This window comes from Gemmatimonadota bacterium (genome assembly GCA_039715185.1).
Lineage (GTDB): Bacteria > Gemmatimonadota > Gemmatimonadetes > Longimicrobiales > RSA9 > DATHRK01.
This window is the reverse complement of the sequence record JBDLIA010000014.1, coordinates 1-49,989: the sequence shown is the minus strand read 5'-3', so window position 1 is coordinate 49,989 and position 49,989 is coordinate 1. Positions and strand designations below refer to the sequence as shown.

Below are 49,989 nucleotides of genomic sequence, written 5' to 3'. Positions count from 1 at the left end.
CTCCCCGATACGCAACGGTATCGCGTCGTCGCGCCGCCTCGCAGCCGACCCCGTGGCGCTCCCAACGCGGCTCGCTACCCTTTTTCAGCGACCTGCTAGAGGAGGAGCACTCGTGAAACGAGCCATTGTCACGCTGACGCTCGCGCTGGCGACCGCGTGTGGAGGCGGCGCTGAAGCCCAGAGACCGACCCCGGAAGCGGAAGCACAAGGCGAAGAAGGGGGGCTGGTACCGGCGGGATACGGGCGACTGAAGCAGGATGAGGCCACCATCCAGATCCGCACCGGGGCGCTCCTTCTGAAGGTTACACCGATGGACGAGTCGGTCATCAGGCTGACCGCTCCCGATACGTACGATCGGCTGCACGGCCTCGCCGAAGCCCGGCGTGAGCAGGCCGCGCGCGAGTCGCGCGAAAGCGACCCCACTTTGTTCTTCGTGTCTTTCTTCAGCTACGACAAGGACGTTACGTACCAGCCCGAAGAGGTCTGGCTGTTCCAGCAGGGCCGCCTGATGCAGCCGCTCGCCATCATTCCGGTCACCCCGGAGTGGGGTCGGCAGCGGCTTCAGCAGCAGGACTTTCAGTTCGCCGTCTATGCCTACGACGAGGATATCGACCTCGAAATCCCGCTCTCGCTGGAGTACGAAGGGGTAACCAGCGATGCCTGGGCTGAGATAATCGTGGAACTGCAGGAGGAACGCGCCCGGGTGCGATCGCAGGCCGACGCGGAGGGAGACTCCTAGTCCACTAGAGCGGGATCCCGTATTCCTTGATCTTCCGGTACAGCGTGCGCTCGCCGATCCCCAGCGCAGCCGCGGCTTTGCGGCGGTTGCCCTTGACCTCGGCCAGGGCCGCGGCGATCGCCTCCCGCTCCAACTCCTGCAAGGTCATCCCGGGGCGATAGACGATCACGCCCTCCAGGTCCTCTTCTTCCGCCGCCAACGCGTGGTCGGCTGCTGCGCCGAACGACACCCCCACTTCCACGCCCTCACGCACAGGAACCTCCTCGGCGTCCACCACCTCTACGCCGCCGGCCAACCCGGCCGGGAGAAGCGTGGTGCGGGTGCCAGCCGCGGAGCCGCTGAGGGCGCGATCCCGGCGAAACACCTCGAAGCGGTCGCGCAGATCCTCGATGTCCACGCGCAGGTCCACCAGGGTACGGAAGACGAACTCGAGCTCGGGCCGGAGACCGTCGGAATCACCGCCCGGGGAGAGCAGCGCCGGGACCCCGGCCATGCCCCCGCCGGACCTGATGGCGCCCGGAATGTCGCTCGGCTGGATCTCTCTCCCCGGGGTCAGGACTCCCATGGACTCCACCAGGTTGCGCAGCTCCCGGATGTTGCCCGGCCAGTCGTAGGCCTGTAGCACCCTCACCGCTTCGGGCGATAGAGTCACGGGGTCCCGGTCGTGGCGCTTGGCCACCTCCCTGGCGAACGCCTCGACGAGCAGCGGGATGTCCGCCAGCCGCTCCCTGAGCGGCGGCATGGCGATGTGCAGCACGTTGAGGCGGTAGTACAGATCCCGCCTGAACTTGCCGAAGTCGGCCAGCATTTTCAGATCGCGATTGGTGGCGGTGAGCACCCGCACATCGACGCGGAGGGGCGCCTCTCCGCCGACCCGCAGGAACTCGCGCTCTTCCAGAACTCGGAGCAGCTTGGTCTGCGTGGAGCCCGGCATCTCGCCGATCTCGTCCAGAAAGAGCGTGCCCTTGTGGGCGAGCTCGAACAGACCCTTCCTCTGGGCGATGGCGCCCGTGAACGCGCCCTTCTCGTGGCCGAACAACTCCGACTCGAGGATCGTCTCGGGCAGCGCCGCGACGTTGGCCGCTATGAAAGGCTTGTGGCGGCGGGCGGACAGCGCGTGAATGCCGCGAGCTATCAGTTCCTTGCCCGTGCCGCTCTCACCGGTGATCAACACCGTCGCGTTGACCGGAGCGAACTGAACGACTCGCTCGAGCGCTTCCTGCACGGGCTCGGTGTCTCCCACTATTCCCGTCAGTCGCCGCAGTCTGCGACGCTCTACGTGCCGGCGACCCTCGGCGACCGCCTCGCGCAGATCGAGCGGCTTCACCAGGCACGCCGCCAGCCCCAGGTCCCGACACGCGGCCACCTCGGGGGCGGATCCGGCCAGCCCGATTACCGGGAGGTGATCCAATTCCTCCGCCTCCGCCACGCGCCGCCTGGCTGCGGGGCGGCGTAGCTCACCGGCGAGCACCAGCAGGGCCGCGTCGGGGTAGTCGGCCACCGACTCCTCGCGCGTGAGTAACTCGGTCGCGAATCCGGCCTCGGCGAACGCGTCCCGCAGGTGCACCGCCGACTCGAGGTCGACGGTGGTGATCAAGACCGCTTCGGGTTGGTCCGGGATGACTCTCCCCCCTTGAGTTCCGGGAAGCGTGAAAGCTGTTGGAAAGAGCCGTTTCGCGCTACCGCCCGGTTCGCGCGCGCTGGTTCGAACCGGCGCCCCGGTTTGCTCTTCAACAGTACTTGACTAATCAATCAATGAAGTGTAAGGTATCGACATGCGAGCGACCTCGGTACGAGAAGAGATCAAGCAGTCCCGACCGTTTCGGTCGGCTTCCCAGGAGGCTGTCGTGGCGCTGCTGCGCAGCGCGGCGTTGCTGCGCAACCGGTTCGACGCGGCGGTCCAGCACGAGGGCCTGACCGGTCAGCAGTACAACGTCCTCAGGATTCTGCGCGGGGCGGGAACTCCCCTGCCGACGATGGAAATCGCGGATCGCCTGTTGGAGCCGGCTCCGGGACCCACGCGCCTGCTCGATCGCATCGAGGCGAAGGGGCTCGTCGAGCGAAGCCGCTGCCCCGAGGATAGGCGCAGAGTGCTCTGCGAACTCACCGAAGAGGGCCGCGCCGTCGTGGACCGGCTGGACGCAACCATGGACGAGTTCGACGACGGTTGCTTCGCGTCGCTCGCGGACGAAGAAGTGCGCGCGCTGATCGGGGCCCTCGATTCGGTGCGCGCCGGACTCCGTTCCCCCTAGCCCCGCGGCGAAGCGAATGGGTGTTTTCGTAGGTATTTAGTTGATCTATCAATTTTTGACCTAACGATGATCGGAGGAAGCCCATGAATTCCACGCTGCTACGTCGCTTTCTGGTGACCACGGACTCTCCCGCACCGGCCCTGCTCCGCGTGCCCCTCGCCGCCGTCATGTTCGCGCACGGCGCCCAGAAGGCGTTCGGGTGGTTCGGCGGCTTCGGCTTCGACGGCACCATGGGCTACTTCACCGACACGCTCGGGATGCCGTACGCGCTGGGCCTGGGCACCATCCTGATCGAGGTGCTGGGCTCCCCGGCGCTCGCGGCGGGCTTCCTGACGCGCGCCTGGGCCGTTGGCATCGTCGCGATCATGGTGGGCGCGGTGACCGTGGGAGGCCACCTGGACAACGGCTTCTTCATGAACTGGTCCGGCTCCCAGGCGGGTGAGGGCGTTGAGCTCCATCTGCTGGTGGTGTCGATCGCCGTGACGCTGCTGCTGCTGGGCGGCGGGCGCGCCTCGGTGGACCTCGCGCTGGCCCGACGTAGGCCTCGGGGTTGACATCAAAGTGAATTAATTCATCTTTGAATGTATTCATATCAGGCCGGCGCGGTGCGCCGCGAGGGCTCCCCCTAGCGAGGAACGTCTCCAATGCGTGCGCAGGTTCTTGTCGTCCTGCTTGCCCTGCTCGCCCCGAACCAGGGCGCGGGTCAGCAGCCGATAGCCGTTACGCCTCTGGCCGGGTCGTTGTACCGGATCGATGGAGCCGTCGACAACATCGTCGTTTCCGTCGGCCCGGACGGCCTGCTCATGGTCGATACCGGATACCCGTTCGCCGTGGCGGGCGTGCGGGCTCGCCTTGCCGAGCTGGCCGGCAAGTCCGAGCCGGACATACTGCTCAACACCCATCAGCACCACGGCTTCGCGAACCATCTCTACGCGGACGGAAGCACCCGCCTGATAGCCCACCAGGCTACCGCCGAGCGAATGGAGCGGACCGCCCTCATGGCGGGCGTCGTGCTTACGCCGTTTCCGGACGGGGCCCGGCCTACCGAGACGTTCCGGGACTCGTTGACTCTCCGGTTCAACGGTGAGCGCATCACCCTGTTCCACTTGCCGCGCGCGCACACGGCGGGCGACGTAGCCGTCTGGTTCCAGGGCTCCAACGTGCTGGCCACCGGGGACGCGTTCGTGCCTCATCAGCCGTGGATAAGCCTGGACGCCGGCGCCGACGTCGACGGGCTGCTGGACGGCCTGGACCGAATCCTGGCCGCGGTGCCTGACGACGTGATCGTCGTGCCCGGGCACGATCACACCGCCACCTTGGAAGATGTCCGGGGGCTCCGGGATCTGGTGGCCGCGGCGGTCGACACGGTGCGGGCGCGCATGGACAGGGGCCTCTCGCTCCTGCAAACGCAGCTTCTCGGCCTCCCCGCCGAGCTCGCGGCGTGGGAGGGCAGCGGCGTACGTCAAGAATTCTTCCTGGAGAGCATCTACCGATCCGTGGCGCGCGCCCGCACCAACCCCGGCGCGCCGTCGCTCGCGTTCGAGAACGGGCGCTGGTTCGACGACGGCGGGTTCACCCCCACCACCATGTACGCCGTGGGCGGTGTGCTGACCACGACCAGGCCGCCGCGCGTGGACCGCACGATCGACCTGGGCGGCGGCTGGGTGGTTCCCCCGTTCGCCGAGGCGCACACGCACCGGTTGTCCGACGCGCGCACGCTGGACGCGGAGCACCAGCGATTCCTGGCCGATGGGGTGTTCTACGCCGCGGTACAGGATGCGGCGACGGCGGTGACGGAGGCGCACAGGTCGCGCGCGGAGGACCCCGCGCTCGTGGATGTCTCCTACACCCAGGGTGTCGTGACACCGTCCTGGGGCGTCATGCCGCGCTTCTACGCGGCGATGGCGAGCACCGGACGCTACGGCGCCGGCGTGAAGGGCCCGGAACTGGAAGGCAGCCTGTACTTCGTCGTGGATGATCCTGCCACGCTCGACGGCAAATGGCCGGCGATCCGGGCTCGGAACGATCGCTTCGTGAAGGTGATCGTGGCTTTCTCCGACGACATCGAGAGAAGGCGCGACGATCCGGAGGCGTTTGGCGCAGCTCCTCCCCGCTACTCGGCGCGCCCGGGAGTGACGCCGGAGGTCTTGAGCCGGCTGGTCGAGCTCGCCCACCGCGACGGCCTCGCGGTGTCGGCGCACATCGAGACGGCCGCCGACTTCAGGGTGGCGCTGGAGGCGGGCGTCGACTGGATCGCGCACATGCCCGCGTCATGGCAGATCGGCGAGGGAACGGGGGTCGATGATCCCGCCGCGTGGCGGCTCACCCCGCAGGATGCGTTCGCCGCGCGACGAGCCGGTGTCCCGGTGGTGACCACGCTTTCCCTGGGCACGCCGGACGACCCGCGGGCGGAGGCGTTCCGCACCGTTCACGCGCACAACCTGGCCACGCTGGCGCAGGCCGGCGCGCCGCTCGCGGTCGGCAGTGACCTCTTCGTCGGCACCTCGGTGGCGGAGGCCCTGCATCTCGCCACTTTCGATGCGCTCACGGACGCCCAGATCTTTACACTTCTGGCGGTGCAAACGCCGCGGCTCATATTCCCCGAGCGACGAATCGGCTTCCTGCGGGACGGCTACGAAGCCAGCTTCGTCGTGCTGGGAGCGGATCCCCTGAGCGAGTTGAGCGCCATCCGCGACATCCGGCTGAGGGTCAAGAACGGTATCGTGCTGCGGTAGGCGAAGACGAAAGCCGAGCGCAGCCCCACATTTGCGGAAGAATGACGACGAGGCCACCGCCCAGGCAGGAGTTGTCGCGCCGCGAGCGCCGCAAGCTGGAGACGCGTCACCGCCTGGTGGAGGCGGCCATGACGCTGTTCCGCGAGCGCGGCTACGAAGGTACCAGGGTGGAGGACATCACGGAGCGTGTCGACGTGGCCGTCGGCACGTTCTTCAACTACTTCCCCGCGAAGGAGGCCGTCCTGGCCGACTTCCACCGGGAGTGGAACGAGAGAGCCATCCGGCACGCGGGCCGGGTCACCGCCAGAACCACCCTCAACCGATTCCGCGAGCAGTTCCTGTGGTCCGTCCGGGACATCACCGCCGAGGACGCTCGCCTGCACCGCATCTTGGTGGCCGAGCTGCTGACCAAGCCGGCGCTCCTGGTGGACAATCGCGACGTCATGGAGCGCCTGTTCCGCATCTACGACGGCTGGATCGAGGCCGGCAAAAGGCGGGGAGACGTGCGCGTCGATGTCGACCCTCGGACGGCATCGCTCATGCTTCAGGAGATGTTCTTCTTCAACGTCATCCGCTGGGGCGGCGACTCGACGCTGGACCTGGAGGGACGCGTTACGGCGCGTCTGGACCTGTTGTTCAAGGGTCTCGGAACAGCGTAAGTCACAACGACGGTAGTAACTTAGCGCCAGTAGCGAGCAGGGCTTAAGCGGTGTGGTCGGTGCGCTCTCCCCTGAGGAGGTCCACGGCGTGATGGAGCACCTCGTCCAGCACCGCGAGGCCGTCGCGCACGCCTCCAGTGCCTCCCGGGAGATTCACGATCAGGGTGCGGCCGCGGATCCCGGCCAGGCCACGCGACAGGATCGCGTAGGGGGTGTTCTTCGCGCCGAGTCGCCGGATGGCGTCGGCCAGGCCCGGCGCGTCTCGCTCGATCAGCGGCGCGGTGGCCTCGGGCGTCACATCCCGGGCGGTGAAGCCCGTTCCCCCCGTGGTCAGGATGAGATCGACCGAGCCGGAGGCGGTCCACGACTCGAGCACCGCACGGATCCGATCCACCTCGTCGGCGACGGCGTTTCGATCGACCAGCGCGTGGCCGCGCGCGTCCGCCCACTCCGCGATCGCCCTGCCGCTGAGGTCCTCGCGGTGTCCGCTGACGACCCCGTCCGACACGGTCAGCGCCGCGACGCGTACGGCCCCGCGCGGTTCGGCGTGCCTGGGGCCTTCCCGGTCCGCGGTCACCGCCTGATGGACCCGTCCTTGTAGAACGGCGGCCGCTCGATTTCGGCGGGCACCGGCTTGCCGCGAATGATCACGTCGATCAGGGCTCCCTTCGCGGCGTGCTCGCGCGCCACGTACCCCAACCCAACGCCGCAGCCGAGGGACGGCGAGTGTACGCCGCTCGTGACCCGGCCGACCACCTCTTCGCCCACTTGAAGGGGGTAGCCCGGCCGCGGTATGCCCCGTTCGCTCAGGCGAAAGCCGACCAGCCGGCGCACGGCTCCCTCCGCTTTCTCCCTCACCAGCGCGTCTCGGCCGACGAAATCGCCTTTGTCCGGCTTCACGACCCAGCCCAAGCCCGACTCGATGGCCGTGTGCTCTTCGTCCAGGTCGTTGCCGTACAGCGCGTAGCCGACTTCCAGGCGTAGCGAATCGCGCGCTCCGAGGCCGGCGGGTAGCAACCCGGCCGCCGAGCCCTTCTCGAGCAACGCGCGCCAGACCGCGGCAGCGTCTTCGTTGGCCACGTACAGCTCGAAGCCATCCTCGCCGGTATAGCCGGTCCGGGCGACCAGCGCCGGCCGTCCGCCCACCGCCCCCTCGGCGAAGCGGTAGTATCCCACCGCGTCCAGATCGACCGTCGTGATGGAAGCCAGGATCTCCGCCGCCCTGGGACCCTGCAGGGCGAGCAGCGCCGTGCGCTCCGACCGGTCGTCGATGGCCACCTCGAAGGCCGCCGCGTGCCCCCGGATCCACTCGCGGTCCTTGTCCAGGTTGGAGGCGTTGACGACGATCAGATAGGCGTCGGAGAGCCTGTACACGAGGCAGTCGTCCAGCACCCCCCCGTCTTCCCGGCACAGCGCCGTGTACTGCGCCTGGCCCACGTCCAGCGCGCTGGCATCGTTGGTCGACACGTACTGGATCAACGCCAGGGCGCCGGGCCCGCTCACGTACAACTCCCCCATGTGCGAGACGTCGAACAGCCCGGCCGCGGTCCGCACCGCGTTGTGCTCGGCGACGATCCCGGTGGAGTAGTGCACAGGCATCGAGTAGCCCGCGAACGGCACCATCTTCGCCCCCAGGCGGGCGTGCTCGGCGTCGAGCGGTGTCGCGCGCAGGCCCTGGTCCGCGGTCTGCATCACCGGGCTCCGCTCGTCATGGCCGAGGTCGCTTCCCTGGCGGCGCTTGGGGACAGGCGGTCTCCCTCGTCTCCCATGAGCCTGATCAGCAGTGCTTTTTGCGCGTGCAACCGGTTCTCGGCTTCGTCGAAGACGAACGACTGCGGGCCCTCGAACACGCCCTCGGTCACCTCTTCTCCGCGGTGGGCGGGTAGGCAGTGCAGGAAGATCGCTTCGGCATCCGCTTTCAGCATCAACTCCTCGTCCACCCGGAAACCGGCGAACGCCCCGGCGCGCTCGGCGACTTCCTCCTCCCTGCCCATCGACGCCCACACGTCGGTCGTAATCACGTGCGCTCCGGCCGCCGCTTCCAGCGGGTCGCCCGTCAACTTGACCGACGTGGCCGCGCGCGCGCGCTGCAGCACGATCGCGTCGGGCTCGTATCCCTGAGGGCACGCGATGCGCAGCTCGAAGCCGAGCCGTGCCGCGGTGTTCAGCCAGGAATTGGCCATGTTGTTGCCGTCGCCGATCCACGCCACACGCTTGCCGGCGAGATCCTGTCCCAGTTGCTCCTGCATGGTCATCAAGTCCGCCAGGAGCTGGCAGGGGTGCAGCAGGTCGGAGAGCCCGTTCACCACTGGGACGGACGCGTACTTCGCGAGCTCGCGCACGTCCTCGTGATCGAACGTACGGATCATGATCCCGTCCAGGTATCGCGACAGCACACGAGCGGTGTCCCGGATGGGCTCGCCGCGCCCAAGCTGGATATCGCGCGCGGACAGGAACAGCGCGTGGCCGCCGAGTTGGAACATGCCGGCCTCGAACGACACCCGCGTCCGGGTAGAGCTCTTGGTGAAGATCATGCCGAGGGTACGACCGGCCAGGGGCCTGTCCCTGCGGTGGCCGGCCTTCAAATCGTGCGCCAGCGCGAGGACGTCGTACAGCTCTTCCCGCGTCAGGTCCGGTACGGCGAGAAAATGCCGAGTAGCGTGCATATCGACCGGTTGGAGGCGTTCGCGCGCAGCGCGCAACCTAGTGTGCCGGCGCGGAAGTCCCGTGTGCACCGAGGCGCGTGATGCGCCCGCGGGGCAAGGCGGAACGCCTACGGGACTTCTGCAATGGTACACTAGACCTGGGGCCGGGTGGCGGCAAGCCGCTTCGAACCCCGAGTTGGACTACAGAATGTAGCGTCGCAGATCGTCGTCCTCGACGATCGCCTTGAGCCGGTCGCGCACCGTTTCCGCGTCGATCCTGAGGCGATCGTGCTCCACCTCGGGCAGATCGAACAGGAGGTCCTCCAAGAGCGTCGTGAGCACGGTGTGCAGACGGCGCGCGCCGATGTTCTCCATGCGCTCGTTCACGTCGGCGGCCACGCGCGCGATTTCGTTCACGCCGTCCTCGGTAAACTCCAGCTTGGCGCCCTCCGTGCCGGCGAGCGCTTCGTACTGGCGCAACAACGCGTTGCGCGGCTCGGAGAGGATTCTCACGAAGTCCTCCTCGCCGAGCGCCGACAATTCGACCCGAATGGGGAAGCGTCCCTGCAACTCCGGAATCATGTCGCTGGGCTTGGCCACGTGGAAAGCGCCGGCCGCGATGAACAGGATGTGGTCGGTGCGCACGAGGCCGTACTTGGTACCGACCGTGCTGCCCTCGACGATGGGCAGCAGGTCTCGCTGCACCCCTTCCCTGCTCACGTCCGGCCCGTGCCCGCCGCGCTCGCCGGCGACCTTGTCTATCTCGTCGATGAAGACGATGCCCATTTCCTCCACGCGCAGCAGAGCTTCGTTCACCACCTCGTCCATGTCGACGAGCTTGTCGAGCTCTTCCTGCATCACGATGCGCCGCGCCTCGGCCACCGTCACGCTGCGCCGCTTCTTCTTTCTGGGCAGCATGTCCTGCAGCATTTCGGTGAAGTTGAAGTCCATGCCTTCGACGCCGCCCATCGGGATCATCATGTTGTCGATCGGCAGCGACTGCTGAACTTCGAGATCCAGGTAGCGCTCCTCCAGCTTCCCGTCCCGGAGCAGGCCGCGCAGTTTCTCGCGGGTCCGTTTGCGCCGCTCCAGGTTGGGATCCTCCGGCCCCGCCTGTCCGTCCAAATCGCGGCGCCGGATGGCACCCGTAGAGTTGACGATGAAGGGAGTCGCCGGGCGCTCACCGGCGGTCGCGTCCGGCAGCGGCTCCTGGACGTCCGCCTCGGCGGCGGCCTCGTGGGCCGGGACAGGCGGCGTCGGAGGCAGGAGCAGGTCGAGGACGCGTTCCTCGACGCGATTGGCGGCCAGCTCCTCCACCTCCGCCTCGCGCTCGTCGCGCACCAGATTGACGCCCACGTCGACGAGGTCGCGCACGATGGACTCGACGTCGCGCCCCACGTAGCCCACTTCGGTGAACTTGGAAGCCTCCACCTTCACGAAAGGAGCTCCGGCGAGGCGCGCGAGCCGCCTGGCGATTTCGGTCTTCCCCACGCCCGTCGGCCCGATCATGATGATGTTGTTGGGCGCTATTTCGCCGCGTAGCTCCTGTTCGACCTGCTGGCGCCGCCAGCGGTTGCGGAGCGCGATGGCCACGGCCTTCTTGGCCGCGTCCTGTCCCACGATGTACTTGTCCAGCTCCGCGACTATCTGGCGCGGGCTGAGCTCATCGAGCCAGGGCAGCTCGGGGGGGGCGGCCGTCTGGGCTCCGCCGTCGGCGGACTGCGCCTCTACCCCGACGCCGCCGCCTTCGATGTCGATCGAATCCTTGGGGTCCATCTCTATTCCAACTCCAGCACGGTGATCTGCTGGTTCGTGTAGATGCAGATGTCGGCGGCGATTTCGAGCGATCGATGCACGATGCCGGCGGCGGCCAGGTCGGAGTGCGACTGCAGCGCTCGCGCCGCGGCCAGCGCGTAGGCTCCGCCGCTACCGATGGCGACCACGTCGTCGTCGGGCTCGATCACGTTGCCGTCGCCCCCGATCACGAACATGTGCTTGGCGTCGGCCACGATCAGGAGAGCCTCCAGCCGGCGCAGGTACCGGTCCGTGCGCCAGTCCTTGGCCAGCTCGACCGCGGCCTTGGGCAGGTTCGCCGGATAGCGCTCCAGTTTTTCCTCGAACTTCTCGAACAGGGTGAAGGCGTCGGCCACCGACCCCGCGAACCCGGCCAGGATCCTGCCGTCGCGCAAACGCCTCACCTTCTGCGCGGAGCCCTTCAGCACGGTGTCGCCCAGCGTCACCTGTCCGTCGCCACCCAGCGCGAGTCGGCCGTCTCTTCGGGCGGCGACCACGGTCGTCGCGTGTATGCTCGTGTTCATGTCGGCTCGTCGTCATCCGGCGCGCGACCGATCGTGCCGCCGCGCTGGGAAAATCCGTTCGCCCCCCTACCCCGCTGCGCCCCAGGAGTGCACCGGGGACGGCGCCCTCGTTGCCCTGCTCCGGACAGACCTGGTTTCAGGCGCGGGGATGCGCGTCGTCGTAGACTCGCTTGAGGCGCTCGGTGGACGTGTGCGTGTAGATGCGCGTGGTGGAGAGGGAGGCGTGTCCGAGCAGTTCCTTGACCGCCATCAGATCGGCTCCCGCGTCGAGCAGGTGAGTCGCGAAGCTGTGCCGAAGCGAGTGCGTCGTGAGGCCCGAGCCCTCAGCGACCTGGTCCAGAAAGGCCCGCACGATCTGTTGTATGCGGCGAGCCGAAAGCCGGCGGCCGTTCCCGGAGACGAACAGCGCGTCCCGGTCGCCTTCGGGGCACACGGACATGACCTCGTTCCACCGGGCCTCGTAACGCCGGAGCGCCCGGACGGCGGCCCCGCCCAGCGGAACAATGCGCTCCTTGCGACCCTTCCCGAGCACCCGCACCTGGTCGGCCAGGAGGTCCACCGCCCCCACATCCAGCCCCCTCAGCTCGGCCAGCCGCAACCCGCTCGAGTATAGCACCTCGACCATGGCGTGATCCCGCGTGGCGTTGAAGCCCCCCTCCGCGCCGCGAGCCTCCACCACGGCGAACAGCCGCTGCACGTCGGACCGCCCGAGCCAGGCCGGGAGGGTCTTCTCCACCTTGGGCGCCCGCACCGAGCGCGCGGGATTCACGTCCAGCAGGCCCTCCCTGTGCAGGTGCCGGAAGAAGGCCCGCGCGGACGACAGCTTGCGCGCGATGGTGCGCCGGGCGAGGCCCCGCCTGGACAGCTCCGCGGTGAAGGCGCGCAGGTCGTTCCTGCCCACGTCGCGCCACGACCAGCCGGACGCCAGGTGGCCGGACAGAAAAGCGACCAGCTCATCCAGGTCGCGCCTGTACGCGGCCACGGTGTGGGGGCTCAGCTGCCGGCCATCCTCCAGGTACCGCAGGTAACGCTGGACGTGCGGCGAGCGCGCCGGATCGGGCCCGGTCCCGCTCACGACCCCGCGCCTGCGGTGCGGGGCAGAATCGTCGAGCCCGAAGCGTCGCCCGAGCGGACGTCGACGCCGATCTCCTGCGCCCAGGCGACCATGTCGGCCAGCGCGCGCTCGGCGAGGCGCGCCCGGCGGGCCTTCTTGTCGCGGATGCGCTCCTGGAGCGGCTCCAGCAGACCGAAGTTGGAGTTCATCGGCTGGAACTCCTTCGGGCTCGCCTGCGCCAGAAAGCGATAAAGGCCGCCGAGCATGGTGGTCGCCGGTGGCACGGTCGGAGCGAGGCCGCGCGCCACGCGATCCATGTTGATGCCCGCGAGAATGCCGCTGGCCGCCGACTCGGTGTAGCCCTCCACGCCCGTGAGCTGTCCGGCGATGATCACGTCCGGCCGGCCACGCGGAGCCCCGTAAGCGGTGAGGCGCTCCGGGAAGTTGAGGTAGGTGTTGCGGTGGATCGAGCCGGTGCGCAGGAATTCTGCGTTCTCCAGCCCCGGGATCAGGCGAAAGACCCGACGCTGCTCGCCCGTGCGCAGCCGGGTCTGGAAGCCCACCATGTTCCACATCTGCCCCGCGCGGTCCTCGCGGCGCAACTGTACGACGGCATGCGCGCGCCGGCCCGTGCGCGGGTCCGGCAGTCCCACCGGCTTCATGGGACCGAAACGGAGCGTGTCGGCGCCGCGCCGCACCATCTCCTCCACCGGCAGGCAGCCCTCGAAGAAGGGCACGTTTTCCCAGTCGTGGCCGGCGTACGTGTCCGCCTCGGCGATGGCGTCGATGAGCCGCTCGTACCGATCCCGGTCCAGCGGACAGTTGAGGTAGTCGTCGCCATCGCCCTTGCCCCACCGGGACCCGTAGAAGGCGACGCTCAGATCGATGGAGTCTTGCGCCACGATCGGCGCGATGGAGTCGTAGAAGGCCAGCCCCTCGTCCCCGAGCAGCCGCACGATCGACGCCGACAGCGCATCGGAGGTGAGCGGCCCGGTGGCTACGATCGTGGGTCCGGGCGGCACCTCGGTGGCCTCCTTACGTACGATCTCGATACGCCCGTGGCCTTCGATGCGCCGCGTCATGGCCGCGGCGAACAACCCCCGATCGACCGCCAGCGCGGTCCCGGCCGGTACCCTGGACTCCTCGGCGGCGTCGAGCAGGATCGACCCGAGCACGCGCATTTCGGCCTTGAGCAGCCCGTGCGCGTTGGTCGTGTCGGTGCTTTTGAACGAGTTCGTGCACACCAACTCGGCGAGCGCGTCGCTGCGGTGCGCCGGGGTGGCCCGCACCGGACGCATCTCCCACAACTCCACATCGTGCCCGGACCGCGCCAACCTCCAGGCAGCCTCGCAGCCCGCGAGACCGCCACCGAGAACTCGGATCGAGCTCACGATGATCCGCGCGCGCTCATCCCTCGGCGGTAGCCGCCTCCGCGCGCTCGGCCTCGAACTGAGCGGGGTCCATTTCGGACTTGCACTGCGGGCAATGGATGAACGTCCCCTTGGCCTTCGTGGTCTTCTCGTTCACCAGCGCGTGTCCGCACACCGTACACGGGCCCGGGACGGGTTTGTCCCACGTCGACCAGTCGCACTCCGGATAGCGCGCGCAGCCCCAGAACGACTTACCGCGGCGCGTACGCTTCTCGGCGACATCTCCCTCTCCGCACTTGGGGCACGTGAGCCCCGGAATCGTGCGCGGCTTGGTGTACTTGCACGTGGGATAGTTGGAGCAGCCGATGAACGCACCCATGCGGCCCTGGCGCTCCACCAGGTCGCTGCCGCACTCGGGACACTGCTCGCCCGTCGGCTGCGGCTCGGATCGTTCGCCGTCCAACGACTCGGTGTGGCTGCAATCGGGGTATCCCGAACAGCCCAGGAAACGCCCGAATCGATTCCAGCGAACGACCATTTCGCGGCCGCACACCTCGCAGTCCTTGGCGTCGCCCGCGACCACCTCCCGGACGACGTCCTCCGCGCGCACCTCGCCCGACTGCAGCGCCTGTGCAAACGGCCCGTAGAACTCCCCCAGCACGCCTCGCCAGTCCAGCTCGCCGTCCTCGATGCGGTCGAGCTCGGCCTCCAGTCGGCTGGTGAAATCGACGGCGAACAGCCTGGGGAACAGCTCCACCAGCACGTCTGCCACCGTCTCGCCGAGAGCCGTGGGGTGGAACCGGCGCTTCTCCATCTCCGCGTAGCCGCGGTCGCGAATGGTCGAAAGGATGGACGCGTAGGTCGAGGGCCGTCCGATCCCGAGCTTTTCCAGCTGCTTGACCAGGCTCGCCTCGCTGTAGCGCGGAGGCGGCTGGGTAAAGTGCTGAGCGGGCACCAGCTCGCGCAGGTCGCAGACCTCTCCCTCGTGGAGCGCAGGCAGCGGATCCAGATCGTCCAGCGCCTGGTGGTCGCCCTCTTCGCGCGCCTCCCGGTAGAGTCGCGTGAAGCCATCGAACTTCATCACCGAGCCATTCGCGCGGAACAGATAGGTCTTGCCGTCGGCCGCTGGAAGCGGAAAGTCGACGCTGGTGGTGTCGAACACCGCGGGCTCCATCTGCGCGGCGACGAAGCGCAGCCAGATGAGCTCGTAGAGTCGCGTCTGGTCCTTGCTCAGGTGACGCCGCACCTGGTCGGGATGGCGCGCCGGACCGGTCGGCCGAATGGCTTCGTGCGCCTCCTGCGCCCCCTTCTGCTGCTTGCCGCCCCACACCCGTGGCTTGGCGGGCACGTACTCCTTGCCGATGGAGGACCGGACCCAGCCCCGCGCGGACTCGGCGGCCGCCGCGGACACGCGAGTAGAGTCCGTGCGCATGTAGGTAATGAGCCCCACGGCGCCTTCCGCGCCCAACTCCACCCCCTCGTAGAGCGACTGCGCCGTCCGCATCGTCTTGCGGGCCGAAAAACCGAGGCGTTTGGCGGCCTCCTGTTGGAGCGTGGAGGTCGTGAACGGCGCCGGAGGGTTCTTGCGCCGCTCGCGCCGCCGAATCTCCGCCACCTCGAAAGGCAGCCCGGCGATGGCACCCAGGACGCCGTCCGCTCCCGCCTGGTCGGCGATCCGGAACGTCTCCCCGTCGACGTGGTGGAGCTTGGCCTCGAATGCCTCGCCGTGCGCCGACAGCCGAGCCGTTATGCTCCAGTACTCCTCGGCGACGAACGCGCGGATTTCCTTCTCCCGTTCCGCGATCAGCCGTAGCGCCACCGTCTGCACGCGTCCGGCCGACAACCCCGGGCGAATGGGCTTCCACAGCAGCGGGCTGACCTGGTAGCCGACCAACCGATCCAGAATGCGCCGCGCCTGCTGCGCGTCCACCTTGCGCATGTCGAGCTGGCCGCTGTCCTCGAGCGCCTGCCCTACGGCGTCCTTGGTGATCTCGAAGATGCGCGCACGCCGGAAGCTCCGGCTGTCGCTGGTCCCCCAGCCGAGTTGCTCCGCGACGTGGTAGGCGATCGCTTCACCTTCGCGGTCCGGGTCGGTCGCCAGGATGATCTCGTCGGCCGACTGCGCCGCGCGCTTCAGATCCTGTATGACCCTACCCTTCCCGCGAATGGTCACGTACTTGGGCTCGAAGCCGTCGTCCACGTCCACGCCCAGTTCGCGCTGCGGGAGATCGCGAATGTGCCCCACCGATGCCTTCACGTCGTAGGCATCCCCCAGGTAGCGGCCTATGGTCCGCGCCTTGGCCGGGGATTCGACCACCACCAGCTTCGTAGCTGCTTTCGACATGCTCTCCAGGTGTATGAAGTAATCGGGGCGGGCATGCCGCGAACCGACCGTCCCGGGCCCCGCCTACGCGCTTAGGAGCCGTTGGTTCCCCCGTCGCGGTGACCGCTCGGCTCCCGCGGTGGCGCCACGGCGACCGTGATCTGGTCGACCAGCTCCTCAACGCTCCTGCCCTCGGTGTCGACGTGGAGCGTCGCCACCCGATACGCCCCGGAGCGTGCCTCCAGCAGCTCCGCTGCCGCCGCTCGGGCGTCGGTCCGCGCCAGAAGAGGTCGGCGCTCGGATCCCTCCGCGTCGGCCCTCCGCAGGGCCTCGGCAACCGAAACCACCAGCCACACGCTCATGGTGCCCTGCGGCAGGGCGCGCCAAGCGGCAGGGTCAGCCGCGGGCCAGCCGCCGCCCGTGGCGATCACCACGCCGTCTCGGCGCAGTGCACGCCTCGTGGCTTCCGCCTCCAGCATCCGAAATCCGTCCTCGCCGTCCCGGGCGAAGATCTGCGCGACGGAGCGACCTTCTCCGGCGGCGATCTCGCCGTCCACGTCCACAAAGTCCCAGCCCAGCCGCTCCGCCAACCGCTCCCCGACGGCCGATTTTCCGGCCGCCATGAAACCCACCAGCAGCACCCGCCGAACGGCCGCGCGGCCGGTACGGTCGACGCTCTCCGGCCGCCGGGGTTCGTTCACCCCTGAGCGCCGGGGTCCATGCCCGACTCGTATCCCCTTCCACCCTCAGGGTCCGCCTCGGCGGCGGCGCGCAGGCCCGCTGCGCGTCGTTCCAGCTGATCCAGATACCCCTCAAGGTTCCGCCGCGTCTCCGGCATGGAGTCCCCGCCGAACTTCTCCAGCATGGCGTCTGCCAACACCGCGGCGGCCACCGCCTCCCCCACCACCCCGGCGGCCGCGAGGGCCACCACGTCGCTGCGCTCGCGTATCGCATCCGCGCCACGGTTCGTGCGAATATCGAGGCTCCGCAGGGGCTTCATCAACGTGGACAGCGGCTTCATCGCGACGCGAGCGACGATCGGCTCCCCGGTCGTGACGCCGCCCTCCAGGCCGCCGGCGTTGTTGCCCAGGCGCCGGTATCCGCCCGTCCGCCGGGCCTCCGGCGCCGCCTCGATGGCGTCGTGCACGGCGGACCCCTTCATCCGCGCGGCGGAAAAGCCCATGCCGATCTCGACACCCTTCATCGCCTGGATGGACATCAGCGCACCCGCCAGCCGACCGTCCAGGCGCCGGTCCGCGGCCACGTAGCTACCGAGACCGACCGGCAAGCCGCGCACCACCACCTCGAACACGCCCCCGAGGGTATCGCCTTCCGCCGCCGCCGAGTCGATGGCCTCGATGATACGGGCCTCGGCCTCCGGATCGAGAACGCGCACGGCGGACGCGTCGCTGGCGGCGTTGATGTCGTCCGGCCATTCGGCCGGGGCGGCTACGTCCACGCCGCCTAGCGACACCACGTGGCTGCCTACCGATACGCCCAGGTCCGCGAGCAGCCGCTTGGCGATCGCTCCGGCCGCGACGCGCATCGCGGTCTCTCGAGCCGAGGAGCGCTCCAGCACGTCGCGCGCGTCTTCGCGCTCGTACTTGAGCACCCCCACGAGGTCCGCGTGGCCCGGCCGCGGCAGGTGAACGCGGCGCAGCTCCGAGGGGTCCGCGTCCGCACCCGGGGCCTCCGAGGCCATGGCGGTGCGCCAGTTCTCCCAGTCGCGATTCCGGAGCAGGAGCGCGATGGGGGCGCCCACGGTCTCGCCGAGCCGGATCCCGGACAGCACCTCGATCCGGTCCCGCTCGATCTTCATGCGCGCTCCCCGCCCGTACCCGCCCTGACGCCGCGCGAGTTCGGGGTCTAGGTCGCGCGTCGCGTCGACCGCCAGTCCGGCGGGGACGCCCTCGACAACCGTAACCAGGGCTCGCCCGTGCGACTCCCCGGCTGTCCTGTACGTGAAACTCATCGACTCCGCCGTCCGCTGCTCTCCGCCCGGGCCGGGCGGATGCGAAAGAGCCCGGCCGCGGGCCGGGCTCCTTCATTGTCGGTTCGCGAGAGTCCGCACGCAACGACGCCGTGACGCCGTGCGAGCCCGCTGACATCAACCGGCCAGGTCCTCCGCGCGCACGTTGACCACCACCACACCTCCCGCCCCGGTGACGCCGAACAGCTTCAGCACCACGCACTGCGGATCACCCGGACAGGTTCGCCCGGCGTTGTCCGTGGAGAACGGGAGCGAGGCTCGGAGCGGACCCGCGATGTTGTCGCGGATGAACAGCTCGCCGAGCTCGAAGAAGTGGAAGGTGTCGACGGCCTTGATGGTCTGCCTCGTGGTGCCCACGAAGGCGATGGTCGTCGGGTTGGACTCACGCGCGGTGTCGTGCAGCGGATGGAACGTCGCGCCCGCACCGCCGTCCTGCAGGCCCTCCTGGAAGATGCCCTGGAGCCGCAGATCCCCGACCGGATCGTTGCCGCCGGTGAAGAAGTAGGCGCCCAGCTTGCCCCGCGCGACGCCCAACGAGCCGTCCGCGTTGAGGCCGATGCCGTTCACCACTTCGGAGGCGTTGCTCAGGATATCCGCCACCTCCGTGGGCGCGGACAACGAGCCGAACCCGCCCCCTCCCTCGGCGTTCCAGATGATGATCCGGCCGGTTGGGTCGGCCGCGCCTTCGCCGAACGCGATGTGGCGGCGATTCCCCGAGGCGGCCATGAACGTCGTGTCGCTCAGGCCGACTTCGTCGAGCACCCACGCTCCCCGCGCGGAGAACACGTCCGAGCCCGCCGCGCGCAAAGTCGTCAGCGCGTCGCCGAGAGGCTGCACTCCGCTGTCGAGGACGTTCTGCGGGAACCCGGGCACGTGATCGAAGATGCGCACCGCGTCGCTCGGGCTGTCTCCGCCCGGCACGATGAACATGCTGTCCACGCGCGCGATCGAAACCTTGGTGTCGGTATCGTCGACGGCGTTGCCGACGAACAGGAACGTCACCTCGGGTACGTCCGCCGTGCTGCCCGGATCCGGGTCCTCATCCACCCTGCGAATCGATCCGTCGGGCGCAGTACCCGTCGGACGCGTCGAATACAGCAGCCGGCCGCGCGAATCCTGCGCAACGAACATGGGCCGGTCGCTGAAGTCGAAGAACTCTCCGGTGTAGCGGATCACACCGGAAACGATCTGCTCGGTCAGCTCGAACAGCACGTCGTTGGGCGTGAAGAGACGCCGTTGGCCGTCTTCCACGGGAGTGCCGTCGAGCGACACGAATGACAGATTCGTGCCGCCGGAGTTGGCGACGATGAGCGTATCCTCGGCCATGTTCAGGAACAGACCGAAGGGCTCCGAACCCACCTTGATCGGATCCTGGAAGGTCAGCACGTCGAAGTCGAGAAGCTCGACCTGGTTCTGGTCGATGTTGGACAGGTACAGGCGCCGGCGTGTCACGTCCACGCGCGCGTCGGCGATCCTGCCGCCGTCCACGAGCGTGATGGTGCGGCCGTCGACCACCAGGACCTCGGCCCGCAGGCCGGCGGAGCCGCTCGCTAGAGTGTCACCGGGCAGCGACGTGCCGTCGCACGTCAGCCGTTGCTCGACCGCGCTGACCGCGGCCGCGCAGTTGTCCGAGGCGTCCACCGCGAACGCGTGGATCCGGAACACGACCGTATCCGGCAGGGCCAGCGTGTCCACGAACTGTTCCGGCGTAAACCGGAAGACGCGCACCACGGTGCCCGTACGAGCCGGCGAGAAGTCGGCCGCCTCGCGCGGACGCAGGGCCAGCGTGTCCGGGCCGTTGACGCCGATCACGGCGATGCCCACCCGTTCCAGGCCGATGCCGCCCGGGGCGTCCCGCGCGGTCACCGTGACCTCCAGCCCGTCCGTGACCTCCAGCCGCTGCGCGGCCACCACGTCCACGCTTACGAAGGGCGCCTCGGTGTCCGTGCCGCCGCTCGTCGACACCGGCAAGAACAGGACGTCCGCCGCGCCTGCTTCGTCCAGCGTGTTGCTCCCCTCGGCGCTCAACTCCAGCACGCCCTCGAGGCCGGCCGGGATGACAACGGCGGTGTCGATCATGACGCTGTCGAGCGCCGGATCGAAGTCGAAGGTCATGGTATCGACGAGCAGGTTGCCGAGGATGATCTGCACGCGCCGGATACCGGCGGGGTCATCTCCCTCCAGGCGAATCCCGAGCGCGAGTCCCGCCTGTAGCTGCTGCCCCTGGGCGGGGTTCAGGAACGTGAATCGCGGTCCCTGGAGCACGGCCACGGCCAGCACGGCGGCGCTGCTCTCGTTGTTCTCCACGTCCTTCGCACGCGCCTCGACCATGATCTGGTCCGAGCTCAGCGAGTCCGGCAGGACGAACCGCGCCTGCGCGCTGGTCTGCGTGCTCGCGGGATCGATGGCGATCGCCGTGTCCGCGGTCGCGGCCCCGCTCAGGCCGACCGCGATCTCGCTGACGCCCCTGGTCGCCCGCGCGTCCACGGTCACGATGAGCGTGTCGCCGGACCGAATCGATGTCGGGCCGTCGATGCTCAGGATCTGCGGCAGTGCGTCGCCGGGGTTGTTCGAAAAGGCGTTACCGCCGTCGCAGGCCGCGGTGAGCAGCCCGACGGCGGCGGCCGCCGCGATCCACCTGGATCGCGGCGCCACTCGCCGGGTGGAGTGCATCATAGAGCATTCGCTTGTTCGATATAGGGCGTGACCATGATCAGCAGATCGCGCTTGTTCTCGCGCTCCTGCGTGGTCCGGAACAGCGCACCCAGGACGGGGAGGTCCATGAGAAGCGGGATGCCCGTGCGCACTTGCGTCTTCTCGATCAGCGTCAGGCCGCTGATCACAGCCGTCTCGCCGTCCTCCAGGAGGACTTGCGTGTCGGCTTCCTGCGTCTGGAACGTGACGCCGATGTCGGACGGCGCCAGCGCTATGTTGCTGCGCTCCGCGTGAATCTCCAGCAGCACCTGATTGCCGGTCACGTGGGGCGTGATCTCGAGGATGACGCCGGTCTCTTCCAGATTGACCGTCGCCCGCGGACCACCGTCGCCGCCTTGCGCCTGGGCGTCCAGCACCCGGATGGGCGTGCGCTCGCCGACCTGCACGCGGGCGGTACGGTTGTCCATCGTCCGGATGGAGGGAACGGCCTGGATGTCGGTCAGGTTCAGCTGTTGCAGCGCCTCGAGGAAGCCCACCAGCGTGTGTCGACCCAGCACGAGCGAGGTGAGGATCTGCAGCGCCGGCGACGTTACGCGGTTGTTCGCGTTGGCCAGCGCGGCGATCGAGGACCCACCGAGCAGCACTACATCGTCGTTGGTCTGCTCGTTCTGCTCCAGCACCCCGTCGCCGTCGGAGTCGAGGAAGCCCGGGGTCACCTGGTTGAGCTGATTGCCCTGGGAATCCTTGATGTCGTAGACGATGCCCAGCTCCTCGATGGCCGTCCGGTCGACGAAGATGATCTTGGCCGCCACGGTGACCTGCGGAGTCCGGACGTCTAGTTGCTCAATGATCGGCGCTATCCGCTCCACCACGCTCGAGCGATCAGTCACGATGAGCGAGTTGGTGTTGCCGCTCTTGGAGATGCGCCCGCTATCGGAAAGCAGCGGCTCGATCGACGGGGCGATCGAGTCCACGCTCGCGTACTTGATGCGGAACTGGCGCGTGACCGTCTCCTCGAGGGTTTCGACCCTGCGCAGCTCCTCGAGCTTGTCGACCCGGATGATGCCGCTCTCGGTCTCGCGGGCTTCGAGTCCGTGCGTGCGCAGGATCGCCTGCAGTGCCACGTCCCAGGGCTGATCGTTGATGCTGGCGTCGACGGTCCCGTCGACCTGCGAGCCGACCACGATGCTCCGACCCGAGAACGCCGAGAAGGTCGCGATGACGCTCCGGATGGGCTCGTCCTCGAATATCACGGTGATGCGCGGCTCCTGCTGAGCGCGCGGGATCACCGGCTCGGCCACCGCCGCCGTCTCGACGCGGGGGCCGGGACGCCCAATGCGCTCGCCGGCCGACGGCTCGCCCACGGCCCCGACCTCCCAGGCGTCGAACTCGGCGCCGGGGTTCGCGAAGCTCAGGCGAATCAGGCCTTCCCTGCGCTCGACCGCGTACTCGACGGCGGCCTGCAGCTCGATGACTACGCGCACGACGTCCGGCTTGAACTGGCTCGTGCGCACGCCCAGCACGCCGCCCCTATCGATTCCGGGGAACCGGTACGCGGGCAGAGCGTGGCGAGCTCCAGGCACATCGACGACCAAACGGGCCGGGCCGTGCAGCAGATAGTCGGCGGGATCGGCGGGTCCATCAACGTCGATCTCCACGACGGTGCGGTCCCCCGCGGACAGGATCCGCAGGCCCCGCACATCCACCGCGGCTTCGTGCGATACCGGTAACTCGTGCGCCATCAGCGGCGCCGAAGCGACCGCCGTCAGCGCCAGCAAAAGCGAGATGGCCGCGTTCATGGTGCCACCCCCGGCCTCTCGCCGCCGAGCTCGAGTACCTCCTGGCGTCGAATCCCGAAGTTCTCGACGCTGAACACCACCCGGGTCTGGCCGATGTCCAGCACCTGAGCGTCGCCCACCACGTCACCTCTGCGGACGCGATGGCGCTTGCCGGAGCCGTCCGAAAGAACGGCTACGCTGCTACCGGCGCGCTCGGAGAAGATGATCCCGTGCAGCGTCAGCTCGTCGAAACGGGGGCCCAGGTCTCCACGCTTGGACAGCGCGGAGAACGGGTCCCGCCGGCCCGCCACCGGGTAGCGAAAAACCTCGCGCTCATATTCCAATTCGACGACCGGCGCCTTCTTCGGCGGCATCGTCGTTTGAGCGCTGGCGACGCCCACGCTCGCCAGGAGCGCCAGAGTCGCTACGAAGAAGCTACGTGCGTCCATCGCCCCCACCCCCCGTCGAATCCGCAACCTCCCCTGGCCGCGGCAACACGTACGTCTCGATCCTGAAAGACGCCTCCACCACCTGGTCGGCGCCCTCCTCGGGCCCCGCACGCAGCGCGGACACCTCGAGGTCGATCGGCGTGATAATCCGCGGCAGCGATCCTATCTCGCTCAGGAACAGTCCTACATCGTGATACTTGCCCGTCACGCCCATTTCGTACGTCTGGCGCGTGTAGTACGGGCCTCTCGACTCCGTCTCGGGCCTCACCAGCGCGAGGTCTACCCCGACCTGCTGGGCCCGTGCGGAGATGTCAGAGAGGAGTTGTGGCACCTCGTCGCGGTTCGGAATGAGCCGCTCCAGACGCCCCGTGTACTGCTCGTAGATCTCAAGACGACGCTCCAGCTCCGCGCCACCGCTGCTGGCCAGCGTGCGCGCGGACTGGTTCTGCGCCTGCATGGTCTCCAGGCGCTGCGACATCGTGTCGATCTCTTCGGCCGCCTTGCCGTGGACGAAGTACCAGTACCCACCCATCGCCAGGAGCGGCGCCATGATGGCGAGCAGCTTCTTCTGTTTGGCCGGATCCTGCGGCAGCAATGGCATCCCTACCTCCCCCCCGCGGCGCCGGCGACGGACCTTTCGTCCGCCACCACCAACGCCGGTTCCACGTCGTCCTCGCCGCTGAAGACCGGCACCGTCTCGATCAGGTCACTCGCCGGCTCTTCGTACCTGGCGGCGATCGTGAACTCGTAGAGTCGCCGCTCGTCTTCGAACACCTGCTCGGTCGACTCGAAGCGGACATCCCGAACGAACGGCGACCCTTCGAGCGACTGCAGGAAGCTGGTGAGCGCGAAGGTGGTGCCCGTTCGACCCTCCAACCGGAACGTCGGTAGCGGCCCCCCCGCGGTCTGCGTGACATCGGTCAGCCACGTGTACTCGGGCAGCGCGCGCGCGACCTCATCGAGCACGTGCGGCCACACGTAACGCCCGGCGTCGATTTGCTGGATGATTTCCAGCTTCTCGGCGATGCTGTCCTGCCTGGCCTTCAGCGTGGCGTTCGACTCAATGACCTGCGCGAACCGCGCGCTGTCCTGGCGGGCCTCTTCGATGGCCACCCCCAGGTCCGCCCTCTGCCCGCGGGCTCCGAAGAACATCCAGCCGAGCATCAGCGGAGCGACGATCCAGGCGGCCGCGACCGCCACGTTCCACCGGTCCGGACCCCCATCCGAGGACCGCCCGCGCGGTAGCGAAAACGCTACCTTGCGGCTGCGCCGCTTCCGACGTGCGCCTGGAGCAAGGTTGATCTCGATCACGGCCGCCCCCCTCTCACGCTGCCTTGCGCAGTGCCAGGCCCACCGGGAGCATCAGCATCGGCGCTAGCTCCTCGATGTTCGTGGACTGCAGGATTTCCGGTCGAATCGCCAAGCGTTGCAGCGGGTTGGCGATCTCGGTGCGAACGCTCAGTCGCTCTCCCATTGCGTCGACGATGCCCGGCACGCGGGCTCCGCCCCCGCACATGAAAACGCGTCCCAGTTGCCCACCACCCGACTGCGCGCCGACGAAGGCGGTGGCGCGCTCGACGCCGATCGCCAGCTCCTCCGAGCGCGCCCTGACGAAGGCGTCCAGGTCGACGCCGCCGTCGTGGCCCTGGATTGCCTCCTCGGCGGCTTCGGCGGTCATGCCCCGTTCGCGCTGCAGCGCCTCACGCAACCGGCGCGAGCCGAAGGGGATGTCACGGACGAGGACCGGGACGCCGTCCTGGAGCAGGTTGATGTTGGTGGTCTCGTGGCCGATGTTCAGCAGCGCGATCAGGCCCGCAGTTCCGTCCGGATAGTTCAACGCGAACGCGTTGTGCAGCGCGAACGCGTCGATGTCGACGATCTTGGCGGCTACATCGGCGTCGGCGAGCAGCCCCATCCGGTTCTCGATCAGCTCACGCTTGGCAGCCACCAGCAGCACGTCCATCTGGGCGCCGTTGCCGTCCGGGTCGAGGATCTGGAAATCGAGCTGCACGCTCTCCATGTCGAAGGGCACGTGCTGCTCCGCCTCCCAGCGGATCACGTCGCGCGCGTCCGGCTCGCTCATGCGGTCCATCTGGATCCTCTTGATGATCACGTCGTGGCCGCCGACCGCGGCGACCACGTCGGTCTTCTTGAGGTCCGCGCCGTCGAGCACGGAGCGCAGCGTTTCGGTCACGAGGATGGGATCCATGATCTCGCCCTCGACGATCGCGTCGGGCACGAGCGGGCTCGTGGTCAGACGCACGACCTCCGGCTCATCACCCGAGTGATCCAGGACGACAAGCTTGATGAATCCGCTGCCTATATCGAGGCCAGCGGACATCCGGTTACGACCGAACATCGCCATTGCACTGTCCGTTCAGGGTGTGCACCCGGGGATCGGTGAGGGCCGGCTCACCGGGGCCTCCGCCGCCAGCGCGCACGCGCGCTTGCTTTGGGTGGCGCCCATCGGCTGCCGCCTCGTCGTCGTCCTCCCCGCCTCCTCATCTCCCTCATCCCAGGCGCAAGCGAGTCGCGACTTTCGCCGCAGCGACGCTCCCGCCGATCCTGCCGGCCCGAGTCCGGCGACCATTCCAAAACGCTCGGTCATCGTACCGGGCCTCTAATAGCTTAATGTACCAGTGGCCGTCAGGTCCACCCAGCTGCGATCGCCGAGCGGAAACGCCCTGTTGGCCACGGCGTTCAAATCCACCGCCCGCTCCACCGCGCAGCTCGAAAACTGGAACGTCGGAGCGCCCGCCAGATTGTTGGTCTGGACGTCGTTTCCGTCGTTGAAAATCATCACGGAGCCGTGCAGATCGGCGCCGCCCGAGCCGATGACCAGCTTGCCCTTCACGATCACCACGCCGTGGAACTGGAAACCGCCCGTGAGTCGGAGGTCGCCGTCCACCAGCAGGATCCCCTGGCCCGACGCCGCGGAGTTCACCGTCAGGTTGCCGTTGGCGTGCATGAGCGGGAAGTGGCCCGCGCAGGCGTCGGTCTGGTCGAGCGGCGCGCCCCAGTTGTTGCCGTCGAAGGTGTTGCACGCGCCGCCGGACAGGTACGACGGCGCCATGTTGTTGAGCACCTCGGCGTCGCGGTACTGGTACTGGGCGTCGGCCATGGCCGCGAGGCGATCGTAGTCCAGGCCGCCGTACTTCAGGAAATCGTCCTCGGTCATGGTCGTGTCCTGATCGACCGGCGGGTCGCCGTCGAGCGTGGTCTGGTTGCCCGGGTCTACCGAAGAGCTGTCCTTGGCGATCACGCCAGGACCGTCGCTGCCCACCGGGCAACCCGCCCAGCCGGCCGGCGCCTCGTCCAGCCCGCTGATGTTGGTCGCGCCCTGCGTACGCACGCCACCGAAGCTCATCAGCGCCGCGTCGGCGTCGAAGTCCAGGTCGAAGGTGCGCACGACCATCCCGGTGCGGCGCGCGGCGCCGCCGAAGGATCCACCGCCGGTGACCCGACCGGTCGATTCCACGTAGAAGAGCTGGTCGCCGAGACCGCGCACGGATACGGAGAACTCGCTCACGACGCCGTCCGAGACTACCTGGACCACCTGGAATCCGGCCGGCTCGACGATGGCGTCGTCGGCCACCGAGTCGTTGTAGAACGCCTTGGTCTTGCTGCCCACCAGCTCGTTCAGCCCGCGCTCGGCCGCGAAGAACGCGTCGGCCGCGTACTGGGTGCTGTAGCCGATGCGGCTCTCCTGCGACGCGGCGAAGAACCCCGCAGTGACCAGCGCGCCGACAATCACCAGCGCGAACACCGCGGCGGCCAGCGCGAATCCCCGTTCGTCGTTTGTTGCGTGCTGCATATCAGCCTCTAGTTCAGGGCGCTTTGATCGTTGTTGCGCAGGAAGACCGAAACCGTGAGCGAGTCCTCGTAGAACCCGTCGGCCTCGATGCTGCCCGCGGCCTGCCGGCCCTGGACCGAAATGGTGAAGAAGGACACCTCCTCCAGCTCGGCCGCCGCCAGCGCCCCACCGCCGCTGCCCAGTTGTGCGCCATCCGTGTCGAAGTACTCGAATTTCAGGCCGGCCCCTCCGGGCGCGAGCGGGCCCACGAGGGGGATCACTCCGTCGGCCGGCGTCCAGCGAGCCAGCACGGCCTCACCGCCGAGCTCCCAGCGGAAGTAGACCACTCGCTCGAAGCTTCTCACCGGCGCGCCGCGCCCCACGTTCGACAACGGGACCGCCGAACTGACGCTGATGGTCGCTATGTCGTAATCCCCGTCGGGCATGCCGCTCAGCGTCTCCTTGGGCCAAGTGATGCCGCAGCCCGTCGGACCGACACCGTTTATGACCGACGTAACCTCCCCGGCCAGCCAGGCGTCGTCGTCCGGATCGACCAGGTCCGCACCCTGCGAGAACACGAAGACGCTGTCTCCCACCGCGTACGGCTGTCCCAGCTCCCAGACGGAGACGGTGCCCGCGGGCCCCGCGTTGCACACGAATCCGAATTTCCGGAGCACCCGCATGATCACGATGTTGGAGGTTGCGGCCACCAGGTCCTGGCCCGTGCTGCTGACCTCGCGCAGCTCGCCGGAGAGCACGGCCAGCGTCGTGCGCGACGCCTCCTGGGCGGCTATGGTGGCGCTCTGCCGCTGAAACGTCCGGTTCTGGATCGACAGCGTCTGGAAGACGGCGCCGAGGACCACCGCGCCGAGGACGCTCACCACCAGCAACTCCACCACCGTGAACCCCGCACGACCATCGGCGGCTTGCGCGCGCTTCACCCAGGCGCCCCTCAGGACCCGTCGCAGCTTGGAAGTCATGATTCAGTCGATCCGAGCGAGGGTGACCCGAAAGGTGTCCAGCTTGGCGTCCATGAAGCCGTCGCCCGGCACGAAGCCCGGACCCTTCGTGAAAATCTCCATCTGACGCTTGAGCGAGGTGGCGTCCGCGGTGCTCCACCAGACGGCGTAGCTCCCCACCGACATGGCGTCGGCCTCGGCCCGGTCGTCGATGGTCGACAACGACACCGCTCGCAGCCTCTCCACGGTCTGCTGGACCGCGAACGCGCGCTCCGTGCGTATGTCCGAGGCGCGGGTCTGCATGACCAGCGTGCCCATCACGGAAGCCATCGCGAGAAGGCCGATCGAGAGAACGGCCAGCGCGATGACCAGCTCGATTATCGTGAAGCCGTCGCGGCTCGGACGAGGCGCGTTCACATCACCTCCACTTGACCAAGCGGACGTAGCAGAAGATTCGCCGACTCGTTGTGGAAGGTCAGCTGCAGCGTCTGGTTGGCCGTGAAATTCGTGCACGCGGCCAGCGCGAAGCCACGGGGCGAATAGCACACCGTGAGCGGCTGCGCGGCCGTGAGGTCCGCGCCGTAGTCCGTCTCGATCAGCAGGACATCGACGGTGTCGGTGCCCTGCACGAGCGTGACTGTGTCCAGGTCGGGATCGATGCTCAGCGAAGCGGAGCCTCGCTCCATGGCCAACGAACGGGCACGGGCCGCCATGTGGATGACCGCCGCGCGGCTGTCGTCCAGCGATCGGCGCCGCATGTAAGAGCCCACGCCCTGCGAAACGATGGTGGCCAGCACGCTACCGATGACCATCGTGATCAGCAGTTCGATCACCGTGAAGCCCGTTCGATTTCTCATCATGGTTATCCCGATACTCTCGCGTTTGCGCGCGATCATATCACCACGATCTATGCCTGGATCTAACTCATTGTAAAACAGCGACTTGCGAGTTTCCTCCGGTGCCTTTGCGGGGAAAAAACTTGGAGGCACGGAAACATGTTGCGCGACGGCTCGGCCGAGGTTTGTCCCCCCGCTGCAACGGATCTCGCGATTCAGGCGCCCCCACCGGGCCACTCAGAAGAGCGCCGTCCACCTCCTCCCACTCGCCTCGAAGGGCCTGCCTTCGAGCGCGCTGGATAGCGCCGCGACGAGGGCGGCCGGGTCGAGGATCACCTCGCCGGCCACCTCTACGCGGGCCGCCGGCGACGCGGCGACTATCGCCCCGAACAGCGACGCGCCCGCCTCCACGCGGACCGGCCCGAACGCGAGCACCAGCCCGTCGTAGCGACTCCCGGCGGCCAGCACGAGTTCCTGCTCGGCGATCAGGATGCCCTGCCCGAGCCCGCCGTCCAGGCGCAGGCTCGAGGGGGCGCGGATCACGGGCGCGTACCCGGAGCACGCGCTGGCCGATGACGACGGGTCGCCCCAGTTCGAAGCCACCGACTTGTCGCAGGAGCCGTCCGCGAGCAGCGTCGGCGACGGCGCGAGGGTGCCGGCCGCTTCGTGGTCGGCGAGAGCAGACCACGCCGCGGCGGCGCCGAGGGGCGTGAAGCCCGACGCATCCAGGGGAGGGTCGCCGGATACGGTCCCGGCGAGGCTCTCCGGCACGACACCGGAGTCGACCCGTATGGCGGCGACCCCAAACGCCTCCACCTTGCCGCCCGCCGGCACGGCGACGGACCCGGCCACCTCCACCGCGGCGTCTATCGAGTCGCCGAGGTCGCAGCCGCACAGCAACGTCACCGCTCTTCCTATGCTCAACTCCGCCCTCGGGGAGCCGCTCTCCTCGACCCAGCCGCGGGAGCGAACCAGCGCGCGGCCAACGGCCAGTCGCTCTACGGTCACCTGGTAGCGACCGCCTCCGGTGACGCCGCCGGGCGCGAGCAGAAACCGCTCGCCCGGCGCCAGCGACGCCACGCTATCGGCTGGCCAGTCGTCGATCGCGGCGTGGACCCCGCTGACCGCCGCCAGGCGGGCCCGCTCCGCCTGCAAACGGGACTCCTGTACGCGCGCCACGGCCGACGCGACGGCCGCCGAAGCCACCGCCGCGATGCCCAGAACCAGGAGCGTCGCGAGGACGCCCAGCAAAACGAAGCCGTCCCGCCGCCCGGATCCTCTCACGGCCAGTTCCACAGCCGCGCGGCGACTCGCCACGCCTGAGGGTCTCCGCCGTCGGGCAGCGAGACCACCAGGTCGAGCACCAGCGCCGCGGGGGGGCCCTCGACGGCGAAACCGCCGCCCGGGGCCAAGGCTTCATCCGTCAGCGGCTGGCGGCCGCCCCGCCCGCGCCGATAGCGGAGGGCGCCTCCCGACACGTGGTAGGAGCCGCGCTCGAACAGGTGCAGGACCGACCCGGGGTCCAGGGCTCCCGCGGCCGTCTGCCAGCGCCGAATTTCCTCGCCCTCCGCCGCCGCGCATCCCCCGGGGTCGGCGGCGTCCGCTTGCAGGTCCATGGCGCGTTCGACCGCCGCGCCGGAGAGAAGCACCGAATCCTTGGCTGGGTCGGGGCTGCGCATCCCGCGGAAACGGACCAGCACGTCGCTTCCGGCCGAGGCGCACACGATCCCCACGCCACGCACCGCCCTGATGACCATGGAGTCGCCGGCCACGTCGATGTCGGCGGGCAAGGCGAACCTCGTTTCTCCCGGAATCGCGAGCCCGGAGATGCGCACGACCTCGGCTGCCCGCACGACCGCGTGCTGAAGCCGACTGAGGCGAGCTTGAGAACCGAGCAGAGCGAAGGCGGCGGTCAGCAGCGCGCCTCCCAGGGTCGCCGCGACCAGCAGCTCGGTAAGGGCGAAGCCCGGAGGTGGTCGCGCGCCGCAGCGAGCGCCATTCATCGGGGGCCAGCCCCGACGGGCGGGTCGGGCAGGGGCAAGCCTTCGCGGGCGTAGAGGGAGACGAGCGGGTTGTCGGTTCGGTCGAGGACCCTCGTGAGCAGCACGCCCGTCGCGGCCGGAGACCACTCGATGCGGAGGTCCCCGGCACGGTCCGAGCCCGCGCTGACGGGCGGGACCGAGAGCAGAGAGTCCATGACCCACGACGCTCGCGCCACCGCGCGCTCGATCTCGAGCGACCGCCGGGTGGAGCGCGTCACCTGCGCCGCCATCGCGGCGAGGCCGAGCGCCCCGAAAGAAATGAGCAGAAGCGCGACCAGCACCTCGGCGAGGGTAAACCCGTGGCGCGACGTCACCATCGTACCACCCTGCCGTACGACGACACGGTCAGGCCCGCGCTGTACGCGCCGCGCGTGAAGCGCAGGGTGCGACTCGCCACCCGGCCGATCCCGTATGGGTCGAAGATCAGGTAGACGGCGCCCTCCGCGCGGCCGCGACTGTCGAGGCTGACCCCGAAGCGCTCTCGCAGGTCGAGCGCGGCGATGTCCGGTCCGGCGGCGGGCGGTGGCCTACCGGCGCGAACGACGACGCGACCGGTACCGAGGTCCACCTCGACGTGCGCCCCGCTGCGCGCCGGTGCCTCGGCCCGGGCCAGGCTGATCAGCGCCGCGGTGGCGTCGCGCGCCCCCCGCACGCGGGCGCGTTCCGAGAGGCCGCGCGCGCCGCCTCCGGCGATGCCCGTGAGCACGAGCAGCACGGCGAGGGTGGCCAGCACCTCGATGAGGGTGAAACCGGAACGGTGCTTGAGATTGACGTTCATACCCGGGACGCTGCGACGCGCCCCGGGGCCATGACATGGCTACCTGGGTCGGGTCAGTTCAACCCGTAGTCGCGGATCTTGTACAGGAGGGCCCGAGAGCTCAATTCCAGCAGCTCGGCGGCGCGGGTCTTGTTGCCGCCCGTGCGCTCCAACGCCTTCTTGATCAGCCGGCGCTCCAGCGCGGCGCCGTGCTTCTTGACGGACAGCTCGTCCTCGAGCAGGTCCGGCTCGTCGAACGCCCTCACCGGCGATCGAATCTGCTCAGGCAGATCCTCGGCGGAGATTTTCGGCCCCTCCGTCAAGACGAGCGCGCGCTCGACCGAGTTCTCCAGCTCGCGCACGTTACCGGGCCAGGTATAGGCCTGCAGCAGCTCCATCGCCTGCCCGTCGACTCCGTCGACGTCGACACTCAGCTTGTCCGAATACCGTTCGACGAAGTGCTTGATCAGCAGGGGAATCTCCTCCTTGCGCTGACGCAGCGGCGCGAGGTGGATGACCACGACCGCCAGCCGATAGAAGAGATCCCTACGAAAGGCCTCTTCCTTGATCTCCTTCTCGAGGTTCTTGTTCGTCGCAGACACGACGCGCACGTCGACCGTGCGCGTGCGCGCGTCACCAACGCGGCGGACCTCCCCCTCCTGCAGCGTGCGCAGGAGCTTGACCTGAAGCGAGAGCGGCATGTCGCCGATCTCGTCCAGGAAAACGGTGCCTCCGTCGGCCTCCTCGAATAACCCCACCTTGTCGCGGTCGGCGCCGGTGAAGGCGCCCTTGACGTGACCGTAGAGCTCGGACTCCAACAGGTTCTCCGGGATCGCGCCGCAGTTGATCGCCAGGAACGGAGCGTCGGCGCGCTCGCTCTCCGTGTGGATCAGCCGGGCGACCAGCTCCTTGCCGGTACCGGTCTCGCCGGTCACCAACACCGGCGAAGGATGCCTCGCAACCTTGGCCGCCGTGGCGAGCGCCCGGGTCATCGCCGGCGAGCGCGCGATGATCTCACCGAACTGCCGCTCGGCGCGCACTTCCTTGCGCAGGCGACGCACCTCTTTTCTGAGCGACTCCCGCTCCTGAGCCTTCTTGAGAGTCAGGACCAGTTGGTCGGCCGCGAACGGCTTCGGCAGGTAGTCGTAGGCGCCCTTCTTCATCGCCTCGATTGCCAGCTCGGTGCTCCCGTAGGCGGTCATGACGATTACGAGGGCGGTGCCCCCTGAAGCCCGGTAACGCTCCAGGAACTCGATCCCGGGAAGCCTGGGCATGCGGACATCACACAGGATGATGTCCGGCTCGAGCTCTTCGGCCCGCACGAGGCCCTCTTCGCCGTCCGAGGCAGCGTTGACCTGATATCCCTCTTCGCTCAATACGAGCGACACCGTCTGGCGCAGCCCCGGCTCGTCGTCTATGACCAGGATCTTCACGATCGCTCCCCCTCCACACGCGCGGCGCGCGCCTCGTCGTCATCGGCGGCGGTCATGCCGCCCTCGTCGCTGTCCAACGCTTCCGGCAACAGGATCGTAAACCGCGTACCCTCGCCGAGCGTGCTGTGCACCCGGATGGTGCCCTCCATCGCATCGATCAGCCGCGCCGCGACCGCCAGCCCGAGGCCCGTGCCCTCGCCCGGCTCCTTGGTCGTCGTGAACGGCTCGAAGATGGTGTCGACGAGCTCCGGGGCAATCCCGGATCCGGTGTCCTCCACGTCTATGCGCACGACCCTGTCCTCCGGAAAGTCCCTTTCCGCGGGCACCCTGGGACGCTCGTGGAACCGCCGCCTGTGAGAGTAGTCGATCCCCGGCAGGTCATCGTGCCTGCGAAAGGGCTTGTGCTCGGGATGCGCCAGAACCTCCTCTTCCACCACCACGCGCAGCGACCTCCGGGGGCGCGCCTGCAGCGCGTGCACCGCGTTCAGGAGCAGGTTCACGAGCACCTGCTGGAGCCGGTAGGGATCAGCCCGCACGGCGGGAGCATCGTCGGCGAGCACGGTCTCCACATCGATATCCTCGAACTTGCCCTGGGCGCGGATCAGGTCGACAGCGTCGGCGACCACGGGACGCACGTCCAGGGTCTGGGGGGTGACTTCGCGAGGCCTGCCGTAGTCGAGGAGTCCCCGCATGATCCGGTCGATGCGGCGAGCTTCGCCCTCGGCGGACTCGAGAAGCTGCCGCGTCTCGGCGTCGCTACGCTTCCTGACGACTCCCAGGTATCCCATGATGGCGCCCAGCGGATTGCCGACCTCGTGCGCGATGCCGGCCGACAATCGACCGACCGACGCCATCTTCTCCGACTGGATGAGCTCGTTGCGCGCCATGGTCAACTCGCGGTTGGTGTCCTCCAGGGAGCGGACATTCTCGGCCAGGTCCATCTGGTGGCTGATGAGGCGCTCGGCCATCTCGTTCACGGAACCGGCAAGCCGCGATAGTTCCTCGGGCCCGTCGGTCGGCACACGCTCTTCGTAGGTCCCACCCGCGATCGCCTCCACGCCCCCTACCACTTCGTCGATCGGCTCCAGAACCCGCTCGCGGATGAGCCTCCGGCCGAACATCAAAAAGATTATCAGGTCGGCCACGATCAATGCGACCACGTAGGTCAGCGCCACGTTCGGATCGCTCGTCGCGGTGGAGATCAGCCGCACGCCCACAACCGCCACGAGCAGCGCCCCCGCGAACACGAGCGTGAACGCGGTGATCAGTTCCTGGCGAAGAGATCGTCGAGGGTTCACCAGCGGAGGATGCCACGTTGGCCCGCCCGGGGACAACCGGTCAGTCGCAAGCCGGCTGTCCGGCCACGGTCGCGGGCGGCACCGCCGCGGCGTCGCCGAAGAAGACCGCGCACCCCGACGGCGCCAACCGAGGGTGCCTGGCCGTCGATGACCAGCCGCTTCCCGTGGCCTCCAGGATCGCGAGGGTCACGCCGTCGCTGGGGATCACTTCCAACGTCGCGAGGTCGGCCGCGTACTGGTTCGCTTCGTTGAAATGTATCTCCTGCTGGACGGCGAGATTGCGCAGGTCGTGCCGGACCGTGGATCGCAGCGCCTCTTCGCCCGCTCCCCACAGCCGCGGAATCGCGATCGCGGCCAGCACGGCCAACACGACGATCACGGTGAGCAGCTCGATCAGCGAGTACCCGGTCGGGGCCGGGCACGAGGCTGACTCCTCGCCGGAGAAAGCCATCATGGCGTGTCATTCCAGGTCTGTGGGGGAATCGTTGGTCGAGCCGAAGATGGGGCAAGGACCAAGGATGGGAAAGCGATCGGGGGTGTCGGCGCCGGGCCCAGATGCGCGAAAGCGCGGAGCGGGATTTCTCCCGCCCCGCGCCAGCGAGGTCGTGCGAACTTCGTCAGACCTTAGACGTTGTCGCAGACGATCGAGCCCGAGCCGGCCGGCGCAGTGCCGTCCACCGGAGTCATCACGCCAGAGGCGTCGCCATTGGGACCCGAACCGTAGTAGACCACGCAGCCTTCGCCGGTGCCCAGCGCGCCGTGCGTCGATGTCGCGTTCCAGCCCTGCTGGTCGGCGCCGTTGATCGCGATGACCACGCCCTCGCTCAAAGCGAAGTCGTCCAGGTCAGCGGTCAGAGCGGTGTAGGTGTAATCCGGGGTCCCGTCGGCGTCGTTGTCAGACGCATAGAACAGGTCCTCGGCGGTGGCGAGGTTGCGCAGGTCGGCCTTCATGCTGGCCACATACGCCTTCTCGCGAGTCGCGCTGAACTTCGGAATCGCGATCGCGGCCAGGATGCCGATGATCACGACTACGATGAGCAGCTCGATCAGGGTGAAGCCCTTCCGGTCCGTGAGCGACATTGCACGATCCTCACTGTTGTGTATTGGTACGAAAACGGACGACAAGCGGAAGGGCAAGCCCCGTTCCCTGGTGGCGCTTAGGTTATGAAGTGCTTAAACGACAGTCAATTACGAGTTTTCCACAGCGCGCCGACGGTAGCTGAAACCGCACCTGTTTTCTCGCAATGTGCAATCGCCTCGCACATTGCCGGCGCACATTTCTTCAGCTGTCCATGCCGTAGCGATTGAGCTTCCGATAGAGCGTCGAGGGATCGATACCGAGCACTTCCGCGGCCTTGGCCTTGTTGCCGTCTTCGGCCTGCAGCACCCAGAGGATATAGGCCTTTTCTATCGTTTCCAGGGTCGGGTTGGCAGCCGGCTTCTCGGAGACAATAGGTGCCGCCGGGGGCGTCTGGATACGATCGGGCAGCGCGCCGGCATCGATCGCATCGCCCCTGGTCAGGACGAAGGCGCGCTCCAGGGCGTTTTCCAGTTCTCGCACGTTGCCCGGCCAGTCGTAGGCCGCCAGCAAATCCAGACCGCGCTCGGTCACGCGGGCGGGCGCCGTTTCGGCCCCCTCGCCCATCTCCTTCAGGAAGTGCTCCACGAGCAACGGGATATCGTCGCGTCGATCGCGCAGGGACGGGAGGTGCATGGAGATCACGTTCAGACGGTAGTAGAGGTCGCTGCGGAACCCGCCCGAGCGGATTTCCTGCTCCAGATCGCGGTTCGTGGCGGCGATGATGCGGACGTCGATGTCCAGCGGCGCCGTCGCGCCCACGGGTACCACCTCACGTTCCTGGAGCGCGCGCAGGAGCTTCACCTGAAGCTGCGGCGACATCTCACCGATCTCGTCCAGGAAGAAGGTGCCCCCTTTGGCTGCAACCAGCAGTCCGTCCTTGTCCCGCACCGCCCCGGTGAAAGACCCCTTCACGTGCCCGAAGAGCTCCGACTCCAGGAGATTCTCCGGCAGCGCCGCGCAGTTCACGGACACGAAGGGCCCCTCGGCGCGATCCGACAGAGCGTGCACGTACCGAGCGATGATTTCCTTCCCCGTTCCGCTCTCCCCGGTGATCAACACGGTCGAGTCGGTGGGCGCCACCGTTTCGGAGAGCTTCAACACCTCGGCGAACGTCCGGTTCTTGCCCACGGGACGCTCGGCCGCCCTGCCGTCGCGACGCCGGATTTCCTTCTTGAGGGCGGTGTTCTCGCGCTTCAGCTCCCGGGTCTCGACGGCGCGCCTGCAGAGCGCCACCAGCTCGTCGTTGCTGAACGGCTTTTGCAGGTAGTAGAAGGCCCCCTGGTTGACCGCTTGGACGGCCGATTGCAGGGACGCCTGGGCGGTCATCAGGACCACCGGCATCTCAGCGTCGCGGTTCCGAACGTCGTCCAGCAGTTCGAGCCCCGACTTGCCCGGCATGCGTATGTCGCTGAGCACGAGGTCCGGAGTCAGGTCATCCAGCAGCTCCAGGGCGGCGCCGGCGGTCGACGCGGTATGCACCTCGAAGCCCTCTCCCTTGAGCAGTATCTGCAGCGTGTTCAGGATCGACGATTCGTCGTCGACGACCAGAATCTTCGGCTTCACGCTTCGCTCCCGTCCGTAGTCGGCAGGAAGACGGAGAACTCCGCCCCACCCAGTTCGCTTCGTCCCACCAGAATCATCCCGTCGTGCGCTTCCACCGCGCGATACACGACGGCCAGGCCCAGTCCCGAACCACCCTCACGCCTCGTGTAGAAGGGGTCGAACACCCTGTGCAGCTCGTCGTGCGAGATGCCGGGCCCGGAGTCCTCGACGGTGACACGCACCGCCTCTTCCAACTCGAAGCCCGGCGGTATCTCGGCGGACTCGGCGCGCCGCGCGGCGATGCGGACGCGCCCGCCGGATCCGGCGTACTGGAAAGCGTTCAGGATCAGGTTGAATACGGCGCGGTGCAGGAGGTCGACGTCGCCGAGCACCGGCAGCGGCTGGTCGGAGCCGCGCAGTTCGTGCTCGACCGATTCGGACGCGGGGTGGCTGCGACTCAACTCGATCGCCTCTGCGCACAGGCGCCCCATTTCCACCTCCACGCGCTCGCGGACCTCGACGCGACTGTATTCGATGAACTGCGAAAGCAGGCGACTCAGCCGATCGGACTCGTCCAGGACGAGGGTTCGCAAGGTCCCGCGGTCGGCGGCCGCGAGGCCGTCGCCCGTCAGCTGTTCCACCGCGCTTCGGATGGACGCCAGCGGATTCTTGATCTCGTGGGCCATCGACGCCGACAGCGCCGCGACCGCGCCCAGGCGCTCCGCGCGCACGTGAAGCTCTTCGGCCCGCTTGCCGTCGCTGATGTCCTGCAGCACGGCGGTGATCCAGGGCTCGCCATCCCGCTCCACAGTAGTCGTGCGCACGCCGAGCCAGGTGCCTCGCCGGGACCGCGCCTCGAACCAGCGCACCGGAGCGCCCCGCTTGGTCGAGCGACGCAGGGCACCGCCGAGCCCGTCGACGCGAGCGTCGAGCAGATCGATGACCGGCTCGTTCAGCCATTCCGCCGCCCTGATGTCCAGCATGGCTTCGGCGGCGGGGTTGGCGTATGCGAGTCGTCCGTGCCCGTCCAGCGTGAACACGCCGGTGTCGACCTCGCCCATGATCTCATCGGTCTCCAGTCGCAACTGGCGCAGCTCCGACTGGACCATCGACAGCGTGCGTCCTGTCCGCCGCAGTCGGTCTCCGAGAAAGCCCGTCGCCAGGGCCATCACCGCGAAGAGCGCTATTTGGAGCAACGCTCCCGCCGGCGGGGCGGCCGTGTACCACCACAGGATGTCGGTGAAATACAACAAGCTCGCCAGCGCTCCGATCAGGATGCCGCCCGGGATGGGCAGCAGCACCGAACCGGTGGCGATCACCAGGATGAACAGGGGCGCGAAGCTGCTGTCCGGACCGCCGGTGATGTGCACGATGCCGGCGACCATGAAGACGTCGAAGAGCACCTGCCCGTAGAGAAAGTTCCTGCCCAGCGGAGCGGCACGAACCAGGGCGTGCCAGACGCCGGCGCCGGTGACCGCGGCGGCCATGAGAAAGAGCAGCGTCGCGACCAGCGTATCCGCGGGGGCGGCGTTCTGCCAGACGATCAGGATCGCCAGGAAGATTCCAGCCGCCACCCCGATTCGAGCCAGGAAGACCCAGCGCAAGAGCGCGTACGGATTGATCAAATGCCGTTCTGTGCAGTGGGAGACGGGTCGAACATCGGCGAAGCGCTTGCAATCTGCAATATTCGCGCCTGGCACATCGCCTCGATCCTGGCGATCAGAACTGGTCGCAGGCGATCACCCCGTCGGCGGAGGGCGCGATTCCGGCGGTGGTCGAGATGGGGGCCGCGTCGCCGTAGTAGACCACGCACTCGTGGTCCGGAAGGCCGGGGTGGGTAGCGCGCCCGCTCCACCCCGTGGTGGACGCCTCGAGGACAGCGACGGAGATGCCGTCGGACGTGCCGAAGTCGGCCAGATCCGCGACGTTCGCCGCGTACGTGAACGCGTTGTCCGGATCCTCGTGGTGGATATCCTGGGCGATGGATAGGTTGCGCAGATCCGCCATCATGGCGGTGATCTGCGCCCGCGCCCGGGTCCCGGTGAACTTGGGAATGGCCAGCGCCGCCAGGATTCCCAGGATCACGACGACGATGAGTAGCTCTATGAGCGTGAAGCCCCTGCGTCCGAGCACGTACATTCTCCCCCCTCAGTCTCGGTTCCAGCGACTGCGATTCCGGGGGAGAGCCGCGGCGCCGGTCATGCAAGGCGCGTACCCGGCCACCGAACCTGCGAAACTATGAACGCCGCCGGGCCGGCGCGAGGAAGACGTCGCGGCCGGCGACGTGGCCGGACTCCCGTGGATCGCGCCCCGTGAGCGGAGTGCGTCGCGCCCTCCACGCCCTGCTCGCGGAGGCCGAAGCCCGCATCGACGGGTTCCGGGGGGCGGTCCGCCGCGCCGGCGGACGAGCGTCCGAGCTGGACATTCACTTGTACGGCGGTCACGGTAACGAGCGGCGGACGGTGCTGAGGGGGCGCGTCCTCGAGGCGCGACCGCTGCGGCCCGCCGGTCCCGACGACTCGGCGCTGCGCAACCTGGCGCGAGCCATCGCTCGTCTGGACAGCACGGAGGTAGGAGGGGCGCGGATCCGGCTCGTCTCCGGCGGCGCAAGCGCGGAGGTGGAGAGCGACGATGAGGGCTACTTCGAAGCCACCCTGACCACGCCCACCGGAAGCGGCCTTTGGCGCCGGGTGGAGGCATCCGTCCTGGCCGCTCCCGCTCCTTTTCGCGCGGGCGCGCGGGCGTCTGGACAGTATCAGGTGCCCGCGCCCGGCGTCGCCGCCGGGATCATCAGCGACCTGGACGACACGGTGCTGCGCACGGAGGCGACGAGCCTTCTGCGCATGGCGCGCCATACCTTTTTCGGCAACGCCCACACGCGCCAGGCGTTCCCCGGAGTCGGCGCCCTCTACCGCGGCCTCCGGGGCGACGCGGAGTCGCTTTCGCGACCGTTCTTCTACGTGTCCAGCAGCCCCTGGAACCTGTTCGATCTGCTCGTCAGATTCCTGGAGCTGAACCACATCCCGCGCGGCACCCTGCTGCTGAAGGACTACGGCCTCACCAGCGACCACCTCATCGCGGCCGATCACACGAAGCACAAGCTCGCCCACGTTCTGGCCATCCTGGACGCCCACCCCGGCCTGCGTTTCGTGCTCATGGGGGACAGCGGGCAGCACGACGCGGACGTGTACGCGGCTGCGGTCCGTGAGCGTCCCGGAAGAGTCCGGGCCGTGTGCATCCGCCGTGTCGCACGCCAGCGTGACGGGCTGGATCGAAGCCTGGCCGACATCGCGGCCGGCGGCGCGGCGGCGGTCGCGGGCGCCGATACACTGGCTCTGGCGCGCGGCCTCGCCGAGGCCGAGCTGATCTCCGCGGGCGTTGTGGAGGCGGTTGAGCGCGAGATGAAACGCGATCTGGACGACATCGGTCCTTCAAGTTAGCTTTTGAGGCTCTATGCGAGCCCCGCGTGTAGCGCGGTGGCCACGATCGCGTTCGCGCGCGCAATCCCGAATGGTGGAAGCATGGTAGAAGTCATCCTCAGTGAGAACGATCGCCTCGATTGGGCGCTCAAGCAGTTCCGGCGCAAGGTGATTCGCTCGGGCCTCTTCAAGGAGCTGAAGAAGCGTCGTTTCTACGAGAAGCCCAGCGAGGCGCGCAAGCGCAAGGCGGCCGCGGCTCGCAGGCGTAACGCCAGAGCCCGCCGACGGGCCCGCAGGACCTGAAACGGGGGCCCCGCTTAGAGCGGGCCCTGCAGACGCGGCGCGCCGCAGTCTTCGCGGCTCCGCGCTTCCCGGCACGACGTTATCGATAGAATCGGAGCAACGTGATATGAGCACGGCCACGGCCCCCCGCTCGTCCTCTCTCGCATCCCCCAATGAGCGCCCGCCGTTCAAGGTCCGCGACCTGGGCCTCGCCGAGCGCGGGAGGGCGGAGATCAGGCTCGCCGAGCACGAGATGCCTGGTCTCATGGCCCTGCGGGCGGAGCTGGCGGCGGATCGGCCCCTGGCCGGCGCCAAGATCATGGGGTCGCTGCACATGACGGTGCAGACCGCCGTGCTCATCGAGACGCTCCGACAACTCGGCGCGGACGTGCGCTGGGTCACCTGCAACATCTTCTCGACCCAGGATCACGCCGCGGCGGCGGTAGTCGTGGGGCCGAACGGTTCGGAGGCGGACCCGCGTGGCGTCCCCGTCTACGCGTGGAAGGGAGAAACCCTCGAGGAGTATTGGTGGGCCACTTCCGAGGCGCTTCTCTGGCCCGACGGGACCCCGCCCAACCTGCTGCTGGACGACGGCGGCGACGCGACGCTCCTGGTGCACAAGGGCGTCGAGTTCGAGCGCGCCGGCCGCGTACCCGATTTCGATCCCGACAACGAGCCCGAGGAGTGGGGGGTCATCCTGGACCTCCTGCGCGCCGAGCTGGCGCGCGACCCGGAGCGCTGGCAGCGCACGGCGGAAGCCCTCGCAGGCGTCAGCGAGGAAACCACCACCGGCGTGCACCGCCTCTACGAGATGGAGCGCGACGGGATCCTCTTGTTTCCGGCGATCAACGTCAACGACGCCGTTACCAAATCGAAGTTCGACAACATCTACGGCTGCCGGCACTCGGTAATCGACGGACTGAACCGGGCCACCGACGTCATGCTCGCGGGAAAGACCGCGGTGGTCTGCGGATACGGTGAGGTGGGCAAGGGCTGTGCTCAGGCCCTAAAGGGGCAAGGCTGCAAGGTAGTGGTGACCGAGATCGATCCGATTTGCGCGCTTCAGGCCGCCATGGAGGGCTTCGACGTCAAGCGCGTCGAGGACGTCGTGGAAACCGCCGACGTCTTCATCACGGCCACCGGGAACAAGGACGTGATCACGGTCGATCACATGGCGCGCATGAAGGACAAGGCCATCGTCGGTAACATCGGCCACTTCGACAACGAGATCGACATGGCCGGTCTGAAGAAATCGACCGAGCGCCGCCCGATCAAGCCCCAGTACGACGAGTTCGTCTTCCCCGACGGCCATGGGGTTCTGGTGCTTTCGGAGGGGCGCCTGCTGAACCTGGGCAACGCCACGGGTCACCCCAGCTTCGTCATGTCCGCGAGCTTCACCAATCAGGTGATGGCCCAGATCGAGCTACACCGGAACGCGGATACCTACGAGCGGAAGGTGTACGTGCTGCCCAAGGACCTGGACGAGCGGGTCGCGCGGCTGCACCTGGACCACCTGGACGTGCGCTTGACGGAGATGACCGAGGCGCAGTCGGAGTACATCGGGATTCCGAAGGAAGGGCCGTTCAAGCCGGATCACTACCGGTATTAGGCAGAGCCGGGCGAAGGCCTCAGGTACCGGCCTTCGAGAGGGTGACGAGCCGGCCGGGGTCCACGTCCCCCACGAGCGCCTGCTCGAGCGAGGGTTCCGACCACGTCACCAGCGACGGAGCCCCCTCAAGGCCGGTCTGGACCGAGGCGCTCCGCGCCGCCGTCCCCGCCCGCGGAATCAGGTAGTGGCTGACTTCACGTCCCTGCACGCGGTACAACACCATGGCCCCGCGCCGGCCCTCGACCAGGCAGATCTCCACGCCCTCGATCACCACGTCCGGCCCGGACAGGGGGCCGACGCCGATCCCCAACTCTTCGCGTAGGAAAGCGGCGACGCGCCCGGGATCGGCGGTGTCCAGCGCCCGCCCGGTGACCGCACGCCGGATGTAGTCCTCGACGAAGCCCTCTCCCCCCGGGCCCGGTCCGGCGGCGGGCATCCGCAGCGCGAGACCGGCCATCAACACTCCGAACAGGACCGCCGCCGTCAGCCCCGCGCCCCGCAGGCGGGAGCCGCGCGCGTCGCGCGTCATTCGGGCCCGTTCCCAGGCAAGCGCGTCGAAGACTCGTTCGCGAACCGCCCTGGGAGCCTTTTGCGTGCGCGCACGATCGTAGAGCTCGAGGAGCGCTCGCTCCTGGGTGAAATACGCCTGACAAGCAGCACACGAACGCACGTGGCGCTCGGCCGCGGCAACGCCGTCTCCGTGGAGGCGGGGGCGTTCCGGCGGCCACAGGCCCTGGCGGGCCTGTGCGCATTCCGTAGCGAGTTCGGGCTTCATCTTGCGATCGTTACTCCGGCGTGTGCCCTGCTTTGCGAGCGCGCGGTCCGACGCGCCCGACCAATCCGCTCAGCAGATCCTCCCGGCCCGCCAGCAGTTCGCGCAGCGCATCCACTTCAATACTGAGAACGTCGGCGGCGTCGGCGTGGTTCCAGCGTCGCAGCGTGACCAACCAGAGCGCGGCTCTGGCAGCCGGGCGCACACGCGCCGCCGCCGCGTTCAGGTCGGCCGCGCCCAAGGCCCGGAATGCTTCGGGGTCGTTGGCACCCCACCGCGCCCCGGGGCGCTGCCCCGCAGACGCCGGCGGCTCCCGCCGAGAATGGGGCTCGGCCGTCGAGCGGGCGTAGGTCCGGGCCAGGGCGGCCTCCAGCCAGCGCGTAGCGGCGCTCGACTCGACCGGGGCCGAGAACCTGCCCGCACGCGCATCCGTCACCGTTTCCACGACGAGGTCCGAAGCCGCCGCTTCGTTCCCCGCCGCCAAGAACAGCGCGCCGCCGTAAAGGCGATTCAATTCGCCGGAAACCAGTTCTTCGAAGGTCACGCTTTTCTACTCGTCCCTGAGACTGGGAGTTTGTCGAGGCCCACGCCCATGGAAACCCCATCGGACGCAGGATGGTTCGCCTCCCCGACGGGCGCGCGAACGCGCCGCGTCGCGTCCTTGTCCGCCTCCCGCACTAGAGACACTTTTCGTCATGGCCGACCGGCATTCTTCCAGCTCTTCGGACGCCCCTGGCGAATTCGTGGCCGTCGAGCGGCGCCGACCGCCTGGCAGGCTCGCCGACGACGACCGGCTGGCGGCGCTGCGCTCCAGCGGAGCGCTGGACGCCGTCGTCGACACGCGCTTCCGGCGCCTTTCCAGTTTCGCGGCCTCACTCCTCGACGCCCCGATCGCCTACGTGAGCCTGGTCGACGAGGAGAGCAGATTCTTCAGGGGCGCCCGGGGCCTGGCCGCGAGCGTCCGCCAGCGCGGCGCGCTGCCGATCTCCGAGACGCTCTGCGACCACGTGGCCAAGGCTGGCGAGACGCTGGCCATAGAGGACACGTCTACGCACCCGGTGACGCTCGCGCACCCGTCGCTCATGTCGGACGAGGTGAGCGCCTACCTGGGCGTTCCGATCGTGGAGCACGAGAGCGGCGAGGTGCTCGGCACGCTGTGCGTGATGGACCGGCGCAGCCGCCCCTGGAGTGACGCGCAGATTGCCGTACTCGAAGAAATAGCCGCCGCGGCCGCGAGCGAGATTCGTATCAGGGCGGCGGCCTCCCAGCTCGAGGAGTTGCACCGGGAGCAGCGGTTCCTGGCCGAGGTGGGAGGCGCGGCGGCGTCCTCGCTGGATCTGGCGGAACTCGCGGCGCGGGTGGTCGGGCTCGCCGTGGACCAGCTGGCCGACTGCGCCGCCCTCAAGCTCGCGGCCGGGGGCGTGACCACCTTGATGGCGGAACCGTCGGAACGGCTCGACCTGCTGCGCGCGCTGCTCGACGAAGCCACACCCGACGCGCTCCATGGCGGAGCCTCTCTCGTGATCGGCGAGTCGGGTCGAAGCGCCCGCATGGGCGAGTTCGCGCGCGAGCTCGGGATTCACAGCGCCCTGGTGGTCCCGGTGGCGTTCGCCGGAAAAACGGCCGGCGCGCTGTTGCTGGGCGCGTCGGACCCCGCGCGTTTCTACACGGAGGTGGACGCCCACCTCGCCGACGAGGTGGCGCGGCTCGTGGGTCTGGCCACGGAGAACGCGCGGCTCTTCGCGAGCGCGCAGGCAGCCGTCAGGGCACGCGACGACATGTTGTCGGTCGTGTCGCACGACCTGCGCAACCCGCTCGGCGTAATCAACATGGCGGTGCAGCTACTCCAGGGCGGCCTGGGCCGAACCTCCGAGGAGGACCTGGACAAGTACCTGGGCATGATTCGCCGGGCTGCCGACTCGGCCGTGGTGCTCGTGGCCGACCTGCTCGAAGTGGCCCGCCTGGAGGCGGGTCAGTACGAGTTGGTTCGGGGGCCGCTGGACGTCACCGGCCTGATCGGCGAGGTGCGCGACGCCCAGAGGCCGCTGGCCGGGGAGCGGGACGTGAAGCTGACCTTGGCCGTCACCGGCGACCCTCCGCAGCTTCAGGCAGACCGGGAGCGGCTCCTTCGGGTGTTCGGGAATCTGGTCGGAAACGCGCTGAAGTTCACCCCTCCCGGCGGGCGGATCACGCTGGGCGCCGCGGAGGAAGATGGCGGCGTTCGCTTCTTCGTGGCGGATACCGGGAGCGGGATCGCGACCGAACATCTGGACCGGCTCTTCACTCGCTTCTGGCAAGCCGATGCAGCCGATGAGAGGGGCGCCGGCCTGGGCCTGTCCATCGTGAAGGCCATCGTGGCCGCTCACGCCGGCCGCGTGTGGGCCGAGAGCAACGTGGGCGAGGGCACGACAATTCACTTCTGGTTGCCCGCGCGGAGCCAGGAGGCGGGGGGCGACGCCGCGGACGTCTAGCCAAGCGCTAGCGCGCCGCGTGGCGGGCCCGTATTCGGCGGGCGACGGCACCATCTACCGATGCCCGGAAAAAATTGAACGACATCGGCCCCGGAGGGGCGACCCGGACCGCGTCGCCGGCCTCGGGCGAATCGCCGCCCATGCCCCGCCGCACAGGCCCATCCGTCGGTCCGCACTGCGTAGGCGGCTACTTCCGTATCTCGGGTACGCGCGTTGCCCCTTCTCGGGGCGCATGGCACGCTTCGCCTCGCTGGACCCGGATACTCGACGCAAGCTCGAGATCGCGCTCGCCGTCTCTACCCAACGCGCCGAGGACGTCCACGTGCGTCAAGCGCTGGAGTTGCTGACGCACGCGCACGGACGGGTCCCTTTCGAACGCTCCCTGGCGATCCACGAACGCATCCACGGACTTCCCGCTGAGGCCGCCCGGGCGTTGCGAAAGCGGGTCCTGGCGGCCCTCGGCCAGGCCGACCTGCGGCCGGACGACTCGGCCGAGACCGGTCGCCGTAATGGACCTCTGGCGCGCATCCGACGCAGACTAAGGGGCAGGCGAGACGCCGAGCTGCGTCGCTGGGTGGAGTTTCACAAGGGGCGCACGGACCGTGACCTGGTCGAGGTACACGTGGACGCCATCGCGCGCGTGCTGCGGGCCGTCGCCGGCGGATCCTCGGTCGCCGACGCGGTGGATTGGTACGCCGAGGGACGGGGGTTGAGCGGGGCGATGCGGGACAACGTCTACCTGGCTGCGCTGGCCCGGCTGGACGACTCGGCGCGCGCGGGCGACGAAATCGACTTTGGGCCCTCCGAGTCCCCTCGGAAGAGGAAGGCCGGCGGCGGCAGCGCCGCCGCGAAGACGGAGGTCGAGCCGCGCTTCAAGGCCGTCGGCGACTGAGGACGGGGATCAGATCCGAGGCGGCGCCAGCTTCTCCCTGATCAGCCGGGCCAGCAGCAAGCGCTGACTCGTTCCCAGCGTCTCCATGCTCTCGCGGAACCGCTCGATCCGCTCCCTTTCCTGCAGATAGAACGACAGGTCGGGCTGTACGCGATTGGCCTCGCTGCACAGCGCGCGCAGGCGGAGGAGCGCCCGGGGATCGCCGAAACCGGAGTCCCGAACATCCCTCAATTCCCCGATGATACGCCGCAGCTCTGCCCTCCAGACGTCCGCGTCGCGTTCCATCTTCAGGTACATTTCCGCGTCACCGACCAGCAGCATTTCCAGAGCGGCCGCTTCCTCCTCCGTCAGATCTGCGCCGTGCTCGAGCTTGAGCGCGATGCGCAGGAAATCCTCCGCCAGCAGGGCCAGGAAGCTCTCGCGCGACACCTCGGTCAGCGTGTGGAGGCGCTCACCCAATCCCTCGCAGTAACCAACGCTGTCCGCGCTCAGACAGCGGCTGGCGGCCTCGATGGTCTCGTCCAGGGTGCGAGTCAGGGCGGCCACGTTGAGCATTCCGATCCTCCGTGATGTCCATAGCAGAGCGAGACGGTGTTGGGAGAATACGCCGAATGTCGGCCCCCGACCCGATTCGTGGCAAGAGAGCTGTGCAAGCGCCGACGCTCGAGACGTCCCCCCTTCCGCGCGGCTCGGTCTCGTCAATCGCTGACTCGACGCGCTCGCGCCAACCGGACATGGAGGATAGGACGATGAACCCGACCACACACTCGCGGCGTCTGCCGGCGGCGGCGCTCGCCGCGGCCCTCGCTGTCGGCACGTCGCCGGCTGCCGGCGCTGCATACTCGCAAGCACCGGGCGCGCAGGCGCCGACCACCCATCGGTCCACGGCCGCCGACCGCGACGCAGTGGCGATCACGGTCTACAACCAGAACTTCGGCCTGGTACGCGAGGTCCGCACAGTGGACATGGGTCGCGGACGGATCCAGCTGGAGTTCGCCGGCGTACCGTCCGCCGTGCAGACGGAGACGGTGCGCGTCCGACCCCTGGGCGGCGGTACCTTCCGGGTGCTCGAGCAGAACTACCTGTACGACCTCCTCAGCCCGCAGAAGCTGCTGGAGAAGTACGTCGGCCGTACGGTCACGGTGTACCGGTGGAACCGCGAGACCGAGCGCGAGGACGCGCTGGCGGCGGAGGTGCTGTCCGTCAACGGTGGCACCGTCCTGCGCATCGGTGACGAGATCACCTTCAACGCGCCCGGGCGCATCGCGTTTCCCGAAGTGCCCCGCGACCTGATCGCGAAACCCACTCTGCTGTGGCTGCTGGAGGGAGGCGCCGAGCGCCAACGGATAGAGGCGACCTACCTGACCCGCGGTCTCAACTGGAAGGCGGACTACGTGATGGTCGTCGACGAGGACGACGCCGGCGGGGACCTGAACGGCTGGGTGACCCTGACCAACGGCAGCGGCGCGACCTTCGAGAACGCGGAGCTCAAGCTGGTGGCCGGCGACGTGCAGCGGGTGGGAGAGCGTCGTTTTGAGCTGGACGGAATCCTGGCGCAAGCGCGCTCCGAGGTGGCCGACGCGACGTTTTCCGAACAGTCCTTCTTCGAGTATCACCTCTACACGCTGGGTCGCCCCACGACGCTCAAGAACAACGAGCAGAAGCAGGTCGCGCTGCTCGACGCCACGGGCTTCGCCCTGCGCAAACGACTGGTCTTCTACGGCGCCGCCCACTACTACCGCGGCTCCGTGGGCGAGGTGGTGTCGAATCAGAAGCTGGACGTCTTCCTGGAGTTCAAGAACTCCGCCCGCAATCGGCTCGGCATGCCGCTCCCGGCCGGCGTGGTCCGCGTCTACAAGGAGGACGGAAGCGGCGCCCAGCAGTTCATCGGCGAGGACCGCATCGACCACACACCGCGCGACGAGCTGGTGCGCATTCGCATGGGCGACGCGTTCGATGTGCGCGGGGACCGACGCCAGATGGACTATACCGTGATCAGCCACTGTGTCTCGGAGAGCACCTGGCGCATCGAGCTCCGCAACCACAAGGACAGCGCCGAGGAGATTCGGGTAGTCGAACCGGTCGGCGGCGATTGGGATATCCTGTCCTCCAGCCACGAGCCGGAGCGGCTGGACGCGCACACGTTCCGTTTCCACGTCGACGTGGCGCCTCGGGGAACCGAGATCGTGGAGTACCGGGTGCGCGTACGCTGGTGCTGATCGTCCCAGCGCCGGGCGCTCCGGGCGGCACCCGGGGCACCCCAAGAACGCGCCTGGGGTCGCGCGGGTCGGGTGCCCGCGCCGGCCCCACCCTCGCGTCCCTCCGCCGAGCGCCATAGACTGCGGCGCTGGTGCGCGTTCGGTTGGCGCAAAGCGGAGGTCGGAGGCGCGATGAAACCCACGGATGTATCGAACCCAGACTACTACCACCGGGTGGTCGACTGTCAGTGGGGATGCCCGGCGCACACCGATGTGCCGGAGTACATCCGCCTGATCGCCCAGGGGCGATACACCGAGTCCTACCTGGTCAACCGCGCCTCCAACGTCTTCCCCGGTATTCTGGGCCGCACCTGCGATCGACCGTGCGAGCCGGCCTGCCGCAGGACGCGCATCGACGGAGAGCCGGTCGCGATCTGCCGGTTGAAGAGGGTCGCCGCGGACCTGCGCGACGACATCTCCGAGCACCTGCCCCAGGCGCCCACCGTGCCCAACGGCAAGCGCGTGGCGCTGGTCGGCGCGGGGCCCGCCTCGCTCACCGTGTGCAACGACCTGATCCCGCTGGGCTACGAGTGCGTGATCTTCGAGAGATTGGACCGGCCCGGCGGCCTGATGCGGACCAACATTCCGGCTTTCCGGCTACCACCCGAAGTGCTGGACGAGGAAATCGACATGGTCCTCGACGCCGGCGTGGAGGTGCGCTACAGCACGCCCGTCGACAGCATGAGCTGGCTGCTGGACCAGGATTTCGACGCGGTGTTCGTCGGCTCCGGGGCCCCCAAGGGCAAGGAGCTCAGCCTGCCCGGGCGCCAGGAGGGGGCGGCCAACATCTACATCGGCATCGAGTGGCTGGAAGCGGTGCATTTCGAGCACGTGACGGAGATCGGCGAGCGCGTCCTGGTCATCGGCGTCGGCAACACCGCCATGGACTGCTGCCGGACATCGAAGCGGCTGGGCGGCACCGACATAAGGGTGATGGCGCGCAAATCACGGGAGTACTTCAAGGCCTCGTCATGGGAGCTGGAGGACGCCGAAGAGGAACTCGTCGAGATCATGGAGAACCACTCGCCCAAGCGGTTTCTCATCGAGGACGGTCGCCTGGTCGGAATGGAGTTCGAGATCGTGAGCTGGAGCCCCGGGGAGAACGGGCGCCTCGTAGCCACCGTGCACGATACGGTCACGATCCCGTGCGACGACGTGATTCTGGCCATCGGGCAGGAGACCGCCTTCCCCTGGATCGAGCGCGACATCGGCATCGAGTTCAACGACTGGGACATGCCGGAGGTCGATCGCACCACGTTCCAATGCACGCGCGAGGGGGTCTTCTTCGGCGGGGACGCCGCCTGGGGGCCGGAGAACATCATCTGGGCGGTCGAGCACGGGCACCAGGCCGCCATTTCCATCCACAACCTCTGCGGCGGCGTCTCCCTGACCGAGCGGCCTCCGCAAGGGATGAACCTCACCAGCGCCAAGCTGGGCATGTATGCCTGGCAGTACAGCAACGACTACAGCCCCGAGGAACGGGCGCGCATGGTCCACGTGGACCTCACCGAGCGATTCCGTGAGTTGGCGGTGGAGGTGGAGCTCGGCTTCGACCCCGCGCAAGCGGCGGCCGAGGTC

Annotated in this window: 47 protein-coding genes; 12 read left to right on the top strand and 35 right to left on the bottom strand. The window is 68.4% G+C overall.

Annotated elements, in window-relative coordinates:
* Nucleotides 1–112: 112 nt before the first annotated feature.
* A complete protein-coding gene (locus ABFS34_04475) occupies nt 113–739 on the top strand; it encodes a hypothetical protein (GenBank protein MEN8374682.1) in 627 nt (208 codons plus the stop codon).
* A gap of 4 nt (nt 740–743) precedes the next feature.
* On the opposite strand, the gene ABFS34_04470 is transcribed toward ABFS34_04475, so the two are convergent.
* Nucleotides 744–2,336, bottom strand: coding sequence for a sigma-54 dependent transcriptional regulator (locus tag ABFS34_04470; protein ID MEN8374681.1), 1,593 nt, complete (start codon nt 2,334–2,336; stop codon nt 744–746).
* A 178-nt stretch (nt 2,337–2,514) separates the two neighbouring features.
* Here ABFS34_04470 and ABFS34_04465 point away from each other — a divergent pair, with 178 nt between their 5' ends.
* From ABFS34_04465 to ABFS34_04450, 4 genes are all read left to right on the top strand, one after another.
* A complete protein-coding gene (locus ABFS34_04465) occupies nt 2,515–2,991 on the top strand; it encodes a MarR family transcriptional regulator (GenBank protein ID MEN8374680.1) in 477 nt (158 codons plus the stop codon).
* 83 nt (nt 2,992–3,074) lie between these two features.
* Nucleotides 3,075–3,545 carry a DoxX family protein gene (locus ABFS34_04460; GenBank protein ID MEN8374679.1) on the top strand — a complete coding sequence of 157 codons (471 nt, stop codon included), beginning with the start codon at nt 3,075–3,077 and terminating at the stop codon, nt 3,543–3,545.
* Nucleotides 3,546–3,635: 90 nt separating this feature from the next.
* Nucleotides 3,636–5,726 carry an MBL fold metallo-hydrolase gene (locus ABFS34_04455; protein MEN8374678.1) on the top strand — a complete coding sequence of 697 codons (2,091 nt, stop codon included), beginning with the start codon at nt 3,636–3,638 and terminating at the stop codon, nt 5,724–5,726.
* A 41-nt stretch (nt 5,727–5,767) separates the two neighbouring features.
* Nucleotides 5,768–6,385, top strand: coding sequence for a TetR/AcrR family transcriptional regulator (locus ABFS34_04450; GenBank protein MEN8374677.1), 618 nt, complete (start codon nt 5,768–5,770; stop codon nt 6,383–6,385).
* A 43-nt stretch (nt 6,386–6,428) separates the two neighbouring features.
* On the opposite strand, the gene ABFS34_04445 is transcribed toward ABFS34_04450, so the two are convergent.
* From ABFS34_04445 to ABFS34_04295, 31 genes are all read right to left on the bottom strand, one after another.
* Nucleotides 6,429–6,962 carry a MogA/MoaB family molybdenum cofactor biosynthesis protein gene (locus ABFS34_04445; protein MEN8374676.1) on the bottom strand — a complete coding sequence of 178 codons (534 nt, stop codon included), beginning with the start codon at nt 6,960–6,962 and terminating at the stop codon, nt 6,429–6,431.
* Nucleotides 6,959–8,077 carry a glycine cleavage system aminomethyltransferase GcvT gene (gene gcvT / locus ABFS34_04440; protein MEN8374675.1) on the bottom strand — a complete coding sequence of 373 codons (1,119 nt, stop codon included), beginning with the start codon at nt 8,075–8,077 and terminating at the stop codon, nt 6,959–6,961. Before gcvT ends, ABFS34_04445 begins: the two co-directional genes overlap by 4 nt.
* Nucleotides 8,077–9,051, bottom strand: coding sequence for an ornithine carbamoyltransferase (gene argF, locus ABFS34_04435; protein ID MEN8374674.1), 975 nt, complete (start codon nt 9,049–9,051; stop codon nt 8,077–8,079). Before argF ends, gcvT begins: the two co-directional genes overlap by 1 nt.
* 180 nt (nt 9,052–9,231) lie before the next feature.
* Complete coding sequence (gene hslU / locus ABFS34_04430; GenBank protein ID MEN8374673.1) at nt 9,232–10,806, bottom strand: ATP-dependent protease ATPase subunit HslU; 1,575 nt, start codon at nt 10,804–10,806, stop codon at nt 9,232–9,234.
* Nucleotides 10,807–10,808: 2 nt separating this feature from the next.
* Nucleotides 10,809–11,348 carry an ATP-dependent protease subunit HslV gene (gene hslV, locus ABFS34_04425; GenBank protein MEN8374672.1) on the bottom strand — a complete coding sequence of 180 codons (540 nt, stop codon included), beginning with the start codon at nt 11,346–11,348 and terminating at the stop codon, nt 10,809–10,811.
* A gap of 136 nt (nt 11,349–11,484) precedes the next feature.
* The gene (locus ABFS34_04420; GenBank protein MEN8374671.1) at nt 11,485–12,423 is read right to left on the bottom strand and encodes a tyrosine recombinase XerC; all 939 of its coding nucleotides are present in this window, start codon (nt 12,421–12,423) and stop codon (nt 11,485–11,487) included.
* The gene (gene trmFO / locus ABFS34_04415; GenBank protein MEN8374670.1) at nt 12,420–13,796 is read right to left on the bottom strand and encodes a methylenetetrahydrofolate--tRNA-(uracil(54)-C(5))-methyltransferase (FADH(2)-oxidizing) TrmFO; all 1,377 of its coding nucleotides are present in this window, start codon (nt 13,794–13,796) and stop codon (nt 12,420–12,422) included. The genes ABFS34_04420 and trmFO overlap by 4 nt, the downstream gene beginning before the upstream one ends.
* A 13-nt stretch (nt 13,797–13,809) precedes the next feature.
* Nucleotides 13,810–16,116 (bottom strand): type I DNA topoisomerase, encoded by a 2,307-nt coding sequence (gene topA, locus ABFS34_04410; GenBank protein MEN8374669.1) that lies wholly within the window; start codon nt 16,114–16,116, stop codon nt 13,810–13,812.
* A 71-nt stretch (nt 16,117–16,187) separates the two neighbouring features.
* Nucleotides 16,188–16,796 carry a shikimate kinase gene (locus ABFS34_04405; GenBank protein ID MEN8374668.1) on the bottom strand — a complete coding sequence of 203 codons (609 nt, stop codon included), beginning with the start codon at nt 16,794–16,796 and terminating at the stop codon, nt 16,188–16,190.
* A complete protein-coding gene (aroC, locus tag ABFS34_04400; protein ID MEN8374667.1) occupies nt 16,793–18,067 on the bottom strand; it encodes a chorismate synthase in 1,275 nt (424 codons plus the stop codon). Before aroC ends, ABFS34_04405 begins: the two co-directional genes overlap by 4 nt.
* A gap of 135 nt (nt 18,068–18,202) precedes the next feature.
* Complete coding sequence (locus tag ABFS34_04395; GenBank protein MEN8374666.1) at nt 18,203–20,761, bottom strand: hypothetical protein; 2,559 nt, start codon at nt 20,759–20,761, stop codon at nt 18,203–18,205.
* Nucleotides 20,758–22,539, bottom strand: coding sequence for a secretin N-terminal domain-containing protein (locus ABFS34_04390; GenBank protein MEN8374665.1), 1,782 nt, complete (start codon nt 22,537–22,539; stop codon nt 20,758–20,760). Before ABFS34_04390 ends, ABFS34_04395 begins: the two co-directional genes overlap by 4 nt.
* The gene (locus ABFS34_04385; protein ID MEN8374664.1) at nt 22,536–22,967 is read right to left on the bottom strand and encodes a hypothetical protein; all 432 of its coding nucleotides are present in this window, start codon (nt 22,965–22,967) and stop codon (nt 22,536–22,538) included. Before ABFS34_04385 ends, ABFS34_04390 begins: the two co-directional genes overlap by 4 nt.
* Nucleotides 22,954–23,568 (bottom strand): type 4a pilus biogenesis protein PilO, encoded by a 615-nt coding sequence (gene pilO / locus ABFS34_04380; protein MEN8374663.1) that lies wholly within the window; start codon nt 23,566–23,568, stop codon nt 22,954–22,956. Before pilO ends, ABFS34_04385 begins: the two co-directional genes overlap by 14 nt.
* A gap of 2 nt (nt 23,569–23,570) precedes the next feature.
* A complete protein-coding gene (locus ABFS34_04375; GenBank protein ID MEN8374662.1) occupies nt 23,571–24,167 on the bottom strand; it encodes a PilN domain-containing protein in 597 nt (198 codons plus the stop codon).
* A 124-nt stretch (nt 24,168–24,291) separates the two neighbouring features.
* Nucleotides 24,292–25,332 carry a type IV pilus assembly protein PilM gene (gene pilM, locus ABFS34_04370; protein ID MEN8374661.1) on the bottom strand — a complete coding sequence of 347 codons (1,041 nt, stop codon included), beginning with the start codon at nt 25,330–25,332 and terminating at the stop codon, nt 24,292–24,294.
* Between the two features lie 255 nt (nt 25,333–25,587).
* Nucleotides 25,588–26,781 (bottom strand): hypothetical protein, encoded by a 1,194-nt coding sequence (locus tag ABFS34_04365; protein ID MEN8374660.1) that lies wholly within the window; start codon nt 26,779–26,781, stop codon nt 25,588–25,590.
* Nucleotides 26,782–26,789: 8 nt separating this feature from the next.
* A complete protein-coding gene (locus ABFS34_04360; protein ID MEN8374659.1) occupies nt 26,790–27,740 on the bottom strand; it encodes a prepilin-type N-terminal cleavage/methylation domain-containing protein in 951 nt (316 codons plus the stop codon).
* Nucleotides 27,741–27,743: 3 nt separating this feature from the next.
* Nucleotides 27,744–28,136, bottom strand: a complete 393-nt coding sequence (locus tag ABFS34_04355) for a prepilin-type N-terminal cleavage/methylation domain-containing protein (protein MEN8374658.1) — start codon at nt 28,134–28,136, stop codon at nt 27,744–27,746.
* Nucleotides 28,133–28,579, bottom strand: coding sequence for a prepilin-type N-terminal cleavage/methylation domain-containing protein (locus ABFS34_04350; protein ID MEN8374657.1), 447 nt, complete (start codon nt 28,577–28,579; stop codon nt 28,133–28,135). The genes ABFS34_04355 and ABFS34_04350 overlap by 4 nt, the downstream gene beginning before the upstream one ends.
* Before the next feature lie 213 nt (nt 28,580–28,792).
* The gene (locus tag ABFS34_04345) at nt 28,793–29,839 is read right to left on the bottom strand and encodes a hypothetical protein (protein ID MEN8374656.1); all 1,047 of its coding nucleotides are present in this window, start codon (nt 29,837–29,839) and stop codon (nt 28,793–28,795) included.
* Nucleotides 29,836–30,558 carry a hypothetical protein gene (locus ABFS34_04340; GenBank protein MEN8374655.1) on the bottom strand — a complete coding sequence of 241 codons (723 nt, stop codon included), beginning with the start codon at nt 30,556–30,558 and terminating at the stop codon, nt 29,836–29,838. Before ABFS34_04340 ends, ABFS34_04345 begins: the two co-directional genes overlap by 4 nt.
* On the bottom strand, nt 30,555–30,914 hold the full coding sequence (locus tag ABFS34_04335; GenBank protein ID MEN8374654.1) for a prepilin-type N-terminal cleavage/methylation domain-containing protein: 360 nt from the start codon (nt 30,912–30,914) through the stop codon (nt 30,555–30,557). The genes ABFS34_04340 and ABFS34_04335 overlap by 4 nt, the downstream gene beginning before the upstream one ends.
* Nucleotides 30,908–31,375 carry a prepilin-type N-terminal cleavage/methylation domain-containing protein gene (locus tag ABFS34_04330; protein ID MEN8374653.1) on the bottom strand — a complete coding sequence of 156 codons (468 nt, stop codon included), beginning with the start codon at nt 31,373–31,375 and terminating at the stop codon, nt 30,908–30,910. The genes ABFS34_04335 and ABFS34_04330 overlap by 7 nt, the downstream gene beginning before the upstream one ends.
* A gap of 53 nt (nt 31,376–31,428) precedes the next feature.
* A complete protein-coding gene (locus ABFS34_04325; protein MEN8374652.1) occupies nt 31,429–32,787 on the bottom strand; it encodes a sigma-54 dependent transcriptional regulator in 1,359 nt (452 codons plus the stop codon).
* Nucleotides 32,784–34,085 carry an ATP-binding protein gene (locus ABFS34_04320; GenBank protein ID MEN8374651.1) on the bottom strand — a complete coding sequence of 434 codons (1,302 nt, stop codon included), beginning with the start codon at nt 34,083–34,085 and terminating at the stop codon, nt 32,784–32,786. Before ABFS34_04320 ends, ABFS34_04325 begins: the two co-directional genes overlap by 4 nt.
* Nucleotides 34,086–34,125: 40 nt before the next feature.
* Nucleotides 34,126–34,539, bottom strand: coding sequence for a prepilin-type N-terminal cleavage/methylation domain-containing protein (locus tag ABFS34_04315; protein MEN8374650.1), 414 nt, complete (start codon nt 34,537–34,539; stop codon nt 34,126–34,128).
* Between the two features lie 170 nt (nt 34,540–34,709).
* A complete protein-coding gene (locus ABFS34_04310; GenBank protein ID MEN8374649.1) occupies nt 34,710–35,165 on the bottom strand; it encodes a prepilin-type N-terminal cleavage/methylation domain-containing protein in 456 nt (151 codons plus the stop codon).
* A gap of 202 nt (nt 35,166–35,367) precedes the next feature.
* A complete protein-coding gene (locus tag ABFS34_04305; protein ID MEN8374648.1) occupies nt 35,368–36,729 on the bottom strand; it encodes a sigma-54 dependent transcriptional regulator in 1,362 nt (453 codons plus the stop codon).
* Nucleotides 36,726–38,333, bottom strand: a complete 1,608-nt coding sequence (locus tag ABFS34_04300; GenBank protein ID MEN8374647.1) for an ATP-binding protein — start codon at nt 38,331–38,333, stop codon at nt 36,726–36,728. The genes ABFS34_04305 and ABFS34_04300 overlap by 4 nt, the downstream gene beginning before the upstream one ends.
* A 94-nt stretch (nt 38,334–38,427) precedes the next feature.
* The gene (locus tag ABFS34_04295) at nt 38,428–38,841 is read right to left on the bottom strand and encodes a prepilin-type N-terminal cleavage/methylation domain-containing protein (GenBank protein ID MEN8374646.1); all 414 of its coding nucleotides are present in this window, start codon (nt 38,839–38,841) and stop codon (nt 38,428–38,430) included.
* 179 nt (nt 38,842–39,020) lie between these two features.
* Here ABFS34_04295 and ABFS34_04290 point away from each other — a divergent pair, with 179 nt between their 5' ends.
* From ABFS34_04290 to ahcY, 3 genes are all read left to right on the top strand, one after another.
* Complete coding sequence (locus ABFS34_04290) at nt 39,021–40,148, top strand: phosphatase domain-containing protein (protein ID MEN8374645.1); 1,128 nt, start codon at nt 39,021–39,023, stop codon at nt 40,146–40,148.
* An 81-nt stretch (nt 40,149–40,229) separates the two neighbouring features.
* Nucleotides 40,230–40,430, top strand: a complete 201-nt coding sequence (gene rpsU / locus ABFS34_04285) for a 30S ribosomal protein S21 (protein ID MEN8374644.1) — start codon at nt 40,230–40,232, stop codon at nt 40,428–40,430.
* A gap of 106 nt (nt 40,431–40,536) precedes the next feature.
* Nucleotides 40,537–42,018 (top strand): adenosylhomocysteinase, encoded by a 1,482-nt coding sequence (gene ahcY / locus ABFS34_04280; GenBank protein ID MEN8374643.1) that lies wholly within the window; start codon nt 40,537–40,539, stop codon nt 42,016–42,018.
* A gap of 19 nt (nt 42,019–42,037) precedes the next feature.
* On the opposite strand, the gene ABFS34_04275 is transcribed toward ahcY, so the two are convergent.
* A complete protein-coding gene (locus ABFS34_04275; GenBank protein ID MEN8374642.1) occupies nt 42,038–42,547 on the bottom strand; it encodes a hypothetical protein in 510 nt (169 codons plus the stop codon).
* Nucleotides 42,548–42,803: 256 nt separating this feature from the next.
* Entirely contained in the window at nt 42,804–43,334 is a 531-nt protein-coding gene (locus tag ABFS34_04270; protein MEN8374641.1) for a hypothetical protein, read from the bottom strand.
* A 151-nt stretch (nt 43,335–43,485) separates the two neighbouring features.
* Here ABFS34_04270 and ABFS34_04265 point away from each other — a divergent pair, with 151 nt between their 5' ends.
* Together ABFS34_04265 and ABFS34_04260 are read left to right on the top strand one after the other, a co-directional pair.
* Nucleotides 43,486–45,261, top strand: coding sequence for an ATP-binding protein (locus ABFS34_04265; protein MEN8374640.1), 1,776 nt, complete (start codon nt 43,486–43,488; stop codon nt 45,259–45,261).
* A 232-nt stretch (nt 45,262–45,493) separates the two neighbouring features.
* A complete protein-coding gene (locus tag ABFS34_04260) occupies nt 45,494–46,153 on the top strand; it encodes a hypothetical protein (protein ID MEN8374639.1) in 660 nt (219 codons plus the stop codon).
* A gap of 9 nt (nt 46,154–46,162) precedes the next feature.
* Here ABFS34_04260 and ABFS34_04255 read toward each other — a convergent pair whose 3' ends face one another.
* A complete protein-coding gene (locus ABFS34_04255) occupies nt 46,163–46,708 on the bottom strand; it encodes a hypothetical protein (GenBank protein ID MEN8374638.1) in 546 nt (181 codons plus the stop codon).
* Nucleotides 46,709–46,902: 194 nt separating this feature from the next.
* Here ABFS34_04255 and ABFS34_04250 point away from each other — a divergent pair, with 194 nt between their 5' ends.
* Together ABFS34_04250 and ABFS34_04245 are read left to right on the top strand one after the other, a co-directional pair.
* Nucleotides 46,903–48,372, top strand: coding sequence for a DUF4139 domain-containing protein (locus ABFS34_04250; GenBank protein MEN8374637.1), 1,470 nt, complete (start codon nt 46,903–46,905; stop codon nt 48,370–48,372).
* Nucleotides 48,373–48,543: 171 nt separating this feature from the next.
* A partial coding sequence (locus tag ABFS34_04245; protein MEN8374636.1) for an FAD-dependent oxidoreductase occupies nt 48,544–49,989 on the top strand: 1,446 nt, incomplete at its 3' end.

Bases quoted from the DNA above. Each gene is read 5' to 3' on its own strand.
- ABFS34_04465 (MEN8374680.1), top strand. From the start codon at position 2,515: ATGCGAGCGACCTCGGTACGAGAAGAGATCAAGCAGTCCCGACCGTTT.
- ABFS34_04460 (MEN8374679.1), top strand. From the start codon at position 3,075: ATGAATTCCACGCTGCTACGTCGCTTTCTGGTGACCACGGACTCTCCC.
- ABFS34_04455 (MEN8374678.1), top strand. From the start codon at position 3,636: ATGCGTGCGCAGGTTCTTGTCGTCCTGCTTGCCCTGCTCGCCCCGAAC.
- ABFS34_04450 (MEN8374677.1), top strand. From the start codon at position 5,768: ATGACGACGAGGCCACCGCCCAGGCAGGAGTTGTCGCGCCGCGAGCGC.
- gcvT (MEN8374675.1), bottom strand. From the start codon at position 8,077: ATGCAGACCGCGGACCAGGGCCTGCGCGCGACACCGCTCGACGCCGAG.
- argF (MEN8374674.1), bottom strand. From the start codon at position 9,051: ATGCACGCTACTCGGCATTTTCTCGCCGTACCGGACCTGACGCGGGAA.
- hslU (MEN8374673.1), bottom strand. From the start codon at position 10,806: ATGGACCCCAAGGATTCGATCGACATCGAAGGCGGCGGCGTCGGGGTA.
- hslV (MEN8374672.1), bottom strand. From the start codon at position 11,348: ATGAACACGAGCATACACGCGACGACCGTGGTCGCCGCCCGAAGAGAC.
- topA (MEN8374669.1), bottom strand. From the start codon at position 16,116: ATGTCGAAAGCAGCTACGAAGCTGGTGGTGGTCGAATCCCCGGCCAAG.
- aroC (MEN8374667.1), bottom strand. From the start codon at position 18,067: ATGAGTTTCACGTACAGGACAGCCGGGGAGTCGCACGGGCGAGCCCTG.
- ABFS34_04395 (MEN8374666.1), bottom strand. From the start codon at position 20,761: ATGATGCACTCCACCCGGCGAGTGGCGCCGCGATCCAGGTGGATCGCG.
- ABFS34_04390 (MEN8374665.1), bottom strand. From the start codon at position 22,539: ATGAACGCGGCCATCTCGCTTTTGCTGGCGCTGACGGCGGTCGCTTCG.
- ABFS34_04385 (MEN8374664.1), bottom strand. From the start codon at position 22,967: ATGGACGCACGTAGCTTCTTCGTAGCGACTCTGGCGCTCCTGGCGAGC.
- pilO (MEN8374663.1), bottom strand. From the start codon at position 23,568: ATGCCATTGCTGCCGCAGGATCCGGCCAAACAGAAGAAGCTGCTCGCC.
- pilM (MEN8374661.1), bottom strand. From the start codon at position 25,332: ATGGCGATGTTCGGTCGTAACCGGATGTCCGCTGGCCTCGATATAGGC.
- ABFS34_04365 (MEN8374660.1), bottom strand. From the start codon at position 26,781: ATGCAGCACGCAACAAACGACGAACGGGGATTCGCGCTGGCCGCCGCG.
- ABFS34_04360 (MEN8374659.1), bottom strand. From the start codon at position 27,740: ATGACTTCCAAGCTGCGACGGGTCCTGAGGGGCGCCTGGGTGAAGCGC.
- ABFS34_04350 (MEN8374657.1), bottom strand. From the start codon at position 28,579: ATGATGAGAAATCGAACGGGCTTCACGGTGATCGAACTGCTGATCACG.
- ABFS34_04340 (MEN8374655.1), bottom strand. From the start codon at position 30,558: ATGAATGGCGCTCGCTGCGGCGCGCGACCACCTCCGGGCTTCGCCCTT.
- ABFS34_04335 (MEN8374654.1), bottom strand. From the start codon at position 30,914: ATGGTGACGTCGCGCCACGGGTTTACCCTCGCCGAGGTGCTGGTCGCG.
- ABFS34_04330 (MEN8374653.1), bottom strand. From the start codon at position 31,375: ATGAACGTCAATCTCAAGCACCGTTCCGGTTTCACCCTCATCGAGGTG.
- ABFS34_04315 (MEN8374650.1), bottom strand. From the start codon at position 34,539: ATGATGGCTTTCTCCGGCGAGGAGTCAGCCTCGTGCCCGGCCCCGACC.
- ABFS34_04310 (MEN8374649.1), bottom strand. From the start codon at position 35,165: ATGTCGCTCACGGACCGGAAGGGCTTCACCCTGATCGAGCTGCTCATC.
- rpsU (MEN8374644.1), top strand. From the start codon at position 40,230: ATGGTAGAAGTCATCCTCAGTGAGAACGATCGCCTCGATTGGGCGCTC.
- ahcY (MEN8374643.1), top strand. From the start codon at position 40,537: ATGAGCACGGCCACGGCCCCCCGCTCGTCCTCTCTCGCATCCCCCAAT.
- ABFS34_04275 (MEN8374642.1), bottom strand. From the start codon at position 42,547: ATGACGCGCGACGCGCGCGGCTCCCGCCTGCGGGGCGCGGGGCTGACG.
- ABFS34_04265 (MEN8374640.1), top strand. From the start codon at position 43,486: ATGGCCGACCGGCATTCTTCCAGCTCTTCGGACGCCCCTGGCGAATTC.
- ABFS34_04260 (MEN8374639.1), top strand. From the start codon at position 45,494: ATGGCACGCTTCGCCTCGCTGGACCCGGATACTCGACGCAAGCTCGAG.
- ABFS34_04255 (MEN8374638.1), bottom strand. From the start codon at position 46,708: ATGCTCAACGTGGCCGCCCTGACTCGCACCCTGGACGAGACCATCGAG.
- ABFS34_04250 (MEN8374637.1), top strand. From the start codon at position 46,903: ATGAACCCGACCACACACTCGCGGCGTCTGCCGGCGGCGGCGCTCGCC.